The organism is Streptomyces sp. iso_384 (genome assembly GCF_056172905.1).
The window spans coordinates 114,776-170,009 of sequence record NZ_JBWBTT010000016.1 but is presented as its reverse complement, the minus strand read 5'-3'; the positions used below and the strand labels follow the sequence as shown (position 1 = coordinate 170,009).

At 69.9% G+C, this 55,234-nt stretch carries 57 protein-coding genes (1 of these 57 only partly in view); 34 read left to right on the top strand and 23 right to left on the bottom strand.

The genetic code is table 11. The annotated features are described in order from the left end of the window. The 3 genes from ltrA to AC0VY3_RS37185 all read left to right on the top strand — a co-directional run bounded on the left by ltrA (position 1) and on the right by AC0VY3_RS37185 (position 6,689). Positions 1-1,761: a group II intron reverse transcriptase/maturase gene (gene ltrA / locus AC0VY3_RS37195; RefSeq protein ID WP_475551930.1), complete on the top strand. Its 1,761-nt coding sequence runs from the start codon at positions 1-3 to the stop codon at positions 1,759-1,761. 438 nt (positions 1,762-2,199) lie between these two features. After that, complete coding sequence (locus AC0VY3_RS37190; protein ID WP_475551929.1) at positions 2,200-5,673, top strand: DNA polymerase III subunit alpha; 3,474 nt, start codon at positions 2,200-2,202, stop codon at positions 5,671-5,673. Continuing rightward, positions 5,670-6,689 carry a DNA polymerase Y family protein gene (locus AC0VY3_RS37185; RefSeq protein WP_475551928.1) on the top strand — a complete coding sequence of 340 codons (1,020 nt, stop codon included), beginning with the start codon at positions 5,670-5,672 and terminating at the stop codon, positions 6,687-6,689. Before AC0VY3_RS37190 ends, AC0VY3_RS37185 begins: the two co-directional genes overlap by 4 nt. 30 nt (positions 6,690-6,719) lie before the next feature. Here the strand turns inward: AC0VY3_RS37185 and AC0VY3_RS37180 are convergent, their stop codons facing one another. Continuing rightward, positions 6,720-7,328, bottom strand: coding sequence for a hypothetical protein (locus AC0VY3_RS37180; protein ID WP_475551927.1), 609 nt, complete (start codon positions 7,326-7,328; stop codon positions 6,720-6,722). A 357-nt stretch (positions 7,329-7,685) separates the two neighbouring features. On the opposite strand from AC0VY3_RS37180, the gene ku reads away from it, so the two are divergent. Together ku and AC0VY3_RS37170 are read left to right on the top strand one after the other, a co-directional pair. Next, a complete protein-coding gene (gene ku / locus AC0VY3_RS37175) occupies positions 7,686-8,621 on the top strand; it encodes a non-homologous end joining protein Ku (RefSeq protein WP_475551926.1) in 936 nt (311 codons plus the stop codon). Between the two features lie 40 nt (positions 8,622-8,661). Further along, a complete protein-coding gene (locus AC0VY3_RS37170; protein WP_475551925.1) occupies positions 8,662-9,588 on the top strand; it encodes an ATP-dependent DNA ligase in 927 nt (308 codons plus the stop codon). A gap of 392 nt (positions 9,589-9,980) precedes the next feature. Here AC0VY3_RS37170 and AC0VY3_RS37165 read toward each other — a convergent pair whose 3' ends face one another. From AC0VY3_RS37165 to AC0VY3_RS37155, 3 genes are all read right to left on the bottom strand, one after another. Then, positions 9,981-11,621, bottom strand: coding sequence for a DUF2637 domain-containing protein (locus AC0VY3_RS37165; RefSeq protein WP_475551952.1), 1,641 nt, complete (start codon positions 11,619-11,621; stop codon positions 9,981-9,983). A 664-nt stretch (positions 11,622-12,285) separates the two neighbouring features. Beyond that, positions 12,286-13,299 carry a ParB/RepB/Spo0J family partition protein gene (locus tag AC0VY3_RS37160; protein ID WP_475551924.1) on the bottom strand — a complete coding sequence of 338 codons (1,014 nt, stop codon included), beginning with the start codon at positions 13,297-13,299 and terminating at the stop codon, positions 12,286-12,288. After that, positions 13,296-14,585: a ParA family protein gene (locus tag AC0VY3_RS37155; RefSeq protein ID WP_475551923.1), complete on the bottom strand. Its 1,290-nt coding sequence runs from the start codon at positions 14,583-14,585 to the stop codon at positions 13,296-13,298. The genes AC0VY3_RS37160 and AC0VY3_RS37155 overlap by 4 nt, the downstream gene beginning before the upstream one ends. Positions 14,586-15,233: 648 nt before the next feature. On the opposite strand from AC0VY3_RS37155, the gene AC0VY3_RS37150 reads away from it, so the two are divergent. Continuing rightward, complete coding sequence (locus AC0VY3_RS37150) at positions 15,234-15,515, top strand: hypothetical protein (protein ID WP_475551922.1); 282 nt, start codon at positions 15,234-15,236, stop codon at positions 15,513-15,515. Between the two features lie 231 nt (positions 15,516-15,746). Further along, a complete protein-coding gene (locus AC0VY3_RS37145) occupies positions 15,747-15,896 on the top strand; it encodes a hypothetical protein (protein ID WP_475551921.1) in 150 nt (49 codons plus the stop codon). On the opposite strand, the gene AC0VY3_RS37140 is transcribed toward AC0VY3_RS37145, so the two are convergent. After that, positions 15,872-16,690 carry a hypothetical protein gene (locus tag AC0VY3_RS37140; protein WP_475551920.1) on the bottom strand — a complete coding sequence of 273 codons (819 nt, stop codon included), beginning with the start codon at positions 16,688-16,690 and terminating at the stop codon, positions 15,872-15,874. The two genes, AC0VY3_RS37145 and AC0VY3_RS37140, sit on opposite strands and share 25 nt — an antisense overlap. Before the next feature lie 617 nt (positions 16,691-17,307). Between AC0VY3_RS37140 and AC0VY3_RS37135 the strand changes: the two genes are divergently transcribed. Both AC0VY3_RS37135 and AC0VY3_RS37130 read left to right on the top strand, forming a co-directional pair. Beyond that, positions 17,308-17,730 (top strand): hypothetical protein, encoded by a 423-nt coding sequence (locus AC0VY3_RS37135; protein ID WP_475551919.1) that lies wholly within the window; start codon positions 17,308-17,310, stop codon positions 17,728-17,730. Between the two features lie 185 nt (positions 17,731-17,915). Further along, positions 17,916-18,407, top strand: coding sequence for a hypothetical protein (locus AC0VY3_RS37130; RefSeq protein ID WP_475551918.1), 492 nt, complete (start codon positions 17,916-17,918; stop codon positions 18,405-18,407). Positions 18,408-18,506: 99 nt separating this feature from the next. On the opposite strand, the gene AC0VY3_RS37125 is transcribed toward AC0VY3_RS37130, so the two are convergent. The 3 genes from AC0VY3_RS37125 to AC0VY3_RS37115 all read right to left on the bottom strand — a co-directional run bounded on the left by AC0VY3_RS37125 (position 18,507) and on the right by AC0VY3_RS37115 (position 20,867). Continuing rightward, positions 18,507-19,067 carry a hypothetical protein gene (locus AC0VY3_RS37125; RefSeq protein ID WP_475551917.1) on the bottom strand — a complete coding sequence of 187 codons (561 nt, stop codon included), beginning with the start codon at positions 19,065-19,067 and terminating at the stop codon, positions 18,507-18,509. A gap of 78 nt (positions 19,068-19,145) precedes the next feature. Continuing rightward, positions 19,146-19,709, bottom strand: coding sequence for a hypothetical protein (locus tag AC0VY3_RS37120; RefSeq protein ID WP_228184057.1), 564 nt, complete (start codon positions 19,707-19,709; stop codon positions 19,146-19,148). Between the two features lie 30 nt (positions 19,710-19,739). Further along, positions 19,740-20,867, bottom strand: a complete 1,128-nt coding sequence (locus AC0VY3_RS37115; RefSeq protein WP_475551916.1) for a hypothetical protein — start codon at positions 20,865-20,867, stop codon at positions 19,740-19,742. 305 nt (positions 20,868-21,172) lie between these two features. Between AC0VY3_RS37115 and AC0VY3_RS37110 the strand changes: the two genes are divergently transcribed. Beyond that, positions 21,173-22,105 carry a PIN domain-containing protein gene (locus tag AC0VY3_RS37110; protein WP_475551915.1) on the top strand — a complete coding sequence of 311 codons (933 nt, stop codon included), beginning with the start codon at positions 21,173-21,175 and terminating at the stop codon, positions 22,103-22,105. Between the two features lie 134 nt (positions 22,106-22,239). Continuing rightward, positions 22,240-23,301, top strand: a complete 1,062-nt coding sequence (locus tag AC0VY3_RS37105) for a CHAT domain-containing protein (RefSeq protein ID WP_475551914.1) — start codon at positions 22,240-22,242, stop codon at positions 23,299-23,301. A 227-nt stretch (positions 23,302-23,528) separates the two neighbouring features. Here AC0VY3_RS37105 and tpg read toward each other — a convergent pair whose 3' ends face one another. Both tpg and tap read right to left on the bottom strand, forming a co-directional pair. Beyond that, positions 23,529-24,086, bottom strand: a complete 558-nt coding sequence (gene tpg, locus AC0VY3_RS37100) for a telomere-protecting terminal protein Tpg (RefSeq protein WP_475551913.1) — start codon at positions 24,084-24,086, stop codon at positions 23,529-23,531. A 12-nt stretch (positions 24,087-24,098) separates the two neighbouring features. After that, positions 24,099-26,351: a telomere-associated protein Tap gene (tap, locus tag AC0VY3_RS37095; RefSeq protein WP_475551912.1), complete on the bottom strand. Its 2,253-nt coding sequence runs from the start codon at positions 26,349-26,351 to the stop codon at positions 24,099-24,101. Positions 26,352-26,557: 206 nt separating this feature from the next. On the opposite strand from tap, the gene AC0VY3_RS37090 reads away from it, so the two are divergent. Continuing rightward, positions 26,558-27,523, top strand: a complete 966-nt coding sequence (locus AC0VY3_RS37090) for a hypothetical protein (protein WP_475551911.1) — start codon at positions 26,558-26,560, stop codon at positions 27,521-27,523. A 193-nt stretch (positions 27,524-27,716) separates the two neighbouring features. On the opposite strand, the gene AC0VY3_RS37085 is transcribed toward AC0VY3_RS37090, so the two are convergent. From AC0VY3_RS37085 to AC0VY3_RS37045, 9 genes are all read right to left on the bottom strand, one after another. Continuing rightward, on the bottom strand, positions 27,717-28,457 hold the full coding sequence (locus AC0VY3_RS37085) for a hypothetical protein (protein WP_475551910.1): 741 nt from the start codon (positions 28,455-28,457) through the stop codon (positions 27,717-27,719). Positions 28,458-28,758: 301 nt separating this feature from the next. Then, complete coding sequence (locus AC0VY3_RS37080; RefSeq protein WP_073826832.1) at positions 28,759-29,031, bottom strand: helix-turn-helix domain-containing protein; 273 nt, start codon at positions 29,029-29,031, stop codon at positions 28,759-28,761. After that, entirely contained in the window at positions 29,031-29,654 is a 624-nt protein-coding gene (locus AC0VY3_RS37075; RefSeq protein WP_475551909.1) for a DUF2975 domain-containing protein, read from the bottom strand. Before AC0VY3_RS37075 ends, AC0VY3_RS37080 begins: the two co-directional genes overlap by 1 nt. 286 nt (positions 29,655-29,940) lie before the next feature. Continuing rightward, entirely contained in the window at positions 29,941-30,120 is a 180-nt protein-coding gene (locus AC0VY3_RS37070; RefSeq protein ID WP_475551908.1) for a hypothetical protein, read from the bottom strand. 85 nt (positions 30,121-30,205) lie between these two features. Beyond that, the gene (locus AC0VY3_RS37065; RefSeq protein ID WP_355882515.1) at positions 30,206-30,916 is read right to left on the bottom strand and encodes a hypothetical protein; all 711 of its coding nucleotides are present in this window, start codon (positions 30,914-30,916) and stop codon (positions 30,206-30,208) included. Continuing rightward, positions 30,913-31,443, bottom strand: a complete 531-nt coding sequence (locus AC0VY3_RS37060) for an RNA polymerase sigma factor (RefSeq protein ID WP_189846542.1) — start codon at positions 31,441-31,443, stop codon at positions 30,913-30,915. The genes AC0VY3_RS37065 and AC0VY3_RS37060 overlap by 4 nt, the downstream gene beginning before the upstream one ends. A 370-nt stretch (positions 31,444-31,813) precedes the next feature. Beyond that, positions 31,814-32,656, bottom strand: a complete 843-nt coding sequence (locus AC0VY3_RS37055; RefSeq protein ID WP_475551907.1) for a DciA family protein — start codon at positions 32,654-32,656, stop codon at positions 31,814-31,816. Then, positions 32,653-34,026, bottom strand: a complete 1,374-nt coding sequence (locus tag AC0VY3_RS37050; protein ID WP_475551906.1) for a cell wall protein — start codon at positions 34,024-34,026, stop codon at positions 32,653-32,655. The genes AC0VY3_RS37055 and AC0VY3_RS37050 overlap by 4 nt, the downstream gene beginning before the upstream one ends. Positions 34,027-34,591: 565 nt before the next feature. Next, a complete protein-coding gene (locus AC0VY3_RS37045; RefSeq protein WP_475551905.1) occupies positions 34,592-34,897 on the bottom strand; it encodes a helix-turn-helix transcriptional regulator in 306 nt (101 codons plus the stop codon). A gap of 114 nt (positions 34,898-35,011) precedes the next feature. Here AC0VY3_RS37045 and AC0VY3_RS37040 point away from each other — a divergent pair, with 114 nt between their 5' ends. Next, entirely contained in the window at positions 35,012-35,659 is a 648-nt protein-coding gene (locus AC0VY3_RS37040) for an HAD family hydrolase (protein ID WP_475551904.1), read from the top strand. A gap of 4 nt (positions 35,660-35,663) precedes the next feature. Beyond that, the gene (locus AC0VY3_RS37035) at positions 35,664-36,503 is read left to right on the top strand and encodes an NAD(P)-dependent oxidoreductase (protein WP_475551903.1); all 840 of its coding nucleotides are present in this window, start codon (positions 35,664-35,666) and stop codon (positions 36,501-36,503) included. A 7-nt stretch (positions 36,504-36,510) separates the two neighbouring features. On the opposite strand, the gene AC0VY3_RS37030 is transcribed toward AC0VY3_RS37035, so the two are convergent. The 3 genes from AC0VY3_RS37030 to AC0VY3_RS37020 form a co-directional block, all read right to left on the bottom strand. Then, positions 36,511-37,080: a phosphotransferase-like protein gene (locus AC0VY3_RS37030; protein ID WP_475551902.1), complete on the bottom strand. Its 570-nt coding sequence runs from the start codon at positions 37,078-37,080 to the stop codon at positions 36,511-36,513. Beyond that, entirely contained in the window at positions 37,077-38,114 is a 1,038-nt protein-coding gene (locus AC0VY3_RS37025) for an AAA family ATPase (RefSeq protein WP_475551901.1), read from the bottom strand. The genes AC0VY3_RS37030 and AC0VY3_RS37025 overlap by 4 nt, the downstream gene beginning before the upstream one ends. A gap of 179 nt (positions 38,115-38,293) precedes the next feature. Continuing rightward, positions 38,294-39,049 (bottom strand): GntR family transcriptional regulator, encoded by a 756-nt coding sequence (locus AC0VY3_RS37020; RefSeq protein ID WP_030595403.1) that lies wholly within the window; start codon positions 39,047-39,049, stop codon positions 38,294-38,296. A gap of 258 nt (positions 39,050-39,307) precedes the next feature. Between AC0VY3_RS37020 and AC0VY3_RS37015 the strand changes: the two genes are divergently transcribed. The 15 genes from AC0VY3_RS37015 to AC0VY3_RS36945 all read left to right on the top strand — a co-directional run bounded on the left by AC0VY3_RS37015 (position 39,308) and on the right by AC0VY3_RS36945 (position 51,900). Further along, positions 39,308-39,691 (top strand): hypothetical protein, encoded by a 384-nt coding sequence (locus AC0VY3_RS37015; RefSeq protein ID WP_475551900.1) that lies wholly within the window; start codon positions 39,308-39,310, stop codon positions 39,689-39,691. A gap of 319 nt (positions 39,692-40,010) precedes the next feature. Continuing rightward, positions 40,011-40,805, top strand: a complete 795-nt coding sequence (locus AC0VY3_RS37010; protein WP_475551899.1) for a hypothetical protein — start codon at positions 40,011-40,013, stop codon at positions 40,803-40,805. A 173-nt stretch (positions 40,806-40,978) separates the two neighbouring features. Beyond that, on the top strand, positions 40,979-41,365 hold the full coding sequence (locus tag AC0VY3_RS37005) for a hypothetical protein (RefSeq protein ID WP_475551898.1): 387 nt from the start codon (positions 40,979-40,981) through the stop codon (positions 41,363-41,365). A 2-nt stretch (positions 41,366-41,367) separates the two neighbouring features. Beyond that, positions 41,368-41,598 carry a hypothetical protein gene (locus AC0VY3_RS37000; RefSeq protein ID WP_475551897.1) on the top strand — a complete coding sequence of 77 codons (231 nt, stop codon included), beginning with the start codon at positions 41,368-41,370 and terminating at the stop codon, positions 41,596-41,598. Then, complete coding sequence (locus AC0VY3_RS36995) at positions 41,598-41,918, top strand: WhiB family transcriptional regulator (RefSeq protein WP_475551896.1); 321 nt, start codon at positions 41,598-41,600, stop codon at positions 41,916-41,918. Before AC0VY3_RS37000 ends, AC0VY3_RS36995 begins: the two co-directional genes overlap by 1 nt. Further along, a complete protein-coding gene (locus AC0VY3_RS36990) occupies positions 41,915-42,094 on the top strand; it encodes a hypothetical protein (RefSeq protein ID WP_450919763.1) in 180 nt (59 codons plus the stop codon). The genes AC0VY3_RS36995 and AC0VY3_RS36990 overlap by 4 nt, the downstream gene beginning before the upstream one ends. Positions 42,095-42,497: 403 nt before the next feature. Then, positions 42,498-44,213 (top strand): DUF2637 domain-containing protein, encoded by a 1,716-nt coding sequence (locus tag AC0VY3_RS36985; RefSeq protein ID WP_475551895.1) that lies wholly within the window; start codon positions 42,498-42,500, stop codon positions 44,211-44,213. Between the two features lie 134 nt (positions 44,214-44,347). After that, a complete protein-coding gene (locus AC0VY3_RS36980) occupies positions 44,348-44,896 on the top strand; it encodes a hypothetical protein (RefSeq protein ID WP_475551894.1) in 549 nt (182 codons plus the stop codon). After that, complete coding sequence (locus AC0VY3_RS36975) at positions 44,893-45,096, top strand: hypothetical protein (protein ID WP_367462341.1); 204 nt, start codon at positions 44,893-44,895, stop codon at positions 45,094-45,096. The genes AC0VY3_RS36980 and AC0VY3_RS36975 overlap by 4 nt, the downstream gene beginning before the upstream one ends. 123 nt (positions 45,097-45,219) lie before the next feature. Continuing rightward, positions 45,220-47,985 (top strand): hypothetical protein, encoded by a 2,766-nt coding sequence (locus tag AC0VY3_RS36970; RefSeq protein ID WP_475551893.1) that lies wholly within the window; start codon positions 45,220-45,222, stop codon positions 47,983-47,985. 16 nt (positions 47,986-48,001) lie between these two features. Further along, the gene (locus AC0VY3_RS36965; protein WP_475551892.1) at positions 48,002-48,451 is read left to right on the top strand and encodes a conjugal transfer protein TraB; all 450 of its coding nucleotides are present in this window, start codon (positions 48,002-48,004) and stop codon (positions 48,449-48,451) included. Between the two features lie 84 nt (positions 48,452-48,535). Next, positions 48,536-50,851, top strand: a complete 2,316-nt coding sequence (locus AC0VY3_RS36960; RefSeq protein ID WP_475551891.1) for a hypothetical protein — start codon at positions 48,536-48,538, stop codon at positions 50,849-50,851. Positions 50,852-50,892: 41 nt separating this feature from the next. After that, a complete protein-coding gene (locus AC0VY3_RS36955) occupies positions 50,893-51,081 on the top strand; it encodes a hypothetical protein (protein WP_260823449.1) in 189 nt (62 codons plus the stop codon). 41 nt (positions 51,082-51,122) lie between these two features. Next, positions 51,123-51,320: a hypothetical protein gene (locus AC0VY3_RS36950; protein WP_475551890.1), complete on the top strand. Its 198-nt coding sequence runs from the start codon at positions 51,123-51,125 to the stop codon at positions 51,318-51,320. Between the two features lie 85 nt (positions 51,321-51,405). Continuing rightward, positions 51,406-51,900 carry a hypothetical protein gene (locus AC0VY3_RS36945; protein ID WP_475551889.1) on the top strand — a complete coding sequence of 165 codons (495 nt, stop codon included), beginning with the start codon at positions 51,406-51,408 and terminating at the stop codon, positions 51,898-51,900. 79 nt (positions 51,901-51,979) lie between these two features. Here the strand turns inward: AC0VY3_RS36945 and AC0VY3_RS36940 are convergent, their stop codons facing one another. Further along, a complete protein-coding gene (locus AC0VY3_RS36940) occupies positions 51,980-52,198 on the bottom strand; it encodes a hypothetical protein (RefSeq protein ID WP_380955188.1) in 219 nt (72 codons plus the stop codon). A 100-nt stretch (positions 52,199-52,298) separates the two neighbouring features. On the opposite strand from AC0VY3_RS36940, the gene AC0VY3_RS36935 reads away from it, so the two are divergent. The 5 genes from AC0VY3_RS36935 to AC0VY3_RS36915 all read left to right on the top strand — a co-directional run. Beyond that, positions 52,299-53,060, top strand: a complete 762-nt coding sequence (locus AC0VY3_RS36935) for a hypothetical protein (protein WP_475551888.1) — start codon at positions 52,299-52,301, stop codon at positions 53,058-53,060. A gap of 254 nt (positions 53,061-53,314) precedes the next feature. After that, positions 53,315-53,779 carry an RRQRL motif-containing zinc-binding protein gene (locus AC0VY3_RS36930; RefSeq protein ID WP_475551887.1) on the top strand — a complete coding sequence of 155 codons (465 nt, stop codon included), beginning with the start codon at positions 53,315-53,317 and terminating at the stop codon, positions 53,777-53,779. 28 nt (positions 53,780-53,807) lie between these two features. Then, positions 53,808-54,284 carry a hypothetical protein gene (locus AC0VY3_RS36925; protein ID WP_475551886.1) on the top strand — a complete coding sequence of 159 codons (477 nt, stop codon included), beginning with the start codon at positions 53,808-53,810 and terminating at the stop codon, positions 54,282-54,284. A gap of 4 nt (positions 54,285-54,288) precedes the next feature. Beyond that, the gene (locus AC0VY3_RS36920) at positions 54,289-54,576 is read left to right on the top strand and encodes a hypothetical protein (RefSeq protein ID WP_475551885.1); all 288 of its coding nucleotides are present in this window, start codon (positions 54,289-54,291) and stop codon (positions 54,574-54,576) included. Positions 54,577-54,701: 125 nt separating this feature from the next. Beyond that, positions 54,702-55,234, top strand: the 5' portion of a protein-coding gene (locus tag AC0VY3_RS36915) for a hypothetical protein (RefSeq protein ID WP_475551884.1). Its footprint extends 49 nt past the window's final position; the window shows 533 of its 582 coding nt (coding positions 1-533); the start codon lies at positions 54,702-54,704; its stop codon lies off the right edge, out of view.

Sequence of the window (55,234 nt, the reverse complement as noted above, 5' to 3'; positions counted from 1 at the left end):
ATGAAGATCACGGCACCTGTCGTGACGTCCTCGCCTGCGGTGAACGGACCCGAGGACGACTTACTCGACTGGCACGGCATCGACTGGGCCACCTGCGAGGCGAACGTACGGCGGCTGAGGCAGAGGATCTTCAAGGCGACGCAGGACGGGGACCTCAAGAAGGTCCGCAACTTGCAGAAGCTCATGCTGCGAAGCCGCAGCAACACGCTGATCAGCGTGAAGCGGGTGACGCAGCAGAGCAGTGGTCGCATGACCGCTGGCATCGACGGGGAACGGGCCCTCACGCCGAAGGCGAGAGGCACCTTGGCGGCCGAGATCCATCGGTCGTCGATGCCCTGGAAGGCCAGGCCGGTCAAGCGAGTGTTCATCCCGAAGAGCAACGGGAAACTGCGACCGCTCGGTATTCCGGTCATCCGTGACCGGGTCCTCCAGGCCCGCGTGAAGAACGCGCTGGAGCCCGAGTGGGAAGCGCGGTTCGAGCCGAGGTCGTATGGCTTCCGGCCCGGCCGCAGCTGTCAGGACGCGATATCCGCGATCTTCTGGACGGTGAAGGGCAAGAACCCGAAGCGTCTGTGGGTCCTGGACGCGGACCTGTCGGCGGCGTTCGACCGCATCGACCACACCCACCTCATGACCATGCTCGGTCAGTTCCCCGCCAGGGATCTGATCGCGGGATGGCTGAAGGCGGGCGTGATCGACCGCGGCCGGTTCGCACCGACCGAGGAGGGAACTCCTCAAGGCGGTGTGATCAGCCCGCTGTTGCTGAACGTTGCTCTGCACGGATTGGAACAGGCCGCAGGGTGTCAATACACGGTGCGGGCCGGGCGCGAGCCCGGCGCGATGCCGGGCACTCCGGTGCTGGTGAGGTATGCCGATGACTTCGTCGTGCTCTGCCACGACGAAGAACAGGTGCACCAGGTCAGGGCCCGGCTGGAGGACTGGCTGGAGCCGAGGGGGCTTCGCTTCAACGAGGAGAAGACCCAGGTCGTCCACCTCGATAAGGGGTTCGACTTCCTCGGTTTCACCGTCCGCCGCACGGGCGGAAAGCTGATCATCAAGCCGAGCACAGCGGCTTGCGCGAGGCTCCGGGCGCGCTTACGGACCGAGGTGAAGACCCTGCACGGGTCCAATGCCGAGGCCGTGTTGCGCAGGCTGATCCCGATCGTTCGAGGTTGGGCGGCCTACTACCGGGCGGTGGCGTCCTCGACGACGTTCTCGTCGTTGGATCACTACATGTGGCGGCTGACCTTCAAATGGGCCAGGCGTCGTCACCGCAACAAGTCGAGTCACTGGGTCGCGGCCCGGTACTTCGGCAGGTTCCACCCGTCCCGGCGAGACCGGTGGGTGTTCGGCGACCGCGACAGCGGTGCCTTCCTCATCAAGTTCGCCTGGACCGGCATCGTCCGCCACCAGCTCGTCAAGGGCGGAGCGTCCCCGGACGATCCCGCTCTGACCGAGTACTGGCAGCATCGCCGCCGCAGGAAAGCGCCGCCGCCGATGGACAAGACGAGTCTTCTCCTGGCGGTCCGGCAGCAGGGGCTCTGTCCTCTCTGCCAGCAGGCGCTGATTGCCGGAGCCGAGTACGAACCGGACAGTCCACGCGAGTGGATCAACTGGTTCGCGGCCTCGAAGAAGATGCTCCACAAGCATCACTTCACCTACCGGCGAGACGGCGGCACGGACGAGCGGAACAACCTCCGCCTCGTGCACTCCGAATGCCACCGTCAGCATCACGCTGGTGACGGCAACCGGGCTACATAACCCTGCTGACCTGCGAAGCCCTCTGGGGCTTGCTTGAGCCGGATGCGGTGAAAGTCGCACGTCCGGTTCTGAGGGGGCCGGGGATCAGCAATGGTCTCCGGCTACCCGACCACACACGTGTGACTGAGCGCCCTATCTGGCGCGGCACGCCAACTTCAGTGCTCAACTCGCGACGCCCTGACCTGTGCATACGTCCGCCCCCCCTTGGGGAGGATCCTGCCGCTGCGCCGCCGGAACCCCCACTCAAGGCGCTGACCTGCAGAATGCTCAATCCGCCAGGTCGAGTACTCAACCGCCAGGTGGACCGCTCAGTCACAACACGTACATCGGATCCGGGCGTAGCCTTTCGCGCTGGCGTGTTCGAATATTTGTTCGGTACGGTGGAGTTTCAGCCAGTAGGTTGATGACGATTTGGGGGTTTTCTGGCGGAGGTGCGTGATGGGCGGAGGTGTCCAGCTGCATGTCGCGAGCGGGTACTCGGCCCGCTTCGGGGCCTCGCACCCGCAGGACCTGGTCGCTCGTGCCGCCGAGCGCGGCATCGGCACGCTCGCGCTGACCGACCGGGACACGGTGGCCGGATCTGTTCGCTTCGCGACGGCCGCCGTACGGGCTGGGGTCCGGCCGGTGTTCGGCGTCGACGTCGCCGTGGCCCCGTACACACCGGCTGCCGCCCCCGCGTCCCGCCGCCGTACCCCGGTACGGGGCGGGGCCCATGTCGTCGAGGCGGAGTACCGCGTCACGCTGCTCGCGCGGAACCGGGCGGGGTGGGCGCGGTTGTGCCGGATCGTGTCGGCCGCGCACGCCGCGCCGGTGGGCGGGGTGCCGGTGGTGTCGTGGCCGGTGCTGGAAGAGCATCTTGCGGGCGAGGACCTGGTGGTGATGCTGGGGCCGGTGTCCGAGCCGGTGCGGGCGCTGTCCGCGGGCCGGCCGGACGTGGCCGGGCGGCTGCTGGAGCCGTGGCGGGCGGTCGCCGGTGCGGGGCTGCGGCTGGAGGCGGTGTGGCTGGGGCGGCAGGGCACCGGCCCCGGCTCGCTGCGCCTGGCCGCCCGTACGCTCCAGCTCGGCGACGAGCAGCGGGTTCCGGTGGTCGTGTCGAACGCGGTCCGCTACGCCGATCCCGCTCAGCACCGGATCGCGGACGTTCTGGACGCCGCGCGTCTGCTGCGCCCGATCGACCGCCGGGTCCTGGACGGCGGGGAGCGCTGGCTCAAGGGCCCTGAGGACATGGCCGGGGTCGCCGGGCGGATCGCCGAGGCCGCCGGTGCCGGGCCGGAGCGGGCGGCCGCGCTGCTCGCCGAAACCGCGGCCGCCGCCGACAGCTGCCGCGTCGACCCGGTCGTTGACCTCGGGATGGGCCGTGCGCACTTCCCCGAGCCGGAGGCCGTCGGCGCCGGCCGGGAGCCGGGGGATCCGATGCGGCTGCTGCGGCAGCGGTGCGAGGCCGGGTTGACCGCCCGTGGTCTGGAGCGCGACGAGCGGGCGGTGGCGCAGCTGGAGTACGAGCTCGGCGTGATCGGCCGCCTCCGCTACGAGGGGTACTTCCTGGCGGTGGCGCAGGTCGTCGCGGACGTCCGGTCGATGGGCATCCGGGTCGCCGCGCGCGGCTCCGGTGCCGGGAGCATGGTCAACCACGCGCTGTTCGTCGCGACGGCAAACCCCTTGGAGCACCGGCTGCTGTTCGAGCGGTTCCTGTCCGAGCGGCGCACCAGCCTGCCCGACATCGACCTGGACGTGGAGTCCGCCCGGCGCCTGGAGGTCTACGACAAGATCTTCGAACGGTTCGGCCGCTCCCGGGTGGCGGTGACGGGGATGCCGGAGACCTACCGGGCCCGGCACGCACTGCGGGATACCGGGCTCGCCCTCGGGATGCCGCCGCAGCAGATCGCCGAGATCGCGAAGGCGTTCCCGCACATCCGGGCCCGCGACATCCGCTCCGCCCTGGCCGAGCTGCCCGAGCTGCGCGGCCTCGCCGCCCGGGCGGGCGAGTTCGGGGTGTTGTGGGAGTTGGCGGAAGGACTCGACGGACTCCCCCGCGGGTATGCGATGCACCCCTGCGGCGTCATCCTCTCCAACAGCTCGCTGCTGGACCGGGTGCCGGTGCAGCCGACGCCGGGCGGCTACCCGATGGTCCAGGCCGACAAGGAAGACGTCGAGCTGGGAGGGTACGGGCTATTGAAGCTGGACGTCCTCGGGGTGCGGATGCAGTCCGCGATGGCGCACGCCGTCGCCGAGATCCGCCGGACGACCGGCCGGCAGCTCGACCTCGACAGCCCCGACCACGTCGATCTCGCCGATGAGTCCACCTTCGAGCTGATTCGCAGCGGGCAGGTGCTGGGGTGCTTCCAGATCGAAAGCTCAGGTCAGCAAGATCTGATCGCGCGACTCCAGCCGAGGCACGTGCAAGACGTCATCGCCGACATCTCGCTCTTCCGCCCCGGGCCGGTCGCCGGGGGCATGCCCGCGAAGTTCATCGCCGCCCGTCACGGGATCGAGGAGCCTCGCTATCCGCATCCCGACCTTGTACCGATCATGGACGACACGTTCGGGGTGGTGATCTGGCACGAGCAGATCATGATGATCCTGGCCACGATGACCGGCTGCGACCGCGCCGCCGCGGACGTGGCCCGCCGCGCACTCGCCGACGCCGAGCGGCTGCCGAAGGTGGAGGTGTGGTTTCGCCGCTGCGCCGGCGAACGCGGCTACACCCCGGACGTGATCGACGAGGTCTGGGATACCGTCAAGGAATTCGGGGCGTACGGATTCTGCCGCGCGCACGCGGTCGCCTTCGCGATCCCGTCCGTCCAGTCGGCCTGGCTCAAGGCACACCACCCCGCCGCGTTCTTCGCAGGGCTGCTTGAACACGATCCCGGTATGTGGGCACCCCGCGTTCTGGTCCAGGACGCGAAGCAGATCGGCGTGCCGGTCCTCCCGGTCGACGTCAACGAATCCGACACCACGTACCGGGTCGTGGAGACCGAGCGGGGATGGGGTGTGCGGCTGTCGCTGTCCGGGGTGAAGGGCATCAGCGCCGACGAGGCCGCCCGGCTGGCCGCCGGACGCCCGTACTCCTCGCTCCAGGATCTGTGGCAGCGGGCCCGGCCTGCGCTGCCCACCGTCCAGCGCCTCATCCGGATCGGTGCGCTGGACACGCTGCGCGGCACCCTGAACCGCCGCGACCTCCTGCTCCAAGCCTCCGAGCTCCACCGGCACCAGCGCGGCCGCCGGGCTGGGGAAGGGCAGCTCCCGATCGGCGGCGAGCTGGTCACCACGACGCCGAGCGGGCTGCCGGAGATGACCGGCCGCGACACCCTGGACGCCGAGCTGGAGGTGCTGTCCATCGACGTGACTCACCATCTGATGGACCATCATCACCGGCTGCTGCGGGAGCTCGGCGCGACCGACGCCGCGCACCTGCGCGCCATGCACCCGGGACAGAAGGTGCTGGTCGCCGGGGTCCGCGCCTCCACCCAGACCCCGCCGATCCCATCCGGCAAGCGCGTCATCTTCGTGACCCTTGAAGACGGCAGCGGACTCGTTGACCTGGCGTTCTTCGAAGATTCGCACAAGCAGTGCGCGCATACCGTCTTCCACTCCGGGCTGCTGCTGGTGAGGGGCACGGTCACCGCCCGCGGGCCGCGTCGCACCGTCGTGGGCGAGCAGGCGTGGGACCTGGACCAGGTCGCCGCCGCCCGCCGGGACCACGGCCCCCAGGCCGCCCTTGACCTCCTCGGCACCACCACCCCGGCGCCCACCCCCGCCGGATCGAGCCCGGTATCGGGCAGTGAGGGGCGGACCCTGACCGACGGCACCGCAGGAGCCCGCCTCCACCCGTACGCGGACCTCCAGCCCGCCGGCACCCGTTCCGCCGACCTCCGCCGCCTCGGCCACCGCAGCCCCGGGAGCCCAGGATGACCACCACCGCCCGGCAGTTGCGGCATGTCGTCCACCTGCGGTTCGAACTGCCCGACCACGTCCGCCTGGAGGACCTGCGCCCGCTGCTGGAACAGGTCACCCCGCAGGTGCAGCTCCTCGCACCGGACAGCGCGGTCCTCGACGTCACCGGCGCCCTGCGCTTCTGGGACCGCGACGCGTCCGAGATCGCCCGCCTCATCCAGCTCCGGGCCGCCGCACACCACGGCGTCCAGGCCGCCGCGGCGACCGCGCCGTCCCGCATGGCCGCCACCATGGCCTGCGCCCTCACACCTCCCGGGCAGCTGCGCACCGTCGACCCCGCCGAGGTCGAGACGTTCCTGCGGCCCCGACCGATCCGGGAACTGCCCGGCATCGGCCCCAGCAACGCCCGGCTCCTGTCCCAGCACGGCGTCCACACCGTGGGCGGCCTCGCCGACCTCCCCGTCGCCACCGCCCAGCGCCTCCTCGGCGCGCGTACCGGACGCCTCCTCCACGACCGCGCCCACGGACGCGACCCACGGCCCGTGGTCACCGAGCCCGTCGCCCGCTCCACGACCGCCGAGCACCGCTTCGACCGCGACGAACTCAACCCGGGCCGGCACCGCCGGGCGCTCCTGCACCTGGCCGGACAGCTCGGCACCCGCATGCGGACCGACGCCCAGACCGCCGCCGGTCTCACGATCACCGTCCGGTACGCCGACGGATCAACGACCACCCGCACCCGCACCCTGGCCGAGGCCACCCACCACACCACGCTCCTGGCCCGCTGCGCGTACGACCTCTACGACACGCTCGGCCTCCAGCGCGCCCGCGTCCGCAGCATCGCGCTACGGGCGGAACACCTTCGCCCCGCAGAACACGCCACCCGCCAACTGACCTTCGACCACACCCTCGACAAGGCCCTGCTCATCGAGGCCGTCCAGGACCGCGCCCGCCAACGCTACGGAACCGACGTGATCAAACCGGCGGCCCTCGCAGACGGGGCGGGCCAGCACGACCGGGCACGCTCAGCGTGATCGCCAGCCCGATCTACCGGCGCCTGAAGTTCAGCGCAGGCCGTAGTGCACGAGGCGGGAGCGGGCCTTGTCCGGGGTGATGCCCAGGGCGGGGCCGGTCCGCTCCCCTGCCGGGTCGTCGGCGGCCGCGAGGTTCGCGGCGACCCGGCCGATGAGCTGCGTGGTCCGCTCCAGCGCGGCGACGGCCCGGAGCGCGGCGAGCGGGGCGGTGTCCGCGAGCGTGTCGAGCCGCTCCTGGACCTGGGCGATGAGCGCGGCGACGTCGTCGGGCAGCGGGGCAGCTCCGGCTTCGACCTCGGCGATGTGCCGTTCCCAGTCGTCCTCCGGGCCCGTGGTGTCGTACGCGTAGGGTTCCCGGCGGTCGACCTGGTCCCAGTCGATCGGGTAGAGGCGCTCGCCGCGCCAGCCGCAGGAGCACGCGCCGCGCAGCTGGGCCGCGACCGGCGCCCGGAGAGTGCCGTCGTAGACCCACCAGGAGGTGCTCTGGTGCACGTCCGGCCCACTGCCGGTATCGAAGAAGACCGGCCCCGGCTCGGTCCCGTCCGCCAGCACGACTCCGGGCTGCCCCTCGTGCGATGCCCCGAACTCCTCGGTCGACCACATGGTCCCTGCCTGCCTCTCGCCCGCTTCTGCACCCATGACCGTCCGGTCGCCCCGGACAGCACGCACACCCTTCCGTTCGGGCTGGCATATGCCCGTGTGGGTGTGCACTCCGACCCTGCCCCAGTTCTCCGGCCGCCGGGCGACGAATACCCGTACCGGTGACAACCGCCGCCACTGTTGGGTCGCCCCGGGGCGTACGTACGACGTGGCGGTCATTCGTGCCAGCAGCAGCGCCGGGTGCGCGGCCGCGGTGGGCACCGGCGCGCGGTGGAGATGCGGGCCGCCCGGCGCGGCGTGAGGATCGAGGTGCGGGCTGCGGCCCGGGGCGCGCTCCGCCCGGCGCTCCGGTTTGCTCCGCTGCTCGACATCCGCTGAGGGGGCGTGGAGGTAGATATGCCGAGGCCGCTGTGGGCCGGTGCCATCAGCTTCGGGCTGGTCACGATCCCCGTGAAGATCGTGTCCGCGACCGAGGACCACGACGTCCACTTCCACCGGGTGCACCTCACCGACATGGGCCGGGTTCGAACGCGGAAGGTCTGCGAGATCGACGGCGAGGTCGTGTCCCAGGATGAGATCGGCAAGGGTTACGAGATCGCGAAGGACCAGACGGTTCCGGTGACGGACGAGGAACTGGAACGGATGCCGTTGCCGACGGCGAAGGCGATCGAGATCGCCGCGTTCGTCGACGCGGACACGATCGACCCGGTCCGGATCAGCGACTCCTACTACCTGGCCGCCGACGGGCAGGTCGCCGCCAAGCCCTACACCCTCCTGCGCAAGGCCCTGGAGCGGTCCTCGAAGGTCGCGGTCGCGAAGTTCCAGTGGCACGGCCGTGAGCGCCTGGGCCTGCTGCGGATCCGCGAAGGGGCGATCGTGCTGCACTCCATGAAGTGGCCCGACGAGGTCCGCAACCCCGACGAGCTGGCCCCGCGCGAGGCCGAGGTCAGCGAGGACGAGATCGAGCAGGCCCTCCAGCTGGCCGAGCGGATGACGATCGAGGACCTGTCCGGATTCCACGACGAGTACCGCGAGGCCCTGGAGGACATCATCGCCGCGAAGGCGGAGGGCAAGCCCCTGCCCGCTCCTGCCGAGGACGGGACACAGGAGAAGGGCGAGGTCGTGGACCTCATGGCCGCCCTGAACGCCTCCGTCAAGGCCGCGAAGGAATCCCGCGGAGGGGACGGCGAGGACGCCACCGTCCACGAGATGCGGCCGTCGAAGAAGACCAACCGGAAGAAACCAGCGAAGAAGACTGCCGCCTCGAAGAAGACCACGGCGTCGAAGAAGCCTGCGAAGAAGACGGCCGCGAAGAAGCGCAGTGCCTCCTGATTCTCACCCTGCGCCAGCGGCGCTGCCGAGGATCGAACCGATGCTCGCAACGCCCGGGACACTCCCGTCGGCCGCCGCCGAGGACGGGTGGGCGTTCGAGGTGAAGCAAGATGGCCAGCGGGCAATGATCTACCTCCCCGGCGACGGCACGATGCTCGTGCGGGCCCGGTCAGGAACGGACATCACCTCCGCGTACCCCGAGTTCTTCCCCCTCGCCACGTTCCTCGGCGGGCAGCCCGCGGTCCTGGACGGGGAGATCGTCGCGCTCGACGAGCAGGGCCGCAGCGACTTCGAGCGGCTCCAGCAGCGCATGGGTCTCGCCGGCTCCCCCGCGAAGGCAGCCCGGATGGCCGGCCGGGTGCCCGCGCACCTCATGCTCTTCGACGCCGTGCATCTCGGCGGCCGTCTCCTGACGAAACTGCCGTACACGGAACGGCGCGGCCTCCTGGAGAACCTCGGGCTGGCGGGGCCCGCCTGGTCGACACCCGCAGCGGTCACGGGACACGGGGCGCAGGCATGGGAGATGGTCCGGGACGCGGGGCTCGAAGGGCTGATCGCGAAACGGCTCACCTCCCGGTACGAGCCCGGCGTGCGGTCGAAGAACTGGGTGAAGATCAAGGTCCACCGTCTCGCCGACGTCGTGATCGGCGGGTGGGTTCCCGGACGCGGCCGGCTGACCGGCCTGCCCGGCGCCGTCCTCGTCGGCGAGCGGCACGACGGGCTGCTGCACTACGCGGGAAGCGTCGGCACCGGCTGGAGCCACGCCGAACGCACCCGCCTCGCCGAACTCCTCCAGGTGGCGGCGACCTCACGTGATCAGCTCGGAGCTGCCTCGCTCGACGGCATGGTGAGTTCCAACGGCCACGTGGTGAGTAACGCGGGGACGGTTCCTGGCAGTGGTGAGTTGGAATGGAACCCTCACCACAGGGGTGCGGGGTTGGGCCAGTTCCAGCCCGGGGTGTGGTGAGTGGCGGAGGCACCTTGGCGACGTTCCAAGAGGCCGGGCTGCGGATTCCAAGCTTCAGCGCCCTCCGGCATCGTGGACGCTGGCCCCGGACTTCACGTTCGCGGGCGGTCTGGCGCTGCTGGCTTCGGGTGCGCCTGCGCGTGGTGAGTTGGGGTCCGAGCCGACGTGTGAGTTGGAAAATTGCAGGTCAGCTCGTTCCAACTCTCTTCCGCGCTCTGCGGGGCCATTGGAACCGGATGCAAGCCCATGTGCTCGGGGCGCGGCCGGGGAAGTGAAGTCCAGCGTTGGTGAGTGCCCTCCGGGGCGTCACTCACCAGGAGCGGGGTTGCCTCATTCGCTGGGGCGGGCACTTCTGGAACCCTCCCGCCGGTGACGGCGGAAGCACGACTTCCTCAGTCGGCTGCGGCGGCCTGTCGTTCGGCGCGCTTGATGTCTCCCAGGTACTTGCGCACCGTTCCAACGGTGTAGCCCGTGCCCTCGGCGAGCAGAGGGGCGAGCGAGTTGGCGGACCTGGAACGCTCCTCGGCGGGGAGTTCCAGGTAGCGAGTCGCCACCAGTTCAGCTCCGGTCAGCGGCGACGACTCCCGTCCCGGAGGCTCCTCCCGATCGGGCTGCGCGTCGTCGGGGCTGTCGGCGGGCGACGCTCCGTCGGTCTCGTCGCCCTCGGGAATCCGCATCTGTACGACGCGGCGCCTCTCCCCCGTCCGGGCAGCCGTCGCTCCCCCAGGTACCGCTGCGGCATCTGGAACGGCGCTGGAATCGGAAAGTTCGGCATCGGGTGCAGTGTCTCCGGACGGTCGGTTCCATCCCTCCGGGTCTTCCAACTTGTCGTGAGTCGGGCCTTCCAGGAGTGGCTTCGGCTCGGAGTCGAACCAGGCGCTGGGCCCGCCGCCCGGTACAGGCAGCTCCTCGACGTTGGACGCGGGCCCAGCGGGGGTGTCGTGGGGGCTCGTCGTGGCCTGGCCGCGCTGGATGAACTTCTCGTGGTGCTTGCCCCAGAGCTGGTCGAGCACCGGCTCCAGCAGCGTTCCGGGCAGAGGCTCGCGCGTCGAGGACTCGACGACGCCGTACTGGGCGAGGAAGTGCCCGAACTGCTCGGCGTCGGGGAAGTGTCCCCGCTGGGCCATGTACCCCTCGGCTGCCGCCAAGTAGTCCACGTCCGGGAGAAGCCGCTGCGGTGCAGCCGGCGCGGCCTGCTGAACGGTGCCGCCGAGCCCGGCCGCTGAGACCCCGCGCACCGCGGCGACGGCGTCCTCAGCTTCAGCGTCCCGCTCCCCCGCCCGCTGATGCCCGATCGCCAGCACCGGTTCCTCACCGCCGTCGCCCTCCTGGCGGACCGTGGTGAGGATCGGTTCCTCGATCCCGGCGGCGGCGAGGCCGGCCGGGCCGGTCTCGGATAGCGGTACGCCGTACTTCGCCAGCCGCAGCGGCATCATCGACTCGACCGGGGCCTTGCGCCGCCAGCTGCGGCCGAAACGGGCCTGGAGGCGGGCCTGGTAGATCAGCCGGTCCTGTTCGAGCTTGATGACCTGCTCGTAACTGCGCAGCTCCCACAGCTTCATCCGCCGCCACAGCTTGAACGTCGGGATCGGCGAGAGCAGCCAGCGGGTGAGGCGGACGCCCTCCATGTGCTTGTCCGCCGTGATGTCCGCGATCCGGCCCACCGCGTGCCGGGCGGCCTCGACGGAGACGACGAACAGCACCGGGATCACCGCGTGCATCGCGGTGCCCAGCGGGTCGGGCCAGGAGGCCGCGCCGTTGAACGCGATCGTCGCCGCCGTCAGCAGCCACGCCGTCTGGCGCAGCATCGGGAACGGGATCCGCATCCAGGTGAGCAGGAGGTCCAGCGCGAGCAGGACGCAGATGCCCGCGTCGATGCCGATCGGGAAGACCAGGGAGAACGACCCGAAGCCCTTCTCCTCCGCCAGCTCGCGCACGGCGGCGTAGGAACCCGCGAACCCGATCGCGGCGATGACCACCGCACCCGCGACGACGACCCCGATCAGGATCCGATGCGTGCGCGTCAACTGGATCGAGGTACTCGTCCTGCGCTCCGCGGTCACCTGATGGCCTTTCTCAGTTCAGTGTTCAAGAGCTACACAGTTTCATGTTCGCGGGGGCGCGCCAGCTGCGGTTCGTCCGTCGCCGTGCGGTAGAGGGCTGCGGCTGCGAACCACCGGTCGAGCTTCGCTGGGCAGCTTCTGCGCTCCTCATCAGGGCCCGACCCGACATCAGCGGTTGTCCTGTCTCAACGAACCCAGTCGACGGCAGGCCGCTGAACTGGGTGGACTAACTACGTTGAGACTGGCGTGCACGGGTTCCCCGTCGCACCCGTGGCACCCACCGCGGCGACTGACTTCGTTGAGACGGGTCAGCGTTCTCCGGGTGCGCGCGGTGGGAGTTGGCGTGCCCTCAGACTTTTACGCGGTAAAACTCAGCTGTTCCGGAGGGCGTGACGCCCGGAGCGTAGGAGGGCAATGTCCGTTCTCAACGAACCCAGTCGTCCCCGAGCTGCTGATCAGCGGCGACTAACTTCGCTGAGACGCCCACTCCCTGGGCGGTCGGGGACTCCGGCCCTCCGACCAGCGACGACTGGTTTCGTTGAGACGGATCGCAGTCGACTCGGTTCGGTGAGACGAGACAGCCAATCCTCCGGCCGGGCAGGGGCTGAGTTTTACCGCGTAAAACCAGAAGGCGTCACCGAGGCCCGAGGAGCTTCTGGGCGACTGCCTCGACCACAGCGGGCGAGCAGCGTTCCAGGATCGCAGTGGCAACGCTGCTCGGGTCTGTCCAGTCGATGGCCGTCTGGCTGTCTGCGGCAGCGCTGGCGTTGCTCCGGGGCTCCGGAACGGTGCTGGTGGGTGCTGCCGGAGGCGTACTGTCCGGGGGTGCGGCGGGCGGCGTTCCCTGAACGGGAGCGGGCGGAGGGGTAAGCCGTTTCGCTGCTGCTGCTGCGCGGCCCCGTACTGGCTTGGGCTTCGCGGCTTGCGTTGCTGCCCTCTCGGCCATCTTGGTTTCGACGTAGGACGTCCGCTCCTCAGGGGTTGGGAGGCTGCCTGCCTTTCGAGCGATGGCGATCGGGACTTCCTTGTCAGCGACCTTCTGCTGGATCTCGGCCGGCAGGTTGAGCAGGGCGCGACGAGTGGAGATCCAGGAGTCGTTGGTGGCTCCGCCGAGGACGCTCACGACCGCTGCGGCGCTGCCGTGGAACTCGACGAGGGCTTCGATGGCCCTGGCCTCTTCGATCGGAGTGAGGTTCTTGCGGAAGTGGTTCGCGGAGAGTGCGGCAGCCAGAAGATCTTCGCGGGTTCCAGCCGGGGAGTCGTCGACTGTGATCCGAAGATCGATCCCGGCTTCTTGAGCCGCCCGGCGACGACAGTGCCCGTCGATGGCCACGTACTCATGGTCGGAAGGGATGGTCTCCTTGTACTCGGGGTGGGAGACGATGAACGCCAGGCGGGTCATGACGGTCGCTGCCTGGATCTGCCCGACCTCGCGCATGTTCTGAGCGAGGCTGGTGATGTAGTCCGCGTCGTACTCTTCCCGGGGGTTCTCCGGGTTTTCCGCTACCAGGTCGGGGGACACGGAGGTCGGGTGGGTGCCAACGATGGCGTCGATGATCTGCCCACGGGGGCTACGGGGGGCCCGGGCGGTTCCGAACGCGGCGCTTGCTCCGGCGCGTTCTGCTGCGCTGAGGCGGCCGCCGCTCATGAGATCTCCTTGACGATCTGGCGCATGACGCGCGACTGGGGGCATGAAGGGTCGTAGGCGAGGAGCGGACGCCGGGCTCGGGCCGCTTCACGCTGCTCTTTGCGGCGGGGGATGACTCCTATGACGCGAGGCTCTCCCAGTGCGTGCCATTCGTTGAGTGAGCTGGTGACGACGTATCCGTCTCGCGCGTCGTACAGGTTGACTACGAGGCCGAGGTAGGTGGCCTGGATGCGCCAGTCGGCCATGCCGTCGTCGATCTGCTCGACGAGCATGCTGAAGGCGTCGGCCGAGGAGTCCTCTGCCTGGACCACGATGAGGATGCCGGAGTCGCCTTCGCGTTCTCCGTCGCGGTGGCGGCCGTAGTAGATCGCGGCGTCCATTGCCATACCGAGACTGGGTGGGCAGTCGATGATGATGACGTCGTAGTGCTGTTCCAGCGGTTCGAGTGCCCGCTCCAGGGTGGCCTGTCGGTTGCGGGCCGTGGAGATCATTACGTCCAGGAGGAACGCGTCCTGGCAGGAGGGCAGGAGGTCGAGGCGCCCGCCGAATGCGTCCTCGTCGATGGGCACGATCAGGTCCCGGATATCTCCGGTTGCCTGGCGTGCCATGAACTTCGCGAGGCTGGGTCCTGCTGCGTGCAGCTGCTTGACTCCGAGCTGCTTGGACAGGTGGCCCTGGGGGTCGTAGTCGACCATCAGGACTCGGAGTTCGGGGGCGTCGTACGACTCGTCGGCTTCGACGGGGGCGTCCGGCTGGGCCTCGGTTTCCTGGGCTGCCTTTTGCAGGAGAGCGTTGAGGCGAGCGACTTCAGCAGCTCCGGGGAAGGCGCCGCCGGCTTCGAGGGCTCGCCGCTTGTCCTCCGCGAGGGCGCCACCAAGCCCTGATGTCACAGCGGTCTTCCCGACGCCGCCCTTCTGGTTGCAGACGATGATCCGGCGGGTCTTCTGCTCTGGTGGCCTGTGCCGGGGGGAAGGGTGTGCGTCGAGCCATCGGGTGACTGCTTGCGCCAGGCCCTGTACGTAGGGGATGCCCCGGGAACTGCACTCCGCCTTGAACTGAGTGATCATCGGGTCGGTCAGCCAGGTCGCGAACGGCGGTGCTCCTGCTGTGTCCACAGGAGCGATGCTGTCGGGGGAGGACGCTCGCCACTCGTCCATAGCGGTTGCGACCGCGTCCTGAATGTCGACGCCCAGTTCTGCTGCGCGGATCTTCAGGTCGGCCTTAAGTGATGACGGCAGCTTGAAGGTAACCTTCTGCCTGTCGTCGGGCTCTTCTTGAGGCAACATGAGGCGAGCTTACTTACCTTCGTGCTGACTGCGGAACCCAACACGCCTCCAGGCGGCTCTCTGACGGCCCGTGAGGACTGTTGAGACCTCCTCGCACCGGACGCCGCGAGATCGTCCCTCTGGCACCCCTTTCAGCGCTTCGCTTTTCAGGCGGAAAGTCACTTACGCGGGGTACGTACCCCTCGGAGAGCTGCGCTGAGGCCCGGGGCACGACGGATCGCGTGCGGGGTGCGGCAGAGACGCGACGCCGTGCTCATAACCAAAAGGAGGGCCCGTGCCCCTCACGAGGGGCACGGGCCTGACGATGCTCTCTCCAGATAGCTCACCGACGCTTTCGGAAACGCCGAGCCAGCCTCCGGTACCAGAGGGCCCGTCCAGGCCCATGGCCAAGGGAGGTAGCGAGCCACCGGTCGAGGTCGGCAACGCGCTTCTTCGCGAACCATGCCGCGGCCCGGGGCCGGCTGCTGTTGCTGCTCGTGATCGCTCATACCTCCAGGGACCACGGATCGCCTGTGGACAGAGGAAGCCGACCGCGTCGGCGCAGCCTGATCCAACTCCGGCTGTGACGTTGAGCGGTAGTTGGCGAATTTGAGCGATAGTTGGCGAGCTCGCCGTTGCGGTACTTGCTGAGGCACATCTGGAGGGGTCATGGACTTGCTCGCGGTCCTCGATGAGGCGGTGGCTGCTCTCAAAACCCCTCTTGGCGAGGACGACCGGGAGCAGGGCTGGACCGATGAGATCCGAAGAGAGATCCAGGAAGAGATTTCCATGAGCCGGTCAGTCCTTCGCCGCCATGGAGTTCACATGGTGCGGTATCTGCGTCCGCGCCTGGACGAGTGGATCGAGAGGGAAGGGGTGCGGCCAGGACGACTTCAGAGCCTGGTGTCAGATGTGCAGCGGCGACTCGTCGAAGCGCGCAGGACGGCGTGAGGCTCCCCCGCGGCGGTCCGACAGAGGATCCGCCAACTACAGGGCAACACATCCGCCAACTGCGCATCAACGCGAATCACCGACCGGCAGTTCTTCACCTGCGGCTCGCCAGGTATCGCACAAAGTCACACCGGCGGGCAGGAGCTCGGAGAGGTGGCCCGCTCGGTGAGACCGGACCAGTGGACACAGACCGTGCCTTGGCCGGTCGGGCCGTCAGTCGTCCGTGTCCGTATGGGCGGTGCCCTCCGGCTCCACTCCGGCAACCCGCGCCTCCGCTGGTCCGCCGTGCCTCGCGAGTCGACGGCAGGAAACGCGAAGGACCCCGGCGCGGTCGCACCGGGGTCCTTCTACTCGCGCTACCGGGTGCTGCACATCACGTAGAGGTCCGTGGCGAACGGATCGTCACTGAGGTAGCCCGCCTGGACCCACCATCCGTCACGCGTGGCGCCCTCACTCGCCAGGCCGGGCCTGGACGCGGACAGGACGCGGTATTCTCCGCTCGAGGAGGCGCCACCGCCCGACACGTACCGCCCGGCCGGGCACATGAGGAACCCGCCGGACGGATTGGGCTTGATGGTCTTGTGGGTCGTCCAGGTGACATCGGCGATGGGGTCGGCGCACATCGCGTAGCCGACGACGCCGACACTGCTGTTGGACCTGTTGTGGCCGGCTACAACCCACTGGGTCGGCTGCCCGGGCGCCGTCGCCCTCGGGAAGGAACTGGTGAGAGAGCTGCCGTCACCCTGGATCTCACCGCCGCCGCCGAGCACGGCCTTGCCGGCCGGGCAGGCCGCCGTGACCGGCTGATCGCCCGGAACCTGGAGAGTCGGCGTCTGCACGACCTCATAGCCTTGGGGCGTCGTGGCACAGACCGCCCAGACGGTCACGCTGGTCGGCTCCCCGGAGAAGTTGCGGGCATTGGCGACCCACCCGTACGACGTTGTCTGCCCCTCGAAAATCTCGGGGAAGCTCCCGACCAGACCTACAGCGTCGTATCCGACGCTGGGGGCCGTTGCCTCACCGCCGCCGCCGATGACGTGTTTCCCGCTCGGGCAGTACACGGTCACCCGCTGGAAGTCCGCGACCGTCGCCGTCTTCTTCACGATCACGACCCCTGCAAGCTTCGGGGCCGGGTCGGCAGCCGTGGCGGACTGGACCGGTGCCGCCGACGTCATCAGCCCAACCGCCGCAGCGCAGACGGCAAGCCGGGAAAGGAACCGGGACCGGGGTTGCTTCCAAGAGCTCATGGAGCCTCAATCTATGAGAGCGCGACACAACGCGCAGCGCGATCAAGCTATGACCATGTGTGATCAGGCACCAAGTGCGCGTCACTAGATCCAGTGATCCTCCGGACCTCAGTACGGATGCGGCGCTTTGGCCGGGAGCCGGACGGTGCGTCCAATAGAGAACCGCCCGCCCCCGGAGCCGCGGGATAGGCAGGCCGTCATGTGCAGTCCTATTGGTCGGATTGCAGAGCCGGGTGAGCCGTGCGTCGGCTGGATCGACGGCATCCCGCAGGCTCTCGCCGTCGCTATCGGTCGCCTGCCCGGCGTTTTTCCACTGCGATGAGTGGCGTGACCTGACCCGCCATCAACCATCGGGACCAGCCGGCCTTCGGTCGGCGGGCCCGACGCGCTCGCCCCGCCCCCAAAGCCCTCAGACCGTTGAGCGGTCCAACCAGCTGACGGACGGGGAGCGGCCTGGCCGCTTTCATGATCAAACCCCGGGACGGACAGACCGCACCGGCCGTACGGTCGCACCAAGACCAGTACCAACCCGCCCAGGAGACGTAGTGATCCCAGCACAGCACCCCTATGAAGCCAATTACAAGCAGGAAGAGAACGGCCGTACGGTCTTCAGGAGTAAGCCCGTCATTGCCTGGGACGACGAGGGGCAAGCGCTCGTCGTTGATGAGCGCAGCGGTCGGCTTGTCCCGGCGAACAATCGCCGCACCTTCACCGGGCTCTCGGAAGGCGGGCACCCTGTTGTCGCCGCCGTCCCCGGTGGCGGGTGGGGTGCTCGGTACAAGAACGACGACGGCACGTTCACCGTGGACCCTCTGGTGGCCTGGACCGTCCGAAGTAACGGCACGCTCACCCCCGTCGACACCGACGCCACCGGCGTGTGCGATGACCCCACCGCAATGGGCAACTTCGATGGCCTCATTGCCCCCGAAGATGGGACGCGGACGGCACAACAGGACAGCTCGGCATGATCGGGCTGTTCTTCATCCCGGCCGCCGCCACCTGCCAGCTGCCCGGCGTCATCCGCCGGCGCTCCCGTCGCACGGCTGCCGCGCCGGGAGGCGCGGCCCCGGATCCCCAGTAAGCCGGCCGTCCGATTGCCCGGGGTGCCGCACGGCGGGCATGCTGCGCGTTCGGCGAGGAGAAGAGGGAGAGCGTGTCCGAAGACAACGACACCACAGCGGCGGAAGCATCGCTCAGGAAGGCCGTGGAACAACTGCGCGGTGACGGGCCGGGCGACGGCAGCAAGGCCGCTCAGGAGGCCGTCCAGGCGCTTGCTGACGGCTCAGGGAAGGCGTGGACGCCCGAGCAAGAGACGCAGATCAGGGCCATGGTCGAGCAGATCCGCAAGCTGCGGTATCTGAACCGGCCGGGGGGTGGGTGGTGGCGTCGGCGCCGGGAGTGGCGGGCGAGGGAGCAGCTGGTCAACATGATGATGGCCAGCGGCCCGGAGTTGCTGAACGAGGCGGAGCTGCGGCACTGGAAGAGCCACGCGATGGTGGAGCTGCTGCTGAAGTTCATGGACACCGCGATGAGGAAGGACGACACGGCGGAGGCGCTCGCCCGGATCGAGGCGCTGAACGCCGTGACGTACGAGGACTATCAGCAGGCCCGGAAGAAGCTTGCCGAGAAGGAGGCCGCGGGGTGACCGGTTGGCAGATGCGATGCGCCACGGCCTCGAGCCGGCGCAAGGTGAGCGTCGGGCTCCGGGTGCTGGTACAGGTCCGAGTGGCGAGCGATGGTCAGGTCAGCGCCTGGTGACGGTATAGCCGGCGTCGTTGACGGCGGCGGTCCATACGTCGCGATCGAACCACTTGGTGATGTTCGGCTGCAGCTCGCTGATCATCCGCATCCGCGCCTCCCAGTCGTGCCCGACATCGCCGCGGCTGCCGTCGCAGCCGGCGCAGCCGTCCTCGCCGTGGATGTGGCCGGCCATCCACGCGTTGACTGCGACGTTGATGATGACCGCGTACAGGTCACCGCCCGTCTGGGCCAGGGAGTCCGGCACCCCGGCGAGGACCAGGGCGAGCTCAGGGTTGTCGATCGGCGGCATCGGAGCCTGCCCAGCGCCCTTCTCGCTGCTGCTCTCCTCGTAGGAGGCCTGACTCTTGGCGAGGCGGTCGGCCGTGGCGGAGGCGTCGAAGTACCTCCAGGCGGAGCGAACCTGGATCCCGAGCCGCTCGGACACGGTGGTGATCTGCTGCTCGATCGCGTCCGCCACGCTCGCGGGGGCGAACGTCACCCCGCGACGGGCCAGCTCCGCGAGCGTCTCGGCAACGGCTTCCTTGAACGCTTTCGTCTTCCGCACCAGGGCATCGTAGGCGGGCTGAGGCAGGCGGCGCGCGGCTTCATCAGCATTGGCAGCACGGTCGGCCCGGCACCATTCTCAGGGGATCGGGTTGTTGTCCCTCTGGTGGTAATCCGTTCCCATGTTCGCCGCTGGGGTCAAGAGCTGGCCCATCTCGATACTGCCGCTGCAGTCCAGACCACCCTTGGGGTCGGTCACCCAGGTTGGCCCTCCGATCCAACCGCCCTCCGTGAAGTAGCCCGGCTCGAAGGTATGGGCGAACTCTTCCAGTCCAGAAATGATTCGGCGGCTCCAGTCGCGCTGCTCGTCCAAGCCCTGTTCGTCGTATTGCCCGAGGTCTGGATAGGTCAGCTCAACGTTCATGAGCGGTTCGGTCCGTCCCTCTGTCAGGCATCCGGCGAACCCCTTGGTGACGCGGATCTTGCCGACGTAGAGGTCGATCAGGCTCTTGGTCTTCTGCGGCAGGTCAGACCTCTGGACCCACTTCTTCAGATCGGGTGTTGTGACGTGCCCGAAGTCCTTGATCACGCCGTCGCTGCGTCTGACCGGCGGGTCGTCGTTGCCGCTGCACGCAGACAGCACCAGCAGGCATACCGTGATCACCAGACCTTCCGGTATGGCCCTCAACCTCGAATAGTTCATGCCCCCCTGCTCTCCGGACGGGACGCGGTGTCAGCCGCCGATCCGTGATGCGATGAGCCGGTTGGTGAGCTCGACCGTTGCGAGGTACCACCAGAAGATCCAGTCCAGGAACGCTTCGTCGTAGTCGCCGCGCTGGTCTGCTTTCCGGTGACGCAGGTCGTAGCGGTTGGCGATCTCGAAGAGGGCCCCTTCGTCCTTGCCGAGCTGGTCCTTGAGGAGGGCCCGGCGTTCCTCAAGGATGCCCGCGAGGGTCACGATCGCCGATCGTTTGCTCTCCGCGGCGGCGTCCCTGCCGCGGAAGAGGGCGACGGCGTGACGGACCCGGGCCGTGATGTCCGGGGCGCTGCCGGTCAGTGCTTGGTGCACCAGCGCGCTGCGGGCGTCGTCAGTGATGGCGACCAGGCGTCCGAGGTCTTCGCCTTCGGCGGCCAGCTCGTATTCGATGCCGGCCTCGCGGAGCAGCTCGTTGACCTTGCTGCGGTAGAGAATGCGGGCGGGCCCGTTGTGGAACTCCGAGTGGTGCCAGCCGCACCCACTGTAGGAGTGGTAGCGGCGGGTGCGGGGGCGGCTGACGAGGTCGTGGAAGACCTCGATCAGTCCGAAGAAGGTGTCCTCGTCCCACGCAGCCGGGGTCAGGGGCCACAGGCCGGGTATGCCCAGGCGGCGCTCGATGACCCGCGAGGCGTCCGGCAGCTCGGTTGAGTCGTCGACGCATTCCTCGCCGAAGGCCTCCACCAGGTAGCCGTTGTCGGCGAAGTCGCTGATGATCCGTTCGAAGTCGCGGCGGGAATCCCGTGGGGTACTGCCGTCGTGCGAGAGTCCGCGCCCTTGCCGCTGTGGCCAGTACGGCCGCGGGTCGACAGCACGGCGCAGCTCTAAGGCGCGGCCGACCAGCTCGGTAAGCCAGTCCCGCTTGTCCCTCCCCTGCCGCTCTCCCCAGCCGGGGGTGGTGCTGGCCCACGGGTCGTCCGAGGGCGCGGGGCGGATAGGCAGCTCCTCGAAGTCGGCCACCACCGTAGTACCGGCGAAGGCCTCCGTGAGAAGCCAGACCGCCTGGTCCTCCCACCATCTGTTCGGGAGCCGCAGGACCCGCTCGCCCTCGGACGCGAACAGCGGCGCCGGCCAGCGGAGCTCGTAGTTGCTCAGATCCAAACTCACCGGCCCATCATCTCCCACCCGGGCAAGCACCAACGGGCCAACGGGGCACGCCGATACGCACTCTGGAGGGGTGCCCAGCAGCGAGCGGCACCGTGAACACGTCACGCGTGCAGAAGCATCCAGTTCCCTGCGGCGCGCCGCCGGACCAGTAGCAGCCCGAGGCTCGCCGACTGTCGGGACGGTGTGGCCTCAGGCCGAGCTTGAGGCGCTCCATATCGATGAAGGGGACCTCATGCAGGGTTCTGAGACGATCCGGGTGAAGCTCGTCGGCGCCTTCCGGCGGCTCTGGGAGGACTGGGGGACGAATGCTACTGCGACCTGGCAAAACGTGCGATGAGGCGCTCGAACTCCTGAAGAACGTGACGGAGCAGGGGCTGAACGACGTACAGAACTCCATCCCGCATCTACCGCCCGGAGGGAGCGGAAACGCTCTCCACCGCACGGAGCAGATCAAGGCGATGCATGCGGCGGTGAATCCGTACGACCAGTGGACGCTGGCGGCGACGAAGAAGCTGTTGGAGGTGTTCGCCGACAGGTCCATCCCGGCTCGGATGCGCGGCGAGCGCTACTCCAGCATCGTGTTCGGCGACCACACGGCCGACCGTCTCTCGCAGCTGCTGAATCGTGAACTCAACGAGCTGCGCACGTACTTCATGGAGCTGGGCAACGAGCTGTACCGGCTGAAGGAGAAGTACGCCCACCACCAGGGCGGCCGGACCTTGGTCCTGGACACCAACGACCTGCTGCACTACTCCCGGTACGACAAGATCCCCTGGGCCGCCGTGTACGGGAAGAACGCCGTCGTCGTGATCCCCCACGTCGTCGTCGACGAGATCGACAAGAAGTCCTACGCGACCAGCGACTCCATCCGTAAGCGCGCCCGAGGCGTGTTCGGGCTGCTGGAGCAGACCCTCACCGATCAGCGTGACGGCCACGCGATGGCCGGTGGCGTGCGGGTCGAGGTGCTTCTCGACGAACCCCAGCACGTGAGGCTGCCGAACAACGACGACGAGATCGTGGCCCGTGCCTGCGAGCTCCAGCAGGCCATCGGCCCGGTTCAGGTCACCGTGCTGACCGGAGACAACGGCATGCGGGCACGCGCGCTTGCGTGGGGCCTGAACGCCGACAAGCTGCCGGCCAAGTACTGGATCGAACAGGTCAGCGCCCGCGACAGGGCCGAGTACCTGCAATCCATCACGGCGCTGGAAGAGCAACCACCAGCGCTCACTCCCGGCTGACCGATGGCGCAGAGCGGGCCCGGACCGATCGGTCCGGGCCCGCTCTGCGCCATCGGCCGCCCGCCCCCGAGCACAGACCAGGACTGTCAGTGCTGCCGTCTACCTTGTCGGTAGATGTCACGAAGGGGTCGAGCATGAACTCCAGCTACTACCAGAACCAGTTGGACCGGAAGAGGAAGGAGCGCGCCACAGCCCTGAAGCGGGCGAGCGATCTGGGATCGAAGCAGGCGGACAAGCAGGGCAAGGCCGCGAAGAAGGCGGCGTCGGCCGGGAAGGCTGGCAGCCCCAACATGGGGAAGAGCCGGCTGCGGACCGCCCAGCGCTACGAGAAGGAGGCCAACACCGCCGCGACCCAGGCCAGCACCTGGACGGCGAAGGCAGCCAAGCTCGAGAAGGAGATCGCCGTCCTGACCACGAAGCTGGCCAAGGCGCAGCAGGCGGAACGAGAAGCCCACGAAGCGGCGCGTCGCCGCGACGAGGACGAAGCACGCCGGATCGCCGCCGCGCAGCAGCAGGGAATCGAGAGCCGCCTGTCGGCGGCAGAAGGCCAGGTAGACATCGTGATGAAGGAACTCCGCGCCCCGAAGCCGGAGAAGCTGCGGATCCTGCTGCTAGGCGCATCGTCCGCCGGAGACCTGCGCGTCGGCCAAGAGCAGCAGCGGATCCGCGCAGCCGTGGAACGCGCCACTCACCGCGACCTCGTGGAGCTGGATGCCCATCCGGCCGCGACCGCCGACGTGTTCCTGAACGCTTTGACCCGGTTTAAGCCGCACGTGGTGCACTTCTCCGGGCACAGCGGCCACGACCTGATCTCCTTCGAGAGGGGAGAGGACGACTTCCACGAAGAGGCCATCGTCAGCGCCGGCGCCTTCGCCAGTGCCATCGCGGCGGTGGACGAGAAGCCGCTCCTGGTGCTGCTCAACTCCTGCCATTCCGCGGCCCAGGCGCAGAAGCTGGTCGACACGGTGCCGTTCGCGATCGGCATGTCCGACTCCATCGGTGACACCGACGCCATCACCTACGCCGCACGCTTCTACGCGTCGGTGGCCGATGGCCAGTCGGTCCAGGGCGCGCACCTGCTCAGCAAGGCGGCCATCGCGCTCAACGGTCTCCTCGACGATGAGCTCCCCATCCTCGCGCACCCGGCGGACGTCGACCCGGGCACAACGAAGCTGGTAACCCCTCCGCCGGTCTGACCAACACGTATGGGGCGAGGGCCGTTGCCCTGTTCCGAGCAGGAGCCGGGAACCAGTCGCCGTCCCGGCCCCCGTTCGGAACAGGGCCAGCCACCGGCACTAGGTGCCGATCGCATGCACATGCCGCTGATCACCGCGTTCGGGCGGAGCCCCTTCTGACCGGAGAAGGCTTCATGAGCGGGCCCCAGACCATCCAGGTCCGGGGCCCGCTCTCGTTCCGCACACGGTTACAGGTCGAACTCGAGGTGTTCGATGTCGGTGAAGCGGACCTCGTCCAGGGAGCCGGCGCGGCGGCCGCCGTCCTGGAAGTAGACCTCCTTGAGCGCTTCGGCGGCGATCTCCTGGAGCCGTGCGTCGGACGCGCCCTGCTCCTGGGCCTCGAAGAGCCGGGCGGCGTGGACCGGCGGGAGGGCGAGGGTGAGGTGGCGGATGCGGTCCTGGTCGGTGGAGCCGATCGGGGCGGTGTAGCCGAGGCGGGCGCGGACGTCGATCATGATGCCGTCCGTGGACGCGGCCTTGGCCTTGGCCTTGGCCCGGATCTGCGGCTGCCACCGCTGCTTCACCTCACGGTCCAGGCGTCCGGCGAGGTCGGGGCGGGGCTTCTTGATCTGGTCCTTCACGTACCGCTCCACCGTGCGCTGGGAGACCCGCAGCATCTGCGCGACGGCCTTGGTGCCGCCGAGCTGCTTCACCAGGTACCGCATCTGCGCGCCCGCGCTCTTCGGTGCCGGGCGGGTGAACGCCTTCTGCACCGCCTTGTTCAGGCCGTCCCCGATCAGGCTCATGCCGGTCTTCTCCTACTCTCCGTTGTCGGCGGTGCTGACGGTGCCGTCCTTGATGGACCGGGCGAGGTTGAGCTCCGGGGCGTCGAACTTCTCGCGGACCTCTTCGCCCCACAGGACGGTCTGGGTGCCTTCGTGCTTGACCAGCCCGGGGTTGATGCCCAGCTTGAACCCGCCGGGGAGCGGCTTGCCGTCCCGGTAGGGCACGAAGTCCAGCGGGCTGGGCCCGTTCGCGGCGTAGACGACGCAGTCGGACATGATCGCGATCGGGTACTGGCCGGTGAACGCCGCATGCTTGACGATCTTGCGGTGCAGGTTGATCCGGGTGCGGGAGATGACCGCCGCACGGATGTCGGGCCGCCACGTCGGGCGGTCCAGGGCGCGCCACCGCTCGCCGGTCCGCCAGCCCTCACCACGGGGGCGCTCGCGGAGCTTGCCGATGCCGCCCTTGGCCGTTGCCTTGATGGCCGTGATGACGATGCCCAGCTCCGGGTCACGGTTCTTGTAGCCGTCCATCGCCGTCAGGAAGTCTTCCGGCGAGAGGTCGGTGGTGACGCCGAGGTCGGCCATGGTGGCGAGGTAGGCGTCGCGCAGCCGGGTGTACCAGCCGTCCAGGTAGCGGCCGTTGTCGTACCGGACGTACGCCTCGGTCGGGGTGACGTCGTAGCCGAGCTCCTGGGCGTACGCCACGGTCGGTGTCGCGTACCAGGCCGGTCCGGTCGGGTGGTCGCCCTTGGGCGTGAACGGGGAGGGCAGCAGGTTGCCGTCCAGGGCCACCCACTCCTTGCCGGCCTTCACGTGGGACAGGTCGACGTGGGAGAGGTCGAGCAGCCAGGATCCGGGCAGCTTCGGGTCGAACACCGGGTTCTTCACGTGCGTCGGCTCACCGAGGCCGACGTTCAGCCCGTTCGCTCCGGCGCCGAAGGCCATGTTCACGTCCAGGCCCACCAGGTAGCGCAGCGTGCACTCCGCGTCGGTCATCGGCCGCGCCCAGTCGTACACCTCCTCGAACAGCATCTCGGAGGGGCCGCGCACGTGGAACCGCGGCAGGTTCAGCGCGTTGAGTACCGGGTGCCCGTTGGGGGCCTCGGGCGGTGCGCAGTCCACCGGGTCCGAGCCGAGTGACCCGGGGGTCTTGGTGTCGGCCTGGCGCAGGGCGCCGGTCTCCTCGTCCCGTACGGCGTGGGTCGGCGGGTGCAGGGCGGTCATCAGTTCCAGGCTGGTGACGGCGGTGGAGCCGCGCGGCGTCATCACCCGCATCGCGTAGGTGCCCAGGACGCGGGTGAGCTCCGCCGGGGGCAGCTGCGCGGCGTGATCCCAGAACCGGGGGTCCAGCGCGTTCCAGGAGGGGATGCACAGCTGGACGCACTGGCGGTCCGAGCCCTTGGCGGGGCGGTAGATCCTCGCCCACGGCCCGAAGCCCCTTTTGGTGAGCTTCCAGTCGGCCCGGTTCAGCTGCTTGATGACCTTGTGGCCCTCCGGGATCCGCCCGGCGTCCTTCTCCTCCGCCGTGAGCGTGACGGGGAGGCCGTAGCGTTCCAGGGCGGCGTCGGTGAGGACGAGCAGCGGGTCGGCCGGCCGTCCCGGGCCGGACAGCTTCGGCTGCCCGAGCTTGGCCTCCTTGAGGGTCCAGTCGACCAGGGAGGGCAGGGACTTGGCGGGCACGTCCAGGACCAGGCCGCCGACGCAGTACGCCAGCACCTTCCCGTCCTCGACGTCGACGACGGCCAGCGGACCGTTCTCGAACCGCGGGTCGATCTCGCCCGCCGGGGTTCCGGCCGGGGCCGCCTTCTTCGCGCCGTGGCGGCGCGACGTCGACGACGTCGGCCTGGTGGTGCTCGCCGGGCGCGGCACAGCAGCCGGAGCAGGGGCGACGGGAGCAGGGGTCTGTGTGTTCTCGGTTTCAGTCATGTCCGCAGCCTCGGACGCCGGACCTGTGGACAGCGGCCGCGCTTCTGCCGGGTCGGGTGCGGCGGTGAACGTGGCAGGTACCGCAGCGTCCGGGGCGGGCACGGCCGCGTCGGCCGGTGCGGGGTAGAGCTCCGCGAGCTTGTCCAGCAGCCGGGCGTAGGCGTCGCGTTCCGGGGGGCGGGGCTCGGTCTTGCCGGACTCCCACCCGGACACCGTGGCCCGGCGGACCTTCAGCGCGCCGGCGACCTCGTCGATCGTCAGGCCGTGCGCGGCGCGCAGCCGTTTGCGTTCCGCCGGGGGCGGCAGGGTGGCGCGGGACGCGAGCAGGGCGTCGACCGCGTCGAACAACTCGGACATGGAACACCTCCTGACCGACACTCTACCCCACAGAACGTACGAAGCGCCAACTTATGGCGTACGAATGCCGTACGAATCGCGTACGGGTGCCTTTCGGGATGGGGTGGCATGGTCCCGGCCAGGGGAAGGGCTGGAAATCGGCGCGTCACATGGAGTGCTTATGGGGAGATACGGCCGGTTGCAGCTCTGAGTGACCAGGGGGTTACGTGAAGTGGAAAGACGCGTTCGACCGCGCGATGGAGGAACTGAAGGCGATACGGGCCCTGCTGGCACCGGTCGGCCGTCTCGATGACCCCACGGTCGGACTGACCGCCCTGCACGGCGAGCTCACCCAGACCCGCCTGAAACTCCTGGAGACGATCCAGGGAGGCATCACCGGGCTGCGCGAGGAGAACCGCGAGGTACGGCGCCGCCAGGACCGGATGATCAGCGACCTCAACGAGACCCGCGGCGAACTCCGCCAGCTCCTCGAACTGGCCGACACCCTCCGCCCCCTCGCGGAGCTCCAGGCGGCGGCTGAGCAGCCCGGCGACGTCACCAGCCCCTACTCGCCCGCCGAGCCGGCGCCCGACCCGGATCCGGCAACCGGCCCGACCGCGCAGCCGCCCGCCTCACCCGACACCGACTCCCAGGGGGGAACCATGGAGTACCACGAGCACCAGGCGCAGCCCGAGCCCGAGCACGGAGACCAGGACGACGTGCTCAAGCAGCGGATCGAGGCCGCTTACCGGGGCAACAGCGCCCCCGCGGTCCCGGCCCCGACGGCTGCCGCGTCACCGTCGGGTGGCGGGCAGGAGGAGGACCCGAGGGTCACCCACGGGGTGCTGCTGCTGAAGGCGGCCGGGGTGGCCTCCGTGGACCTGGTCGCGCACCGCGACACCTGGGAGTGGCTCACCGCCCTGGCCGTCGACCATGACCACTTCCGCACCCCGCCCTCGGTCGAGGACGTCAAGGAAGGACGCGTCCAGACCGTCCTGTCCGGCCGCTCCCTCATCGGTCTGCTCATCAAGCTGTGGGACACCCGCTCGACTGCGACCCCGCTAGAGGCGGACTGGGCACTGGCCACGACCACCTACAACCGCATCGCGGCCGACCTCACCACGGTCAACGGCGAGGGCCAGACCCTCCGCATCGTCCTGGATGACGGACTCCCCCACACAGACAACGACTGAACCGCAGCACACCGGTCGGCGGCCGCCCGTATGCATGGGTCGGGACGGTGGCCAGCCGGCCGTGGCACAGCCGGAGGCCCTCACCGATCGTGGTGAGGGCCTCCGGGCGTTCAAGTGCGGGGGCGAAGCCCCAGTTGTCCGCGCCAATGGACCTGCGCTTGTCACCTCTCTCGTGAGAGGTGACAAAGTCTCTTTAAATGTTCTTCATGTACTGGTACCTGCCCCCGGTTTCGTCGCAGCGAATGTGCTGGCGCTTGTCGAGCTGAACCGTGAATCCGGACACTGTTGCGTCGCCGTGCCAGGTCACAAAGGCCAGCGCATTCCCAGCGGCGGATATCCACTGCTCTTCTGGTTCGTTGCTGATCATCACGCCGGGGTTCCAATTTTTCTTGGTGGCGGCGACGTTATAGATCTTGTCGACCTTCTTGGTGGTGGAGTGGTACCACTGCTGAAGCTTGAGAGTGGTCACGGTGATGCCGAGGACCTTCTGCTTGAACGCGTAGTGGCAGTTCCAGTCACCAGCCCTCGCCTTTGCGGCAGCGGCCGCCTTGGGGGCGGTGGTGCCGTCCGGCTCCGGTGTCGCGCCGCTGTCGACCTCGAAGGTGACGTCGCCTCCTGCGGCGAAGGTCTTGGTCTCCGGTTCAGGGTCGGCCCGGACGTCCTCGGCAGCCTTAAGGACTTCGACGTCGACCAAATAGCCCAGGAACTTCTGCTGGTTCTCTGCGGACAGCGCCTTGAACTCGTTCGCGACGGATTTTGCCTCAGCGCTGTTGTCGGCATCGAGCCAGGCCAGGTACTCCTGCGCGGTCGGAGCCGCTGGCTTCTCATCTGCTGCGGCGGGGGCCGCGGACGCCATCACGCTGACAACAAGCATGGTGGCGATCAGGGCGGCCTTGCCTCTGCCGTGAGGCCGTACCGTTGTGTTGGAGCTCATCAGTTCCCCCTGGGGATTCGATTTCCGCCTTGCGGCATCTGCCGCAAGGCACGGATCTGCCCAGCGCGAAGAAAAGGGAAGGTCGAGCGAAGAGGAGTGTGTAGGCACACGAATTCGTGCACCTAAGCGCCACCCCTCAGTTCTGTCCCCCGTTGCCCGCTGGTCTGGCTGGGCAAGATCAACGTAACCCATGATGAGCGGTCTGTGAAAGTTTCCTGAGGGGGCGCCGCATTTCCGCGCTTCACCCTTCAGGATATCCCGGTTAAATCACTCAAGTCGGTCATACTTCGCACGGATGACTTCACGTGTCTACGTGCTCAGTCGTCTGCGATGCGGGGTCAGTTCCGGGTTTTCGGTAAGCGATCAGGTCACCCGGCTGACAATCCAGCGTTTCGCAGATACGGGTCAAGGTGGAGAACCGGATAGCTTTAGCGCGACCGTTCTTGAGGATCGACAGATTGACAACGGTCACGCCGACCCGATTCGCCAAGTCCGTGAGTGTCATGCCGCGTTCGGCCAGGACGCGGTCGAGGTGCACCTCGATCGCATGGCCCTCCGAAGCTGCGCCGTCCATCAGATCGTGGCCTCGACGTCCTCGCGCATCGCGATGCCCGCGCGCACGATCCGCGCGAAGGTAAGCAGCCCGAGGCCGACGAGGACCGGGAAAAGGGGAACGTCCCACACATTGCCCGGGGAGGCCCCGTCTCCGGTCGCGAGCGTCGCCAGCAGCGCTACCTGGGATACGGCCTGAGCAACGGCCGCGACCAGGCTGCCGGCCAGGATCCACCAGCCGAGGACGCGCAGGCGCGAGGCTGTCAGTGCGGTGTAGATGCCTCCATGGGCGGCCCCCTGAAGCAGCCTGTTGAGCAACCACAGCCCGCCGAGGGCGAGGACGACGGGCGGCAGGGCGCCTGCCGCCTGCAGGAGTTTCTGGCCGCCGGAGGGGTCCGTGGCGCAGTACCGCGGGACCGAGGAGACGTCGACACCTTCCTTCGGGCCGAAGACGGTGTCCATCCCGGCCCCGCTGGCGGAGATGCCGTCGGAGGTGACGCACACGCTGCGACCCAGCCCGCCGAAGTGAACGCCATCGACGAACAGGCTCAGCACGAAGCCCAGCGCGGCTACGCCAATCACCACCCGCAAGGCCACCGACACCACGCCGAGGAGAGGCTCGAGCATCTTGCGTTCTTCAGTCATAGAGGTCTACCGCCCTATCGTTCATCGATATTATCGATGAACGATAAGTTGATGGCGGCGTCGAGGGCAACCCCCTCGCCAGCAGCCCGCCGCCCGTCCCGTATGAACGAGCCGCCATCAACAGCGCGGAACGAAGATGAGCCATCACGGCCCGGGAGGGTTCCCGCCCCGGCCACGCCAGCGTGCCCTTGGGCACCTGATCAACTGACTCCCAAACGTCAGCAAGGCTCTGGTGGCCGGTGGCGGAACTCAGTGCCGACATGCGTGAGAGCTTTGGCCAGACGCCCTATTCCAGCCCCTGCTGGATCGCCCAGAAGCCGAGTCCGACGAGGCCGGCCCCGGTGGCGTAAGCGGCGCCGCGCAGAGCGCTGGAGAGCAGGGCGCGGCGTCGGCGGGCCAGCCAGCTGCGTACGGGCGGATTCCCTGAGGAGCCGTCCGGGGTCTCGCGTCGGCGGTTAGTGTGCATGGTGGTGCTCCGTTCTTTTCGGGTGCTGTTGGAGTCCGGCGGGGCTGGGCGGCGTAGGAACCTTCGGCCCCGCTGGTCTCCGGTCTCAGGGGCGGCTGGCCAGGGTGTGGATGTGGTCGGCGATCCGGGCGTCGGGGCGGCAGACGAGACCGTCGGTGAACCGGTCGACCACCCGCTCGACATCAGCCTCCAGGCGCCCGGTCGTGGTGACGGACCGGCTGGTGGGGTTGCGGACGGAGTACGAGGTCCAGGTGTCCAGGGCGTCCACGATCTCCTCCGGGTCCGGATCGGTGTGGCTCGGGCTGGAGCGGACCAGTGTGGCGGTGACCTGCTTCTTCCAGAACCGGGCTTCGCGCTCTTCGCCGAGGCTGAGGTGGTCCAGGTAGAGGCAGTAGGCGGCGCCGTTGTGTCCGGCACCGGCGGCGAACCTCCACCAGAACCGGGCGCTCTCGGGGTGATGAGCGAGGTAAAGGGTGCAGGCAAAGGCCTGCACGCCGTCGATGTCGACGCCGCCGGTCCAGCCGTCGAACTCGGTGACGCCCTCCTTCTCGTCGCTCCGGCCGAGCAGCGCGGTCAGCCGCTCCACGTGGGCAGCCGCGCCGGGGTGGTTGACGACGCACTGCGCCCAGGCGGCCAGACGGCGGCGGGCGTTGGGGCCCGTGAAGGCCCGTGCGGCGGCCGGGGCGCGGCCGTCGTCGTGGGCCAGGCGCCGGAGCCCGGCGCCGACGTCGAAGGCCCGGCGGGGCTCACGTCGGCCGGCGTCGGCGAGGAGCTGTTCCCAGGGTGTGGTGCTCACGTGGCGTCCCTCCGGTGGATCGGGCGTGTGGCGCGGCGGTGGATGGGGGCCAGGCGTTCCTGGGCCTTGCGCCAGTGGTGGGTGACCGTGCTGGGGGTGAGGCCCATGTACCAGGCGATGTGCTTGGTGTCGTACTTGCCGATGGCCTTGAGCACGACCACGTCGAACTGGCGCGGGGAGAGCTTGCACATCGCCGGGTAGAGGCCGATGTCGCTGTCCATGAACGGCAGGCTCTCGCGGAACGTCCCGAGGACCTCGTCCAGAACGGTGCGGCGCATGATGTTCCAGGCCTGCTCGGGCAGGTCCGGCTCGGTGAGCAGGCTGTCCCACTGCAGCTTGATCTCGACGAAGGCCCGGTGCACGGCCTCTTCGGCGAGATCGTTCGTCTTCAGGATGGCCAGGGCGAACTCGTGGAACGCGTCCTGGTTGGAGAGGTAGTAGGCCTCGAGCTCCAGGGGAATCGGGAGCGGGGGCGGGACCTCGGCCACCGGGGTGGGGCCGGACTCCTCGCGTACGTCGTCGGTCATGGATCCTCTTCGTTGAGGCTGAGTTGGCCCTTGGTAACGGGTGCCGTCGGGAACCACTCAACCGGCCGAATCTGCCGAACGCGCATGCGCACCCGAACGAATATGACGTACAGAGATCAACTAACCCCGAAGCGTAGCCATGTGACCTTTCGTAATCACCCCTTGACCTGCGGTGATGGATGGGCGTGCGTGGCATGAACGCGGTGAAGTGGCGCAAGGGACGTGAGGACCGTCACAGGAGGGGCGGGGGTGCTCCTGCCACGAACGAGTTACATCGTCCGATCCGGCTGCGCGGAAAGCTCTCTGACGACCAGTCGGCAGTACGGGCAGCCCGGCAGTTCGCCCGCCACGGCGGCGCCGCTGGTCCGGTTCACGCCGTACGGTCCAGCCGCTGCGGCGCGGCCGCCGGGGTGATGGTGGCCAGCCCGGCCCGTTCGGCGGCAAGCCGCTGGAGAGCCCGCGCCCGAGATACGTCGCTCGGCCGGACCCGCTGCTGGGCGGCCGTTTTCGCGCGGAGTTCCTCGAGGGCCTGACGGCCGTCGGCGAACCGCTCCTCGGGTTCCCGGAGCCGTTCGCGGAGCTGCCGTTCGGCCGCGGCCTGGATCCTCGGGTTGGTGTGCTGCTGCCTGGTCCAGGTGGCGCGGCGGGCGGCGACGGCTTCGCGGTAGCCCTCCGGCGCCTCCTTCCGCGCTTCCTGCCTGGACGCGATGACGGGGTGCGGTGCGGCAGCGGGCGCGGGTGTCCGGGTGTCCTGAGGTGACGGCGAGGCGAGTGCGGCCGGGCGCAGGATCTCCAGGCGCCGGACAGTGCCGGGGCCGACGGTGTCGTTGACCTTGGTGGTGATCTGCTTCTGGTGGAGGGTCAGCTGGGTACGGTAGGCCGGGGTGGCGGGCCGCAGATGCAGGGTGCCGGTGGCGGCGTCGAACTGGACGGCCTCCACCTTCCCGGCGAGCTCGGGCGCGATAGCCGGCCACTGGGCAATGACGCTGCCCGCCGTCGCGGCCGCGGCCGCCGGGGTGGCCCAGCCGCGCTCCGCGACCATCCGGCACAGGGCATCGGCAAAGGGCAGCGGGTCGCGGCCGCCGCTGCGCTGGGTACGAGTGGTCGCGGTGCGGGTGCGCTTGGGCTGCGGTGCGCTCTTCGCGGCGGCGCGGGCACTCAGGAGGGCGATGCGAGCCAGGTCGGCGCCGGTCGGGGTGGTGTTCTCGCTCATGCCGGGGCTCCCGTCCCGCTGTTGAGGAAGCCGGCCATGTCGGCGGCCGCGCTCTGGTCGCTGAGGTCGTCCAGGCCGAGCTCGGCCTGCCGGGCGGAGTATGTGGCGAGGCCTTCGGCCAGGCCGTCCAGCACGCTGCGCACCAGGTCCGGGCTGGAGGCGGAGAGCGGGCCGGATGCCGCCTGCTCATCCCAGCCCTCGGCCAGCTCTGCTGCTGCCGACTGGTGTTCTGCGGTGGCCTGCTGGGCCAGGCGGGCGCGGATGTAGGCGGCGGGCCGGGCGGGGCGCCAGGTCAGGTGCCAGGAGTGGAGTTCCGCGGTGATCGTGGGCCAGTCCCACCCGGCGTCCGTGAACGGCCGCAGGGCGACTTCCAGCTCCCGCAGACTTGCCCGCTGCGTCCAGGTGACCCGCGGCCTGACCTGCTGGGTGATGCCGATCCCCCGCTGCGTCTGGCCCGCTGTACGGCGGCTCCCGTCACCGTTGTAGCTGATCTTGAAGGAAGGGCGGCGGTCGGTTGAGCGGCTCGCGCGCTCGCGCGAGGTGTCTTTACAACCACCATCAACCTGAACTGCGGGTGCTCGGTGGTAACGACCAGGAGAATGGGGCTCACGAGCCTGCGACCTGGGGTTATCCACAACCACGTTATCCACAGGGCGGACCGTACGAACCCGGGCACCACGCCGACCGGACGGCCGCTGCCGATCCGTACGCAGCCGCCCGTCGCGCCGGGCGGCGCTGCGAGCCGTCACCTGCGCGACCGCACGCTCACGCCCGGCCTCGGTCACCCCGCACACCCGGCCCTCGTACCCCGACCCCGCCAGCCGGTGCCCCATCGCCTCGTCGACCACCGGCGGGATCACCGCACCGTAGATCGTCGCCGTCGCCATGTACGGCTCCCCCGGCAACGCGATGTTCCGCTTACTGCCGTGGACCAGCCACACCAGCGCGCCCAGCTCCCGCAGCACCTTCACGTGCCGTTTCACCGTGGCCGGCGACGTACCGGTCCGCCGGGCAGCGCCCGCCAGGTCGTAGACGACGATCCCGCGCCGGTAGTCCATCCGAGCCGCGAGATCCCGAGCGACCACGAGCGTCGTCGGACCGGCACCCTCATGCAGCCCAGCAGCAACCAGCCACACCACCGCACGCAGCCACGCCCGCGGCTCAGCACGCCGCGACCGCGTCCAGACGACGTCCTGGTCCCGACCCAGCACCCGGGCATGCCGCACCTCCGGCAGACCCTGCCTGGACGCCTTCGGCTGCGCCGCGTTCCGCTGGCCGGGAACCCCTCCCCGCAGCTCGTCGACCGAGTCGTCGACGTCCTCAGGCAGCGGGTGGTTCAGCACGGCGACCGACGTCGCGCCCGCGCTCACAGGGCACCACCGCTATACCGGGTGACTGACCGGTATGCCGCCGAAAACCTCTGCGGCGCAGAAGGTGCAAAGCGTGATGAATCGATGATCGATCCCGTCACACGGGAAGATTCGGACACCCAAACCTGATCGAAACGGACATGGGTCGGCTTTTCATAAACCGGGAGATCGGGCACTATGACGTTGACCAGCTTTCAGATGCGCGGACATACCAGAGCCCTCGGGCCCTGGTCTGGGTGTGCGGATGGGTTGGGAAACCGTTCAGGCGAGTGGGGATCACCTCTCTCTGTTTGGCCGGTGAACCGCGAAGCCCCTGTGGGGGGTCCCGCGGTGTGACACCAGCGGTGCTGATCTGCGGCTGTGGTGGCTGTGGTGGTTGCCGGTGGTGGTGGCCCTGGTAAGGGGCCGATTTGGGATATGAGCGGCTCAGTGAGCCGCGGTTCAGGACCAGCGGGAACTGGGACCTGAGCAACCGATACGGCGGTAAGCCGGTCGGTAGACGGGCCGCGCGAGGCCAGCGGATTGGTAGTCCGCTTCCTGGCGCGCGCGGCCGATGGCCACTAGGTCATCCCGACCCCCCTTCGGAGGCCGGCGTCGGCATGCCCTCGTCCAGCTCAGCGGCTTCGGGGAAACGCTCCGCGAGGCGCTTGAGCAGGTGAATGTAGGCAGCGCGCTGCGGGCGCCGGGGGTTGCTCTTACCTAGCTCCCAACGCACGACGGCGAGGCGCTTCACACCGACCGCGTCCGCGACGTCCTGCTGCGTGAGGTTTGCGGCGAGGCGCAGTTGAGCGCGCACGCGCGGCGGCGGCAGGACGTCGTCCAGGCCGTCCAGCAGGGCATCAACCCGCTTCAGGCGGTCCGGGTCGGACATAGCGCAGGCTCCCATGATCGATCGATCTCCGAAACATACACTATTTGATCTAAAGTGGGGGTGCACTGTTGCCGTGAACGGCGATGCGCCCGACGCCCGGTAGGGTCCGGGACCGTGCACCGACTCGCGCTTTTCGATCTGGACGGCACGCTGGCCGACCGACAGGCGGCGCTCAGCGACGCGTTGACCCGCCTGTGCCGCTCCCGCGCGCTCTCCCCAAATGCCGAGCGGTGGCTGCGCATCGAGCTGGCCGACCGTGCGACCGCCAACGACTTCGCCCGGCTGCGGGAAGCCTTCGGCCTGGAGGCGTCGGCTGCGGACCTGTGGGAGGAGTACGTAGACCTCATGTCGTCCGCCGTCACTTGCCGCCCCGAGGTCCTCGATGGCCTGGTCCGCCTGCGCGCGGCTGCCTGGACGATCGGCATCATCACCAACGGGGCCAGCGACATCCAGCGCGCCAAACTCGCCGGGACCGGCCTTGCCGACTTGGTCGACGGCGTCGCCGTCTCGGGTGACCTGGAGATCCGAAAGCCGGGCTTGAGGCTCTTCGAGCTCGCGGCGTCCCGGTGTGGCGTCAGCCTCGCGGACGGCGGGTGGATGATCGGCGACAACCCGGCCGGAGACATCGGCGGTGGACACCAGGCCGGCCTGCGCACCATCTGGCTGCGCGGCCGACCGTGGCCCGATGGACTCCCGGCAGCTCACCACGTCGTCGACGACGTCACCGACGCCATCACCATCCTCCTCAACGAGAGGGAGTAGCGCCATGGCCAAGCCGACCGTCGGCATCCTCCACCCCGGCAGCATGGGCTCCGCCGTCGCCGCCTGCGCTGCGACCAACGCGGCCGCCGTCCTCTGGTGCGAGACCGGGCGCAGCACCGCGTCGGCGGCGCGCGCCGCCCGGTTCGGCCTGGCGCCGGTGGCCCAGCTGACCGAACTGCTGGACCGCAGCGACATCGTCATCAGCCTCTGCCCACCGGCTGGTGCCGAGGACCTGGCCCGCGACGTCGCCGAGCACAGCTTCGCTGGGGTGTACGTGGAGGCGAACGCCATCAACCCCGAGCGAGCACAGCGGATTGCCGCGCTGCTCGAACCGGGCGCGACCGTCGTGGACGGCGGCGTCGTCGGCTCCCCGCCGGTCGCAGGCAAGACCTCGACCCTGTACCTGTCCGGTCCTGCCGCCGCGACCGAGCGCATTGAGGCGCTGTTCGCGGGCACCGCCGTCCAGACGGCGGTGCTGGGCACGGAGATCGGGAAGGCGTCCGCGCTGAAGCTGGCGTACGCGTCGTTCCAGAAGACCTCGCGGGTCCTGGTGGCGCTCGCGGTCGGCATGGCGCGCGAACACGGCGTCGACCAAGAGCTCATCGAGGTCGCCTCGAAGCGCACCGACTCGTACCTGTCCGAGCCGCAGTACGTCACCAAGACCGCGGCACGCGCTTGGCGCTGGGGCCCAGAGCTGGAGGAAGCCGCCGACGCGCTCGCGGCCGCAGGCCTCCCGCCCGAGATGCTGCGCGCGGCCGCGTCCACGCTGGCACGGTGGCACGAGGTCAAGGACGTCAGCGAGCTCACGCTCACCGACGCCCTGGACCGACTTGCCCAGCCGTAGCCTGCGCTCATGCCGACGCCGCCCCCGCCCGCTGCGTCAGCAACTGGTCGATGAGTCTCGCCGCGTCCTGCGGGGCCGCCGCTGTGGTGTCGACGGTCAGGTCCCAGGTCGTACCCGGGTGCGTGTCCAGGTCCTCGCGGGTCGCGTCCCACGCCGCCAGGCGCGCCCCGGTGTCACTGTCGCCGCGCCCCGCAGACCGCTGCCCTGTCACCTCGCGCGGGCACCACAGCAACACCAAAGACCAGTCGGCCGGGTAGCCGTCGACCAGCGCGCGGATGCCGTCGATCTGCCCGAGGTGCACCACGGGCACCCCGCTCGCGAACGCCGCATCCACGCCGGGCCGGTCGATCACGTACGTGTTGGCGTACCGCGCGTTCGCGTAGACGACGTCGCCTGCGGCCTCGAGCTCATGCAGCTGCTCCGCTGTGCCCATCCGATAGCCGGCGGCCTTGCCCGTCCCGACCTTGAGCCGCGCGAACTGCGCGTACCGCTGGCTCAGCTCGGTGAGCGCGGCGGTGACGGTGTCCTTGCCCGACGCCGGCGGGCCGTACAGGATCACGCCCTGCCGTCCGGTCATGAGTACATCGCCCCCATCGCCTGCCGGGCCTGGTCCGCGAGCGTCACCGCGGTGCCCAGCCGGTTGTCGACGACCAGGTGCGGCACCGCCGGGCGCAGGTCGAGGTCGATCGTGGCCATGTACTCGTCCCACCGCTGTAGCTTCCACGCGTCCCGGGCTGCGGAGCGGAATCCGATGTATTCGCGCATCGACTCCTCGTCGCAGCGGACCCATACGGGGAAGACGTCGACCCCCATCGACCCCGCGCGGTTGGCCAGGCGCTGCATCCAGTCCGGGTCGGTCATCTCGGCAATAAACGGGGCGGTCAGTACGGTGGAGATGCCGCACTTGATATTGGCCATGGCGGACTGCATCAGGCAGTCGTACTCCACCGGCCGGACCTGCTCGCGGTAGAGGTCGGTGTGCCGGTCGTTCGCATCGCCCTCCAAGGCGACCAGGAGGCGTTCCACGAGCGGGCGAGTGAGCGGGTCCTTGTCGAGCAGTGGCCAGCCGGTGAGCTGGACGAAGAAGCGGGCGAGCTCGGTCTTCCCGCTACCGGCGAAGCCGCCGACCAGGATGAGCACGGGACGGTGGGGGTCGCCGCCAGTGTGCCGACGCTTCCACGCATCGATAATCCGCTGCTGCAGGTCGAAGTGGTCGGCCTCGTCCGAGCCCGGCGCGATGCGGTGAACGGCCCGCTCAACAGCCAGGACGTGTGACCCGTTGAGGCGGTCGTCCAGCGGCGTGAGCTTGAAGGAGGACTCTTCCCCGGGCAGAGCCGTACGGAATCCCAAGTCGGGTTCGGTGGCCCGGTAGAGGAGGCAGTAGGCCCGCCGGTAGTGGGGGCCAGGGAAGACCTCGCCCTGCTCGTGCTGCCACAAGGTCTGAGGATTTGCGGCGGGGATGCCCTTGAGCTTGGCCTGCTCGGCAACCTCCCGAAGGCGTTCGCCGGCCTTCTCCAGCGTTAGACCGTGCGCCTCCCGCTGCTCGCGAAGCCGGTCCGGCCTCCACCCTGCTCTTTGCCTGCCCACGCTGTCCCCCTCCGTCATCGTCATGCTCGCGAGCCTAGGACGCAGCCCCCAAATCCCGTGTGTACGCGGATGTTGAAAACCCGTGAATGGAAGTGCGTACGGGCTTCGACAAGCCACTGTGATGTTGCGTTTGCCTCGTTGTCGCTGAGATTGGCCCCACAAGACGGACCAGACAGGGGGCGGCAATGCAGGGCATCGAACGGTTAGGCATCGAATTCGTAGTCCAGCACGTACGAAGCGCTGTCGAGGGTCATCTCGTTGATCTCGACGACGCGCTCTTCGCTGTCGAAGGCAGTCCGGCAGAGCTTGATCACGGACCGCTCATCCGACATGCCGAGCGCCGCAGCCTCGGGGCTCGTTGGCAGTCGGCTTCGGATCTCCTCGCGGAAGCGCACGACCGTGTGACCGAGGTCAGCGAGTCGGGCGTAGATGCCACCCGGCCCCGTGTCGGCCTGAGTGATCGCCGAGCCTTCCACCAGCTCGTAAGGGAGGTAGGAAACGGCGAACATCACTGCGCGGCCGTCCAGCACGTATCGACGGGAGCGCACGCAGGCTGCCTGCCCTTCCCCCAGTTCAAGCACACGAGCGATGTGCGGCGGCGGAACCGCCTGGTCGACGGTCACTTGATCAACAGCAAGTGGCCGGTCTTCGTCAGCCGACCAGATCGACTTGCCTGCACCCCACTGGTCGCGTGCCAGTCGCTGAATTCCATGCCGCCGGATTGGGCGGAACGACTGGACGAAGACCCCGGCGCCCTTCCGAGACTCAGCAAGTCCCTGATTTTTGAGGGTGCGAAGAGCCTGCCGGGCGGTGAGTGCGGCGACGCCGTACTGCGCAGCGAGTGCGTTTTCTCCTGGCAGTCGATCACCGGGACTGTACTCCCCCGCCTCGATGGCGGCCTTCAGGTCGTCCGCAATCCGCCGGTACTTGGGCAGCTGGCTGCCCGTCTCTTTCGCCATGTGTCTCCCTACCTCGCTAGCGATCCTAAAGCGGCCAGCTATCGGGATCGCCGGAAGGGCGGCTTGATCCACGCGGGAGCCACTGGAGGAGCTTACATCGTTAACGAACTTCTTGACATCGCTAACGAACCTCGCTTCACTGAGTCCATCGACCTTGTTAACGAGGTGGACGAGACCTCGTCTCGGGACTGCACAGACCTGCCCAGCCGCCATCGGAGCGCTTCCCGCGCCCTGCCTTTCCGAGAGGAGCACCACCTCATGAACGTCACCCGTCGCCCCGCCGCCAGCCTCGCCACCGAGCATTTCGAGACGGAGACCCAGGAGCTGTTGGACGCGATCGGCGTGGAGCTGCCGGAATTCGGCGACATCGACATGGACGTCGCCTTCGGGACGCCGCTGGAGATGTTCGAGGCTGGCGCCCTTCCCCACGAGCGGCTGGACGGCCTGGACATCACCGCCGCCGTCGCCGCGATCGAGGCCCGCGAGAACCGAATGCTCGCCGCCCGCGACATCGTCGCCACCGACCCGACCGCCACCGAGCTCGTCCGTGAGCGCCTGGTCGACGTCCTTCTCCCCTACGCCACACAGCTGCGCATCACGCGGCCTGCGGCCGCCACGGCGCTCGTGCCACTGGCGGCCTAGCTCCAGCCGGGTCTTCACGGACCCGGCTCCCTCACCCGGACGCCGTCTCGTACGCGGCCGGATGTGGGAGCCGGACCATCGGTCCCCTTCGCACCACCCACAACCGAAGAGCACTACCGCAGAGAGCTATGTGGATGTCCGCGCCTTGAGTGGCGGGCTGCCGGGTGACGAACGACGAGGTCCCCGTGCCGGCTCTTTGCGTGCACCACCCACAGCAGTTGCGCTGCCCCCTCCCCACGGCCCTCGTACGTCCGTGGCGGGCGGAGAACGCAACCAAGGCCGAAACCGAGCTTCTTCCTCGTTGACCAGGGAGTTCCTGATGCGTCCCAGCCGTCGGCCCGCCCTCAAGGCGAGCGAGATCCCGCCCCAGAACCTCAACCTCCGCGAGGGCGAGCGCCAGTCGATTGTCTGTCCCGACTGCGACACGTGGCACCCGCTCTACCGCAAGATGATCAAAACCCACCACCTGGACCGCGAGGTCCGCGGCGGCCGCGCTCCCCGCTGCCCCGGCAGCGCGCAGCTGATCGACATGGACATCAGCGTCGAGCAGTGGGGCGAGAGGATGCTCGCCGCCGACAGCACGGCGACGGGCCGCCGCTCCGCCCGCCAGCACTACAAGCCGCTGGCGCAGCCGCCCACCCCGATCTACCGCCTCGCTGACCGAGGCCCGCAGGGCACGCCGACCCTGCCCCGCCTGCTCCCGCTGCTGGAACGTGCTCGCCACGCCGTCGACCAGCACCGCGTTGCCTGCTCCCTCTGCAGGACCGGCGGACGGTGCGACGCGGGGCGTGCCCTGGAGTTCCGGTTCGCTGAGACTGAGGCCTCCTGCACGATCGCCCGGGAGCAGCTGCACCGCCAGGAGCGCGAGCAGGGCGGCCGGTCGGCTGCCCCGACGCGCCGCTCCGAGTGGGCGGCCGTGCTCCCGGCGGTCCGGGAAGCCGACACCCGCCGTACGTTCGTGCCGGTCCCGCCCGGCCGGGCCGAGGCACCCGCCAAGGCCGGAACCGCGAACGTGCCGACGGAGCCGGAGAACCTCGAGGCGCACGACCGGCGGCAGGCCGAGCTCGGCCAGCAGTACGCACAGCGGAAGGGCTCGGTGGCTCTGTCCGCCTGACCCGCCCGGGACGAACGACCGAGGCCCCGGCCGACCCCACGCGAGGGGGTCGGCCGGGGCCTCGGCTGCTCGTAGCAGTCGACTCCCCAAATGGGGAGTGATCGCGACAGCCCTTGGGATTGCAGCCCTCGGACTGTCCAGGACCTGACTCGGAGGACCTGATGCAGCTCAGCATGACACGCACGACCCCGACTCCGTCGTCCGGCATCTACGACGACATGGAGGACGCCGACAACCGCAAGGGTCCGGAGCGCGACGAGACCGACCGCGCCTTCCACGACCTCGTGGGGCAGCTGGTGGACGACGGTGACACCCGTGCCGCTGTGGCCGGCCGCCGGGTACGGCGCACGCTCCAGGAGATGGCCCCCGGCTACGTCCGTCAGCCGGTGCTGATCCTGCACCGGCCGACGATGGGCCAGTGCCCGCTCTGCGAGCGGTGGAACTGCCCCGGGCACGACTGCCCGCCCGGCGTCACCGCGCTGGACGAGCAGGGCCACAAGGACCTGAGCGACAAGGTCGGGAAGAAGAACGAGCAGTCCGAGAACCCGTACCCGAAGTAGCGGTGGCCGCTCTCATACGCGCCGCCCGGACCGCGCAGCACCTCGCGGTCCGGGCCGTCACCGCGCACGGCCTGGTCCACCCGATCACCCTCGCGCTCCTGGCGGCCGCCTCCACGGCGGCCGCCAGGGCGTGGGAGGCCGGTCACCAGGTAACGGACATTCACCCCGCCAGCACCGCGAGCAGCCCCGGGACGCACCCCGGGGCTGCTCCGTACGGACCCAGGAGGTCCTGATGAACCCTTCCATCGTCACCGCCGTCTACGCCCCCTCCGCTGACCTGCCGGTCAACACGAACTGGCGGACCCGCAGCGCGTGCCGGGACGAGGACCCCGACCTGTTCTTCCCCATCGGCACCACCGGCCCGGCCGTGGTCCAGGCCGAGGAGGCCAAGGCCGTGTGCCGTACCTGCCCGGTCATGGAGGCCTGCCTGGACTGGGCGCTGGACTCCGGCCAGGACCACGGCGTGTGGGGCGGCACCGACGAGAGCGACCGCCGCCGGATCCACCGCCGTGCCGCGCGCCTGCGCCTCAAGCAGCAGAAGACCGCCGCGTGACGAAGCGCGGCTTGTACGAGCTCTACATGGCCGCCGCCGACGCCGTCCGTGACCACGACGCCACGTGCACCACCTGCACGCCGGAGCGCCGCTGCCCGCCGGGCGCCCGCCTGTACGGCGAGCTGGTCCGGCTCCAGGACGACTACCTCGCCCAGCAGAGGACCCGGCGCACCTGACCGCACCCTTTCGTGCCCGCCCGGCGGGAGCCGCCCTGAGTTTCGGGCCCGCCCCGCGCCGTTTCGCGAGCACGACCGCCCGCCCTCCGGACCGTGGGCCTTCTCGGACGGTCGGAGGGGGTAGAGCGGGTGTCCGGTTCGCAGGTAGCTGTCCGCCCAACTGGCCGTTTCGGGAACGCCTCACCGCGTTTCGGGAGCGGCCCTCGCCGTTTCGCGCCCACCCGGACACCCCCTTCTGGAGGACCTGATGACGATCACCGACTGGCCGCGAACCGCAGCCGAACCCGACCCCGCTTCGCCCCCGCCGACCGCCGTTTCGAAGACACCGGCCGCCGTTTCGGGAACACCCGGCACCGTTTCGGAGACGGGCGAGTTCGTTTCGGAGACGGAAAGCGGAACCGGAATGAACAACTCCGCCGCGAGGCTGACCGGTACTCAGAAGTGGACGGCTGGGGCGATCGTCGTGTTCGCGCTCGCCCTCGCGGGCATCGGCCTCTACCTCTCCTTCGAGCACGTCGCCCAGTTCGCCCACGAGGAGCTGCGCTTCGACTCGCTCGGCAAGGGCCAGCTGTTCGCGGTCGGCGTCGACGTCGGCATCATGGTGATGATCGCGGTCGACCTGCTGATGGCCTGGCTCAAGCGCCCCATCAGCTGGATCCGCTACCCGGTGTGGCTGCTGACCGCCGCGACCGTCGTCCTCAACGCCGCGTCCGGCGCCCCCCGGGACCGGGCGTGGCAGTTCCTGGACTACGTCGCCGCCGGCGCGCACGGCGTCGTGCCGGTCTTGTTCATCATGGTGGTGGAGCTGGGCCGCACGTCGATCGACCGCGTTGTCCGGCCTGACCAGGCCGAACGCGACTCGATCCCGTGGCTGCGGTGGGTCCTCGCCCCGGTCGCGACGTCCCGGATCTTCCGCCGGATGCGGCTGTGGGGCGTCACCTCCTACCCGGAGATGACCCGCCGCGACCAGGATCTCATCGCCTACGAGCAGTGGCTCAAGCGCAAGTACGACGGTGACATCTCCCAGGCGTCCGAGGACGAACTGCTGCCGATGAAGATGGCCCCGTACGGCTACACCGTCGCCCAGGCCCTGGCCATGCCCGACGAGCAGGACCGGGCAGCTCAGGAGCGGGCGGAGGAGGCCGAGCGTCGCCGCCTGGACGCGGAGACCCGCAGCGAGGTCGCCCAGGCGGAGTCCGCAGCCGAGAGGCTGCGCGCCAAGGGCAAGGTGGAGTTGGTCCAGGCCGAGGTCGACGGCCAGACCGGTCAGGCCCGCGCCCACGCCCGAGCCCAGGTCAGCGCGGCGGAGAAGGCCGCCGCGCTGGAGCAGAAGGCGCTGGAGAACGCGGTGGTCGCCGAAGCCCGCGCCCGAGAGGCCGAGGCCGAGCGCCAGGAAGCCGAGGAGCGCAGGGCCGCTGCCGCCGCCGATCTGGAGAAGGCCGGCCTGGAGCGCAAGGCCGCCGAGCAGCGCAAGGCAGCGGCCGAAGCGGACGCGGTCGCCGCTGCGGAGGCCGGTGCGATCGAGACCGAGCGGATCGCTCTGGCACGCAAGGCGACGGCGGCCGCCGACCTGGACGCGGCCGAGCTGGAGCGGCGGGCGGCCCAGAAGCGGAAGGAAGCTGCGGAGGCCGACCGGGCCGCCGCGGCGGAGGCACAGGCCATCGAGACCCAGGCCATCGCCGAAGCCCGCCGGGCTGCTTCCGAAGCCGATCGGGTCGCTGCCGAAACCGAAGCCGCTGCTGCCGAAACGCGGCGGGCCGCTGCCGAAACCGCGCGTCTGGAGGCGGAGGAGCGGCGGCAGGCGGAGGTCGTTCTCGCCGACGCCGCACGGGCCAAGGAAGAGGCAGCCGAAGCCGAACGGGCTGCTGCCGAAACGCGGCGGGCTGCTGCCGAAATCGAGCGGGCCGCGGTCGAAGCCGAGGACATCGCACGGCTCAAGCCGCGCGAGCGGGGGCTGCGCAAGGTCGCCCGGATGATCCTGGCCGTCGGCGGCGACGCCGAGAGCCTGCCCCTCGCCGACATCCAGCACGAGCTGCTGCTCAACTCCCCCGGCACCGCTTCCGAGTACCGCGCCGAAGCCGCCCAGCTGCTGGCGGATGGCTACGTACCGGGGCAGTGACCTGCACAAACAGGCCGCTCGACGGTTCCACCGGCCCCCGAGACGAAGACAGCGCCTCGGGGACGCGGTGAAGGCGCCGTAACGCCCCCCAAAGCCTCCCAGATCGCCCCCGCCCCCAGAAGGAGAACCCCCTCATGGATATCAACGCCCTGTTCACGGATGAGGGCCTGCGGGCCTTCACCGCGACCGTCCGCGACCAGCACGTTCGTGACGCCCAGCAGTACGGGCAGATCGCCGACATCGTGCGCAGCCGCCTCCAGCAGACGCCGATCGAGGGCGACCGCTGGATGGCCAAGAGGCTGCGGGCCTGGAAGGTCGCCCGGCAGCTCAAGGCCATGCAGAAGGCGTCCACCGAGGCCGCGGCCAAGGCCGAGGCCCTGTACGCGACCTACGTCAACGAGGTCCTGGAGCTCCCGCAGCGCAGGGCGGTCGCGGAGGCCAAGCGCCTGGAGCGCAAGCAGGGCCGCCAGGCCGCCGTCGGCGCGGCCGTCGCCGGTTCGCTGAACCGCACGGTGACCGCGCTCAACACCCCCCAGGAGCAGCCCGGCGGCACGGTTCCGCAGGCGAGGCCGGCGGAGTTCGTGGCCCCGGACAACCCCTGGCAGCAGTGGCCGATGGCGGCCGGCGGTGAGCGGCCGACGAGCACGATCAACGACTACTTCCCGAAGGGAGACGGGAAGTGACGACGCCTCGGCAGACGCAAAACCGTGCGAAGCACTGGAACGGGCGGGTTGCCGAGGCCACGACCGACCAGGAGCGGGCCGGGGTCTGGTACGACGCGTGCCGGACCCTGGCCCGCCAGGCCGAGCGCGAGGGCAAGCCGAGCCTGTGGCCCGCGCTCACCCAGGTACTGCACGACTTCTACAAGCAGCACGGAGGGTGACGAAGTTCTTCTTCTTCACCGCCCCCTCCCCACCGCCCGGAGCACCCCAAGGCGCGCGCGTGTCGTGCGCGCGCGAGGGTGCCCCAGGCGGTGACCTTCTGTCAACTCCGAGAGGGAGACGTCATGGCCGACGACGACGGCCCCAACAACGTGATCAACTTCCCCCGCGTGGGCTTCACGGCTCCCACCGATCCCCCGGCCGAGCCCTCCGAACCGGCCTCCGCCGACGTACCGTTCGCCGCCCCCGCAGACCCCGCCCCGGCCACTCCGGAGGCGTTTGCACCCGCGACGCGAACCGACCCGATGGGCGTTATCGCGACCCTCCCGGACCCTGGTCAGGGAGCCCCGTTCGCCGCCGCTCCGGGGCCCACCGCGACCCCGGCTCCGACCGGTGCGGCGGTGCCGTCGACCTTCCGCTCGGAGGGCGCCCCGGCACCCGCAACGCCGGGGCTCGGCTCGCTGTCCCTGGCGGCGGTCCTGGCGGTCTCCCTCGCGGCGATGCGCGGGATTCACTCCAGCATCGCCTCGGGGCGGGCCAGCCGGGAGCAGCGTGAGGCGGTCGCGAAGACCGCGAGCAGCGGCAAGGACGGCTCACCCAAGGGCGGTTCGAAGAAGCCGGTGCCGTCCGGTCCGGAGTACGGCCGCAAGGCCCTCCAGAGCGGTCCTGGCGGCTCGTCAGGACGCTCCGGCTCCGGTGGTCCGGGCCGGTCGGGGCGGGGCGGCAGCGGGGCGCTCAGCGGCTCGGGAGGCCGGGGGCGCGGCGGGTCGACGACCAAGTCGCCCAGCGGCTCCGGCAGCGGTTCCGGTGGTGGTCGCGGACGGGGTCCGGGCGGCGGTTCAGGCTCCGGCTCCGGCGGCGGCCGCACCAACTCGCCGAAGAAGAACAGCTCCGGCGTCACCCCGGTGACGCGCACCTCGCAGGGCGGCGGCCTCAGCCTCAAGAAGAACCGCAACCCCGGATCGTCCGGGGGTTCGGGCGGTTCGGGCGGCGCCGGTAAGGGGCCGAACAACAGCGGCGGTGGCGGCAGGAAGAACCGCGGCCCCGGCGGCGGTGGCGGGTCCGGCTCCTCCGGAGGCGGGGCCGTCCTGAACCGCAAGGGCGGACCCGGCAGCACCGGGACCGGTGCCGGGGGGTCCGCAGGTGGCTCGCACAAGAAGCACGGCCCGGGCACCGGCAAGACGACGGGCCCCAACCTGGGCAAGGGGAACAAGACCACGCCCCCCACGAAGGGGACGGGCGGGAAGTCCACGCCCGGTCCGTCCGGCCCGAAGGTTCCGAAGGGGTCGGGCACCGGGAAGGGCACAGCGTCCGGGCCGAAGAGCGGCACGAAGAAGTCGCCGCGCGGGACGACCGGCCCGTCCGGGATCCTGCGCAAGAAGCCCGGCACCACCACCTCGGGCACCGGCCCGAAGACGAAGCCGAAGGGGAAGGGCGGCAGCGGCTCGGGCACCACGGCGCCCGGCAGCAAGCGCGGCGGCGGGAAAAGCAAGACCCGCTCCGGCAAGGGCGGGACGGGCCCGGCCTCGGTGCCCGCGCCGGTACCCACGGCACCGGGCGGGAAGTCCCGCAAGGGCAAGAAGGTCACGCTCACCCCGGGGATCGCGCACGGCACCATGGCGGCGTCGGACACGTACGGCTGCCGTTGCCGCAAGTGCCGCCGCTTCGACCGCGCGTACGGCAAGAAGATGGACGCGGCACGCAAGTCCGCCGCCCGGGGCCGGACGACCTTCGGCGAGGCTGTGCATGAGACCGCTGAGAAGCGGCTTAAGCGCCGCCGCAAGAAGATGGGCCCGCCGGTTGTCACGAAGGTCAAGGTCAGGAAGCCGAAGAAGAAGTCCGGCCCGAAGACCAAGACCACCAAGCCCGGCAGCACCAAGCCCGCCGGCCCCGCCGCGAAGACGCCTTCCGGGCCTGCCGGGAAGACACCGTCGGGTCCGGCCGCGAAGGCCCCGACCCGCCGCACGCCCTGGTCCACGGCCAGGGCGCGGGCCCGCAAGCGCGCCCGGATGCGCACCACCACGGTCCCCACCCCGGTTACCGGCACGACCGTCTCCGCCCCGCCCATGCCGCCGGTCCCGCCCAGCCCTCCGGCAGCTGCACCGGCCCCGGCCGTCGCGGCCGCCGCACCGGCCGGAACTGCCGGTGCTGCCACCGCCTCACCCCCGTCTCCGGCTCCGCCGGGTCCTGCTGCTGTACCGGCCCCGGCCGCCGCAGCCACCGGACCCGCTACGGCTCCGGCTTCGGCGGGCGGGGGCACGATGCCGGGCACCGGCCAGCAGCGCCTGACGCCGTTCGAGGCGATGGGCATGGCCACGGCGGTACCCGCACAGCCCGGGCCGATCACGGTCGAACGCGCCGATACCCCCGGGCCCAGCCCGGCGTCCGGCACGGGCGGCCCCGCCGACAACCCGAGCACGAAGGAGAACAGCGTGAGCACCGTCCCCGACACCCGCGACAGCTGGATGGCCCAGTGGGGCAGCGGCGGCATCACGGACATGGACGCCCAGCACAAGACGGAGGTGACCCTCGACGACACCCTCGACGTCCTTGAGGAGCTCACCCAGCAGTCGTTCACGGCGCACGAGACCTGCAACAAGCTCTCCGCCAAGGCCAGGCAGATCCGGTACGAGCTGGAGGACCTGGCCGCCGACCTGCGCTCCACGCACAACGTCATCGGCCGCCTCACCGGCGCCGCGATGGCGAAGCTCGCGGAGTCGATGGAGGTGCTGGACCGCAAGGCCAGGGAGATGGCCACCAAGTCCCTCACGGCCGCCGAGCTCTCCGAGAGCGCGGAGAACGCCATGTTCGACGCCTACCGGCCGCTCCAGCAGGCCACCGAGGACACCGGCCTGGCCGTCCCCGCCGCCCGCATCCACAACCAGAACTGAGAGAGGAGATCATCACGTGAGCGACAACCTCCCCGCCATCCCCGGCATGAACAACACCGTCGCCAGCAGTACCGGCGGTACGGGCGGTCCCCTCGGCTTCCTCGCCCTCGCGGGCCGCACCGCGAAGCTCGCCGCCTCCGCCCTCTTCCTCAAGGAGGGCATGCACCGCCTCCGCTCCCACATGGAGGCCAACTCCACCGCCGCCCTGCGCCTGGCGGAGATGTGCGGCCAGGCCGAGGTCGAGCCGCGCTTCACCTCGATGATCGAGGACGTCTCAACCGCCCTCACCGGCGTCGCGGAGGCCTCCGGCGACATGGTCAACGCCGCCGACTCCGTCGACACCGACGCCCGCGGCTTCAACGGCGCGCACGAGCAGGAGTACCGCCCCGGCTACGAAGCCTCCAACGCCTCCGGAGTCCAACAGGCCAAGCCCGGCTTCTACCGGCGCACCGGCCGCCGCCACTAACTCCAACCCACCCACCGCAACACGGGGCCGCACCCACACCGGGCGCGGCCCCGCGCTGCGCCCTGCCCAGACAAGGAGGCTGCGTTGAGCACCACCGACCAGGCGGCACCGGCCGTCGACACCACCAAGTCCGTGCCGAGCCACGTCCTCTACCGGCGCGTCCTGGCCGAACGCACCTCCTACGCGCTGACCGCCGCCGGGATGGCCGTCGGCCCGCAGCTGGACGACAGCGCCTGGTCCTACCTCGCCTCCGGCGGCATCGGACTGGGCACCCTGGCCTGGCTGTACGCGAAGACGAAGAACACCGACCCGGGCCAAGGCCTGAGCGCCATCACCCGGGCGCAGCGCGCGATCCCGTTCCTCACGGCCGCCGGCACCTACGTGGCGAACCTGATCACCCCCGGCTTCAACTGGTGGGAGGTCGTCGCCCCCGCGGCGTGGGCCGGGCTGATGGGCTGGATGGCGCCGCTCACCCGCAGCGCCTCCCTGGTCCTGGAGCTCACCGACCACCAGGTGCCGACCGGCACCGGCCTGGCGCCCCGGGAGCTGACGTACACCGAGTTCCTCGCCGCGAAGTGGGCGCAGGCCACCGGCGACGGCACCCGGCTCGTCTCCATCGCCCCGTACCGGGCCGACCGGCCGGACTTCGAGGCCGTCGTCGTCGCCCAGGCCGGGAAGGCCGTGCCCACCTTCACCGACGTACAGCTGGCCGCCGCGTTCGACTTCCCGGTCGGCACGGTGAAGATGCGGCCGGTCCAGGGCTCGGGGCCCGGCCGGATGCGGCTGGTCGCCCGGCCCACCTCGGAGGACACCGAGGCCGTCGCCGAAGGCATCCGGGGCCTGTGGGAGACCGCGGTCGCCGCCCCGGGCAAGGCCGCCCCCGGCGTCGACCTGATCGACCACCGGACCGAGAAGGACCGCATCGTCCTCCTGGTCGCCTCCCCGCCCGGCAAGACGATCTACCTGCCGCACACGGCGATCTGCTCCGCCTTCGGCATCGACGACCCCTCCCGCCTCGTCATCGAGACCGACGGCATCCGCCAGGGCGTCGTCTCCATCTACAAGACCAACCCGCTGATGAAGGTCCGCAAGGCCACCGTCGAAGACCTGACGATGGACGAAAAGGGCCGCATCACCATCGGCGTCTGCCACGACGGCAAACCGGCCCGGATGCGCCTGTGGGATCCGGGCCAGGGTGCGCTGCGAGGCATCACCGCCGGCGTCACCGGCGCGGGCAAGAGCGTGCTGCAGAACCTGATCCTCGCCGGGGAGAAGCGCTCCGGCGTCGTCTCCTGGGTCGGCGACGTCCAAGGCGGCATGTCCCTCCCCGAGGCGGAAGGCCGGGTCGACTGGTTCGCCAAGGGGCCGGTCGAAACGCTGCTGATGCTCACGGCCGCGCACGCGGTCATGAAGTACCGCGAGCGGATCAGCAACGAGATGGGGCGCGGCGACTTCGCCCTGGGCAGGCCGTGGCCGCTCATCAACATCACGCTGGACGAGATCAACCGGCTGCTGTCCCACCCGGACGAAGCGATGCGCAAGGCCACCGCCTACCTCATCGCCGACATCCAGAAGACCGGCCGCAAGGTCGGCATCGGCATCCGGCTCGCCGTGCAGTCCCTGCACCTCAAGGACCTCGGTGACGACGACGCGATCCGCCAGCAGGGCAAGGTCGGCGCCCTGTTCCTCATGCGCACCGCGAGTTCCTCCACCAAGGAGATGGGCCTGGACGGCATCGCCCCGGCCGGTTTTCAGATGGAGAACATCCCCGCCCGGATCTACGAGAACGGGCAGATCGAAGCGCTGTTCTCCGGCCAGGACGACGAGGACGGCGAGAGTACGGCCGGGATGGCGTACATGTTCCTCGACGGCCGGGCGAAGTTCATGAGGACGTTCTTCGCGGAGAAGGTCGACGGGGTCTATCCGGACCTGATCGCCCTGTACGGCGAAGAGCCGGCCAACGGCCTCACCCCGGGTGAGGCGGCGGCCGCGCAGGCCAAGGTCGGGCTCTACGACCTGCGGCACACCAACCCGTACGCCGACTGCGACACCCTCGCCCAGGCCTTCTCCGGTGCCTCCAGCAGCGCCCCCGAACCCGGTACCCCCGCGCCTGCAGCCGACATGGACGGACACGGCGGCGATACCCCGGGCGCGCCCGCTCCGTTCGGCGGGCCGTTCGCGGACATCCCGTTCGGCCTCGACAACGACCCCGGCGAGGAGCCCGGCCTCCAGGACCAGATCCTTGAACTCCTCGCGGACGGGCCCAAGCCGCTCAAGGAACTGCGCGCCGCGCTGCCGGACTTCCAGCCCTCCAGCGTCAGCAACGCCTGCTCCCAGCTCAAGGCGAAGGGCCTGGCCACCACACGCAAGCGCGGCGTCTGGCAGCTCACCGACAACTGACCCGCACCCCCGACACCCCAACTCACCGAAGGAAAAGAACCGTGGCCCTGTCGATCTCCCTGGTCGTCCTGCTCGGCATCATCGTCCTCATCCTCGTCCGTACCGGCTACCAGCGGATCCTGCCGGGCATCGCCGTCTGCCTGTTCGGCTTCTTCCTCGCCAGCACCGGCATCGCCCCCACGGTCAACAGCGCGATCTCCTCCCTCACCGGCTGGATCAGCAGCTTCTGACCAGCCCGATCCCACCCCGCCCGTACGCGAAGGAGAGCCCGATGAACAACCGCCCCCTGGTCCTGGTGGCCGACTCCGCCGACGTCCTCGCGGCCAGCCCCGAGGCCCGCACCCTCGTCACCGAGCTGCTGCTCACCGGCCGCCGCAACGGCCTCGTACTCCGCACCGAGAGCCGTCGGCCGCTGACGCAGTACCCGACGCCCGACGCCCTCGACGAGGCCGCCACCACCCCCCAGTAGTCCCGCCCCGCTCCCCCGCCCCTGCGCCCTCCCCGCCCACCCAGCGGGGAGGGCGCCACGCTTCCCCCTCGAACCGGAGATCACCGTGGACTTCGAGCCCATCACCCGCCCGCTCACCGACGCCGAAGCCCGCGCCGAGGCTGAGCGGATCATCACCCAGTCCTTCCAGCCCGCGGCCACGCCCGTACGGCACTTCCCGACGTCCTTCCGCGACGACACCAAGGTCCCGCCGTACGGCGACACCCCGCCCGTCCATCAGGACGACAAGCGGATCGTCCCGGCCTGGGCCGCCGGAATCGCCGTCGCGAGCATCGGCGTCGGCGCCGGGTCGGTTGGTCTCGGCTGCTGTGCCTGGCTCGTACTCCAGGGCCTGGCCTCCGTCACGCTTTACGGCGTCCTGATGGTGACCCTGCCGTTCGCCGGTCTCGCGATGGTCGCCACCGCCATCGGCGGCGCGGTCAGCAAGGCCCGGTCGGTGTCCAAGACGGTCTACAAGGGCCCCGTCACCCAGAACACGCAGATCACCAACACCAGCAACCAGCGGGGGATGTTCTCCCGCACCCGCAACGACGTCCGCTGAGCTCGGGCGCCCTGCCTCGCATCCGACACCGCCCGCCTGCCGGGCCTCGGGTGCGGGACAGGCCGTCCGGCCTCACCGGTCAGTCGTAGTCGATCCAGATCCGCCCGTAGTCATCGACCTCGGCACCCCGGATCTGCCCGTCGACGATCGCCCGGTTGACCGTCACCTCGACCTCGTAGTCGACGTCGATCCACAACACCCCGTCGTCGTCGGTGAACGCGGGCCAGATCGTGTCGTCCGTATCGATGACCTGGTCGAAGACGATCTCCACCGGCTCATCCCGGGTGAACCACCCCATCGCAGCCGCCCCCTTCACCTCTGCCGATTCCGTCGCTCACCCACAGCTTGGCCCACTCGCACGCTCCGTGAACCCCGCTTCACCAACTAGGAGTTGCCTCATGCAGTCCAACGACAGCGCGCCCCGTACCGACCGCCAGGAGCTCCCCCACCTCCCCGTGCCCTTCCCGAAGACGCCGCCCAAGGAGTCCGTGTTCGCGGCGCTGCGCACCTGGTGGGACAAGGCGTGGGAGGACGACGGCGTCCTGAACCTGATGTGGATGGACATCCTCAACGTCCCCCAGGACGGCCCGCGGCACATGGCGCCCTGGATTCGGGCCGTTCTGATGCTGGTCGGTGCGTCCTTCGTCCTGCTGGCGGTCGTGGCCGCCGGTGAGGCCGTCCTCCACGCGCTGCACCAGCTGCTCACCCTGGTGCCGACGGTGCAGGTCGGCGTCGACACCTCCGACAGCGTGCTCGCCATCGTCGACCAGCCGGTCCGCACCTACATCGCCCAGCACTCCGCCGGCCTCCCCATCGCCGCCTCCACCGTCTACACGCTGTGGCTGGCCACCGGCATCACCGCCCTGATCTTCGGCTACTTCACCCGGAGCAACGCCCTGCGGGCGATGTGGACCGGGTGGGGCGCGGCCACCGTGTTCATGGTCTGGACGGCCACCCCGGACACCAGCCGCACCATTGCGGTCGCCCTGACGGTCCTGGCCTGGACACTCCTGTCCGCGCTCGCGCTGAACGGCCTGACCCTGCGCCGCACCGTCGGCCGCCCCGCCCACCCCGCGAAGGTTCCCGCCCGGCCCGACGTCCACATCCACATGCCCGCCCCGGCCGCCGACCGGCACAGCAACTGCCCCTTCCGGGACTGACCTCCGGTCGCCCCGCCTGGCCCTCGCCCACCCGCACCCGGGTGGGCGAGGGCCGGACAGGCCGACCGGCCGCCTCGCACCGCGCCCGCCGACGAACAGCCGGCGGGCGCGGTGCGTGCTGTCCACCGACACCAGGAGGAACCGCTCGTGCTCATCCCCCGCCCGCGTCGCCGGATCGGCCGTCCCCGCCCGCAGCGCCCCGGCCCCCGCTACCCGCTCCCCCAGCGCCGCCTCCCCGGTACCTGGAGCCGGTGATGCCCCGCACCCGCAAGCAGCGGCGCGACGTGATCCGAGTGCCGCGCGGCGCGACGGCCCTGCCCGAGTTTGATCGTGGCGCCGTACCCGAAGGCCTCGTCACGCGGCGCGCTTTGCGGGAGATGGGGTTGAGCCCCGGTGACAACGAAGGTCCGGTCGCGATCCTGCGGTGCCGCCTGTGCGCGACCCGGCCGAACTGGTCGTGCCGTCACCCGACCCGCGGCTTCCTCCTCCGGGTCGACCTGGCCCGGCCCAAGCGTGTCCCGACGTTGGCTCAGGAGCTGGCACTGGACCGCGCCATCGCCGCCAGGAGCACCTGCCCGAAGTGCGCCCGCCGGTACGTCTACTGCCTGCCCCTGCGCACCGTCGGTTCCTGCGACCCGTGCGCCCAGGGCTACGAGCCCAGCCCCGACACCTACTTCACCACCATCGCCACGCCGGTCACGCACCGGCTGGCCGCCTGAACGCCTCAGCCGAAGGAGCGATCACACCGTGACCGAGACCCTCACCCCGCCCGCCATCAGCCCGGCGGCCGACTCTCCGCTGGCCCTCCTGTTCGAGATCGTCGCGACCACCGCCCGTCTCACCACGGATGAGGAGCGCGACGTGGCGGAGACCGCGGCTGCCGACCACCTCTACACCGCCTACCCCGACACCCTCGGCCAGGCGGTAGACCACGACGCCTGGACCGGTCTCCCCGCCCTGCGCGACCCCGCCGTCCAGCCCAGCGCCGTGGCACACCTGGACGGCGGGCTGTGGCTCCACCACACCATCACCGCCGACGCCGACTACCGCGACGTCCTCACCCTGCTCGTGCCCTGCACCTGCGGCCATGGCTACGTCGCATCGCTGCTGGAGGACGAGAACGACCTCCTGGAGCTCCTCCAGGAACTCCGTCCAGCCGGCGGGCACGCCGTTCACAGCGGCGACACCGGCGGCCCGTACTGCGCCAGCACCCCGACCCGCTGAGCCGATGCGAACCCCGCCCCGCTCGCTGATGGCGGCCGCTGCGGTGCCTGTAGCGCTCGCCGCGGCCGCCGCCGGCCTCAAGGCCGGCCGCTGGCAGCTGTACGCCGACCGGCACCGGCTCCACCTCACGCCCGTTGCCCGCCGCTCCTGCCCCGACTGCCGGGGCGAGGGCGGCTGGTGGGCTGGTGGGCCGTTCCCGGAGATGGAGGCGTGCGGCTGCTGGTCCGAGCGGCGCGAGCTCCACATCCGGCTCCTGCCCGTCCCGGCCTGGCCCGACGAACCGCCGTTCTGAGACGACCTCCGCCCCGGCCGCACCGGCCGGGGCGGAAGCCGCACGCGGGGTCGACCGCAGCATCGGCAAAGAGCCGGCCGCCCCGCACCCCTTCACCCGCAATTCGAGATCAGGAGAACCCCAGCATGCCCCGTCTGCCCCTTGTCACCGAGCGCTTGGCCCTCTTCGCCACCCTCCTGGCGACCTTCGGCGAGCTGCATCCCGCCTGTGACCACTGGGTCCAGGGCTCGAAGACCGCGTCGCGGAAGCGGATGTACGGCGAGGACCTGGTCCACGCCGACGGCACCCCCGCCACGGAGGACTCCACCCGGCCGACCATGACCACCAGCACCCTGGGCAGGCGCGCGGTCGCCTGCCACGTCGCCTCGTACACCGCCGTGCAGCTGGCCGCGACGATCGGCATCACCCGGGCGTTCGGCTACCGGGTCACCCCGGCCGCGCTGCTTGCCGGAGCGGCCATCAACGCCGGTACGCACGCGGCGATCGACCGCGGTGCCCTACTGCTGTGGCTGGCGAAGAAGACCGGGAAGACCGGCTACATCGAGCACTGCCAGACGGTCCGCATGGACGACGACGGCACGCTCACCCGCGAGATCAACGGGCCCGGCACCGCGTGGATGGAACTCGATGCGGCGCTCCACCGAGCGATCGGGATCGG

Excerpts from the sequence above, each read along its gene's own strand:
- ltrA (WP_475551930.1), top strand. The coding sequence starts at position 1 with ATGAAGATCACGGCACCTGTCGTGACGTCCTCGCCTGCGGTGAACGGA.
- AC0VY3_RS37190 (WP_475551929.1), top strand. The coding sequence starts at position 2,200 with ATGGGCGGAGGTGTCCAGCTGCATGTCGCGAGCGGGTACTCGGCCCGC.
- AC0VY3_RS37185 (WP_475551928.1), top strand. The coding sequence starts at position 5,670 with ATGACCACCACCGCCCGGCAGTTGCGGCATGTCGTCCACCTGCGGTTC.
- AC0VY3_RS37180 (WP_475551927.1), bottom strand. The coding sequence starts at position 7,328 with ATGGGTGCAGAAGCGGGCGAGAGGCAGGCAGGGACCATGTGGTCGACC.
- ku (WP_475551926.1), top strand. The coding sequence starts at position 7,686 with ATGCCGAGGCCGCTGTGGGCCGGTGCCATCAGCTTCGGGCTGGTCACG.
- AC0VY3_RS37170 (WP_475551925.1), top strand. The coding sequence starts at position 8,662 with ATGCTCGCAACGCCCGGGACACTCCCGTCGGCCGCCGCCGAGGACGGG.
- AC0VY3_RS37160 (WP_475551924.1), bottom strand. The coding sequence starts at position 13,299 with ATGAGCGGCGGCCGCCTCAGCGCAGCAGAACGCGCCGGAGCAAGCGCC.
- AC0VY3_RS37155 (WP_475551923.1), bottom strand. The coding sequence starts at position 14,585 with ATGTTGCCTCAAGAAGAGCCCGACGACAGGCAGAAGGTTACCTTCAAG.
- AC0VY3_RS37150 (WP_475551922.1), top strand. The coding sequence starts at position 15,234 with ATGGACTTGCTCGCGGTCCTCGATGAGGCGGTGGCTGCTCTCAAAACC.
- AC0VY3_RS37145 (WP_475551921.1), top strand. The coding sequence starts at position 15,747 with ATGGGCGGTGCCCTCCGGCTCCACTCCGGCAACCCGCGCCTCCGCTGG.
- AC0VY3_RS37140 (WP_475551920.1), bottom strand. The coding sequence starts at position 16,690 with ATGACGTCGGCGGCACCGGTCCAGTCCGCCACGGCTGCCGACCCGGCC.
- AC0VY3_RS37120 (WP_228184057.1), bottom strand. The coding sequence starts at position 19,709 with ATGAACTATTCGAGGTTGAGGGCCATACCGGAAGGTCTGGTGATCACG.
- AC0VY3_RS37110 (WP_475551915.1), top strand. The coding sequence starts at position 21,173 with ATGCTACTGCGACCTGGCAAAACGTGCGATGAGGCGCTCGAACTCCTG.
- AC0VY3_RS37105 (WP_475551914.1), top strand. The coding sequence starts at position 22,240 with ATGAACTCCAGCTACTACCAGAACCAGTTGGACCGGAAGAGGAAGGAG.
- tpg (WP_475551913.1), bottom strand. The coding sequence starts at position 24,086 with ATGAGCCTGATCGGGGACGGCCTGAACAAGGCGGTGCAGAAGGCGTTC.
- tap (WP_475551912.1), bottom strand. The coding sequence starts at position 26,351 with ATGTCCGAGTTGTTCGACGCGGTCGACGCCCTGCTCGCGTCCCGCGCC.
- AC0VY3_RS37085 (WP_475551910.1), bottom strand. The coding sequence starts at position 28,457 with ATGAGCTCCAACACAACGGTACGGCCTCACGGCAGAGGCAAGGCCGCC.
- AC0VY3_RS37080 (WP_073826832.1), bottom strand. The coding sequence starts at position 29,031 with ATGGACGGCGCAGCTTCGGAGGGCCATGCGATCGAGGTGCACCTCGAC.
- AC0VY3_RS37075 (WP_475551909.1), bottom strand. The coding sequence starts at position 29,654 with ATGACTGAAGAACGCAAGATGCTCGAGCCTCTCCTCGGCGTGGTGTCG.
- AC0VY3_RS37070 (WP_475551908.1), bottom strand. The coding sequence starts at position 30,120 with ATGCACACTAACCGCCGACGCGAGACCCCGGACGGCTCCTCAGGGAAT.
- AC0VY3_RS37060 (WP_189846542.1), bottom strand. The coding sequence starts at position 31,443 with ATGACCGACGACGTACGCGAGGAGTCCGGCCCCACCCCGGTGGCCGAG.
- AC0VY3_RS37055 (WP_475551907.1), bottom strand. The coding sequence starts at position 32,656 with ATGAGCGAGAACACCACCCCGACCGGCGCCGACCTGGCTCGCATCGCC.
- AC0VY3_RS37045 (WP_475551905.1), bottom strand. The coding sequence starts at position 34,897 with ATGTCCGACCCGGACCGCCTGAAGCGGGTTGATGCCCTGCTGGACGGC.
- AC0VY3_RS37035 (WP_475551903.1), top strand. The coding sequence starts at position 35,664 with ATGGCCAAGCCGACCGTCGGCATCCTCCACCCCGGCAGCATGGGCTCC.
- AC0VY3_RS37030 (WP_475551902.1), bottom strand. The coding sequence starts at position 37,080 with ATGACCGGACGGCAGGGCGTGATCCTGTACGGCCCGCCGGCGTCGGGC.
- AC0VY3_RS37025 (WP_475551901.1), bottom strand. The coding sequence starts at position 38,114 with ATGACGATGACGGAGGGGGACAGCGTGGGCAGGCAAAGAGCAGGGTGG.
- AC0VY3_RS37020 (WP_030595403.1), bottom strand. The coding sequence starts at position 39,049 with ATGGCGAAAGAGACGGGCAGCCAGCTGCCCAAGTACCGGCGGATTGCG.
- AC0VY3_RS37015 (WP_475551900.1), top strand. The coding sequence starts at position 39,308 with ATGAACGTCACCCGTCGCCCCGCCGCCAGCCTCGCCACCGAGCATTTC.
- AC0VY3_RS37010 (WP_475551899.1), top strand. The coding sequence starts at position 40,011 with ATGCGTCCCAGCCGTCGGCCCGCCCTCAAGGCGAGCGAGATCCCGCCC.
- AC0VY3_RS37005 (WP_475551898.1), top strand. The coding sequence starts at position 40,979 with ATGACACGCACGACCCCGACTCCGTCGTCCGGCATCTACGACGACATG.
- AC0VY3_RS36995 (WP_475551896.1), top strand. The coding sequence starts at position 41,598 with ATGAACCCTTCCATCGTCACCGCCGTCTACGCCCCCTCCGCTGACCTG.
- AC0VY3_RS36985 (WP_475551895.1), top strand. The coding sequence starts at position 42,498 with ATGAACAACTCCGCCGCGAGGCTGACCGGTACTCAGAAGTGGACGGCT.
- AC0VY3_RS36980 (WP_475551894.1), top strand. The coding sequence starts at position 44,348 with ATGGATATCAACGCCCTGTTCACGGATGAGGGCCTGCGGGCCTTCACC.
- AC0VY3_RS36970 (WP_475551893.1), top strand. The coding sequence starts at position 45,220 with ATGGCCGACGACGACGGCCCCAACAACGTGATCAACTTCCCCCGCGTG.
- AC0VY3_RS36950 (WP_475551890.1), top strand. The coding sequence starts at position 51,123 with ATGAACAACCGCCCCCTGGTCCTGGTGGCCGACTCCGCCGACGTCCTC.
- AC0VY3_RS36940 (WP_380955188.1), bottom strand. The coding sequence starts at position 52,198 with ATGGGGTGGTTCACCCGGGATGAGCCGGTGGAGATCGTCTTCGACCAG.
- AC0VY3_RS36935 (WP_475551888.1), top strand. The coding sequence starts at position 52,299 with ATGCAGTCCAACGACAGCGCGCCCCGTACCGACCGCCAGGAGCTCCCC.
- AC0VY3_RS36930 (WP_475551887.1), top strand. The coding sequence starts at position 53,315 with ATGCCCCGCACCCGCAAGCAGCGGCGCGACGTGATCCGAGTGCCGCGC.
- AC0VY3_RS36920 (WP_475551885.1), top strand. The coding sequence starts at position 54,289 with ATGCGAACCCCGCCCCGCTCGCTGATGGCGGCCGCTGCGGTGCCTGTA.